58 protein-coding genes, 2 tRNA genes and 2 pseudogenes (1 of these 62 running past the window's edge) are annotated in these 57,671 nt (G+C 45.5%); 24 read left to right on the top strand and 38 right to left on the bottom strand.

Annotation, left to right across the window (positions count from 1 at the left end; genetic code table 11):
* On the bottom strand, positions 1-171 hold the 5' portion of the coding sequence (locus Q8J68_RS03100; RefSeq protein WP_305310091.1) for a hypothetical protein. The gene continues 114 nt to the left of window position 1, outside the view; the window shows 171 of its 285 coding nt (coding positions 1-171); it begins with the start codon at positions 169-171; the stop codon falls past the left edge of the window.
* A gap of 295 nt (positions 172-466) precedes the next feature.
* Here Q8J68_RS03100 and msrB point away from each other — a divergent pair, with 295 nt between their 5' ends.
* On the top strand, positions 467-865 hold the full coding sequence (msrB, locus tag Q8J68_RS03095) for a peptide-methionine (R)-S-oxide reductase MsrB (RefSeq protein WP_305310090.1): 399 nt from the start codon (positions 467-469) through the stop codon (positions 863-865).
* Positions 866-949: 84 nt separating this feature from the next.
* Here msrB and Q8J68_RS03090 read toward each other — a convergent pair whose 3' ends face one another.
* Positions 950-1,363: a hypothetical protein gene (locus tag Q8J68_RS03090; protein ID WP_305310089.1), complete on the bottom strand. Its 414-nt coding sequence runs from the start codon at positions 1,361-1,363 to the stop codon at positions 950-952.
* A 204-nt stretch (positions 1,364-1,567) separates the two neighbouring features.
* Here Q8J68_RS03090 and Q8J68_RS03085 point away from each other — a divergent pair, with 204 nt between their 5' ends.
* Complete coding sequence (locus tag Q8J68_RS03085) at positions 1,568-1,849, top strand: DUF1294 domain-containing protein (protein WP_305310088.1); 282 nt, start codon at positions 1,568-1,570, stop codon at positions 1,847-1,849.
* Positions 1,850-1,872: 23 nt separating this feature from the next.
* Here the strand turns inward: Q8J68_RS03085 and Q8J68_RS03080 are convergent, their stop codons facing one another.
* Positions 1,873-2,229 (bottom strand): carboxymuconolactone decarboxylase family protein, encoded by a 357-nt coding sequence (locus tag Q8J68_RS03080; RefSeq protein WP_305310087.1) that lies wholly within the window; start codon positions 2,227-2,229, stop codon positions 1,873-1,875.
* A gap of 155 nt (positions 2,230-2,384) precedes the next feature.
* Between Q8J68_RS03080 and Q8J68_RS03075 the strand changes: the two genes are divergently transcribed.
* On the top strand, positions 2,385-2,984 hold the full coding sequence (locus Q8J68_RS03075) for a hypothetical protein (RefSeq protein ID WP_305310086.1): 600 nt from the start codon (positions 2,385-2,387) through the stop codon (positions 2,982-2,984).
* A 97-nt stretch (positions 2,985-3,081) separates the two neighbouring features.
* Entirely contained in the window at positions 3,082-3,585 is a 504-nt protein-coding gene (locus Q8J68_RS03070) for a DUF2115 domain-containing protein (protein WP_305310085.1), read from the top strand.
* 178 nt (positions 3,586-3,763) lie between these two features.
* Here the strand turns inward: Q8J68_RS03070 and Q8J68_RS03065 are convergent, their stop codons facing one another.
* From Q8J68_RS03065 to ilvE, 6 genes are all read right to left on the bottom strand, one after another.
* Positions 3,764-4,738: an endonuclease/exonuclease/phosphatase family protein gene (locus Q8J68_RS03065; RefSeq protein WP_305310084.1), complete on the bottom strand. Its 975-nt coding sequence runs from the start codon at positions 4,736-4,738 to the stop codon at positions 3,764-3,766.
* Positions 4,739-5,463: 725 nt separating this feature from the next.
* A tRNA-Gln gene (locus Q8J68_RS03060) sits at positions 5,464-5,536 on the bottom strand.
* Between the two features lie 56 nt (positions 5,537-5,592).
* Complete coding sequence (locus tag Q8J68_RS03055) at positions 5,593-6,684, bottom strand: GTP-binding protein (RefSeq protein ID WP_305310083.1); 1,092 nt, start codon at positions 6,682-6,684, stop codon at positions 5,593-5,595.
* Between the two features lie 68 nt (positions 6,685-6,752).
* On the bottom strand, positions 6,753-8,669 hold the full coding sequence (locus tag Q8J68_RS03050) for a molybdopterin biosynthesis protein (RefSeq protein ID WP_305310082.1): 1,917 nt from the start codon (positions 8,667-8,669) through the stop codon (positions 6,753-6,755).
* A gap of 6 nt (positions 8,670-8,675) precedes the next feature.
* The gene (locus tag Q8J68_RS03045) at positions 8,676-8,924 is read right to left on the bottom strand and encodes a sodium:proton antiporter (RefSeq protein ID WP_305310081.1); all 249 of its coding nucleotides are present in this window, start codon (positions 8,922-8,924) and stop codon (positions 8,676-8,678) included.
* Between the two features lie 187 nt (positions 8,925-9,111).
* Positions 9,112-9,990, bottom strand: coding sequence for a branched-chain-amino-acid transaminase (gene ilvE / locus Q8J68_RS03040; protein WP_305310080.1), 879 nt, complete (start codon positions 9,988-9,990; stop codon positions 9,112-9,114).
* A 159-nt stretch (positions 9,991-10,149) separates the two neighbouring features.
* Here ilvE and Q8J68_RS03035 point away from each other — a divergent pair.
* Positions 10,150-10,224: transfer RNA gene (locus Q8J68_RS03035), tRNA-Arg, on the top strand.
* Between the two features lie 149 nt (positions 10,225-10,373).
* Positions 10,374-10,634 (top strand): annotated as a pseudogene (locus Q8J68_RS03030) (ATP-binding protein); the annotation flags it as partial.
* A gap of 45 nt (positions 10,635-10,679) precedes the next feature.
* On the opposite strand, the gene Q8J68_RS03025 reads toward Q8J68_RS03030, so the two are convergent.
* The 19 genes from Q8J68_RS03025 to Q8J68_RS02935 all read right to left on the bottom strand — a co-directional run bounded on the left by Q8J68_RS03025 (position 10,680) and on the right by Q8J68_RS02935 (position 28,208).
* Positions 10,680-11,288, bottom strand: a complete 609-nt coding sequence (locus tag Q8J68_RS03025) for a superoxide dismutase (protein WP_305310079.1) — start codon at positions 11,286-11,288, stop codon at positions 10,680-10,682.
* A 259-nt stretch (positions 11,289-11,547) separates the two neighbouring features.
* Complete coding sequence (ppsA, locus tag Q8J68_RS03020) at positions 11,548-13,962, bottom strand: phosphoenolpyruvate synthase (protein WP_305310078.1); 2,415 nt, start codon at positions 13,960-13,962, stop codon at positions 11,548-11,550.
* A gap of 13 nt (positions 13,963-13,975) precedes the next feature.
* Positions 13,976-15,289 carry a hypothetical protein gene (locus tag Q8J68_RS03015; protein ID WP_305310077.1) on the bottom strand — a complete coding sequence of 438 codons (1,314 nt, stop codon included), beginning with the start codon at positions 15,287-15,289 and terminating at the stop codon, positions 13,976-13,978.
* A gap of 96 nt (positions 15,290-15,385) precedes the next feature.
* Positions 15,386-16,507, bottom strand: coding sequence for an ABC transporter ATP-binding protein (locus Q8J68_RS03010; RefSeq protein ID WP_305310076.1), 1,122 nt, complete (start codon positions 16,505-16,507; stop codon positions 15,386-15,388).
* 7 nt (positions 16,508-16,514) lie between these two features.
* A complete protein-coding gene (modB, locus tag Q8J68_RS03005) occupies positions 16,515-17,183 on the bottom strand; it encodes a molybdate ABC transporter permease subunit (protein WP_305310075.1) in 669 nt (222 codons plus the stop codon).
* A gap of 6 nt (positions 17,184-17,189) precedes the next feature.
* A complete protein-coding gene (modA, locus tag Q8J68_RS03000; RefSeq protein WP_305310074.1) occupies positions 17,190-17,990 on the bottom strand; it encodes a molybdate ABC transporter substrate-binding protein in 801 nt (266 codons plus the stop codon).
* 257 nt (positions 17,991-18,247) lie between these two features.
* Positions 18,248-18,679 (bottom strand): peptidylprolyl isomerase, encoded by a 432-nt coding sequence (locus Q8J68_RS02995; protein WP_305310073.1) that lies wholly within the window; start codon positions 18,677-18,679, stop codon positions 18,248-18,250.
* A 72-nt stretch (positions 18,680-18,751) separates the two neighbouring features.
* Complete coding sequence (locus tag Q8J68_RS02990; RefSeq protein WP_305310072.1) at positions 18,752-20,131, bottom strand: hypothetical protein; 1,380 nt, start codon at positions 20,129-20,131, stop codon at positions 18,752-18,754.
* A gap of 106 nt (positions 20,132-20,237) precedes the next feature.
* Positions 20,238-21,008, bottom strand: coding sequence for a hypothetical protein (locus Q8J68_RS02985; protein WP_305310071.1), 771 nt, complete (start codon positions 21,006-21,008; stop codon positions 20,238-20,240).
* A 15-nt stretch (positions 21,009-21,023) separates the two neighbouring features.
* Positions 21,024-21,521, bottom strand: coding sequence for a hypothetical protein (locus Q8J68_RS02980; protein ID WP_305310070.1), 498 nt, complete (start codon positions 21,519-21,521; stop codon positions 21,024-21,026).
* Entirely contained in the window at positions 21,518-22,342 is an 825-nt protein-coding gene (locus Q8J68_RS02975; RefSeq protein ID WP_305310069.1) for a hypothetical protein, read from the bottom strand. The genes Q8J68_RS02980 and Q8J68_RS02975 overlap by 4 nt, the downstream gene beginning before the upstream one ends.
* A gap of 22 nt (positions 22,343-22,364) precedes the next feature.
* Positions 22,365-22,985: a hypothetical protein gene (locus Q8J68_RS02970; protein WP_305310068.1), complete on the bottom strand. Its 621-nt coding sequence runs from the start codon at positions 22,983-22,985 to the stop codon at positions 22,365-22,367.
* 2 nt (positions 22,986-22,987) lie between these two features.
* Entirely contained in the window at positions 22,988-23,455 is a 468-nt protein-coding gene (locus tag Q8J68_RS02965; RefSeq protein WP_305310067.1) for a hypothetical protein, read from the bottom strand.
* Positions 23,456-23,534: 79 nt separating this feature from the next.
* The gene (locus tag Q8J68_RS02960) at positions 23,535-24,974 is read right to left on the bottom strand and encodes a hypothetical protein (protein WP_305310066.1); all 1,440 of its coding nucleotides are present in this window, start codon (positions 24,972-24,974) and stop codon (positions 23,535-23,537) included.
* A gap of 11 nt (positions 24,975-24,985) precedes the next feature.
* Complete coding sequence (locus Q8J68_RS02955; protein WP_305310065.1) at positions 24,986-25,774, bottom strand: hypothetical protein; 789 nt, start codon at positions 25,772-25,774, stop codon at positions 24,986-24,988.
* Positions 25,775-25,786: 12 nt separating this feature from the next.
* Entirely contained in the window at positions 25,787-26,260 is a 474-nt protein-coding gene (locus Q8J68_RS02950; RefSeq protein ID WP_305310064.1) for a hypothetical protein, read from the bottom strand.
* On the bottom strand, positions 26,257-27,114 hold the full coding sequence (locus Q8J68_RS02945) for a hypothetical protein (RefSeq protein WP_305310063.1): 858 nt from the start codon (positions 27,112-27,114) through the stop codon (positions 26,257-26,259). Before Q8J68_RS02945 ends, Q8J68_RS02950 begins: the two co-directional genes overlap by 4 nt.
* A 7-nt stretch (positions 27,115-27,121) precedes the next feature.
* Positions 27,122-27,736 (bottom strand): hypothetical protein, encoded by a 615-nt coding sequence (locus Q8J68_RS02940; RefSeq protein WP_305310062.1) that lies wholly within the window; start codon positions 27,734-27,736, stop codon positions 27,122-27,124.
* A 1-nt stretch (position 27,737) separates the two neighbouring features.
* Positions 27,738-28,208: a hypothetical protein gene (locus Q8J68_RS02935; protein WP_305310061.1), complete on the bottom strand. Its 471-nt coding sequence runs from the start codon at positions 28,206-28,208 to the stop codon at positions 27,738-27,740.
* A gap of 146 nt (positions 28,209-28,354) precedes the next feature.
* Between Q8J68_RS02935 and Q8J68_RS02930 the strand changes: the two genes are divergently transcribed.
* From Q8J68_RS02930 to Q8J68_RS02885, 10 genes are all read left to right on the top strand, one after another.
* Positions 28,355-29,947, top strand: a complete 1,593-nt coding sequence (locus Q8J68_RS02930; protein ID WP_305310060.1) for an exonuclease SbcCD subunit D — start codon at positions 28,355-28,357, stop codon at positions 29,945-29,947.
* Positions 29,944-32,604, top strand: coding sequence for an AAA family ATPase (locus tag Q8J68_RS02925; RefSeq protein WP_305310059.1), 2,661 nt, complete (start codon positions 29,944-29,946; stop codon positions 32,602-32,604). Before Q8J68_RS02930 ends, Q8J68_RS02925 begins: the two co-directional genes overlap by 4 nt.
* 134 nt (positions 32,605-32,738) lie before the next feature.
* Complete coding sequence (locus Q8J68_RS02920; protein WP_305310058.1) at positions 32,739-33,557, top strand: hypothetical protein; 819 nt, start codon at positions 32,739-32,741, stop codon at positions 33,555-33,557.
* Between the two features lie 25 nt (positions 33,558-33,582).
* Positions 33,583-37,107 (top strand): chromosome segregation protein SMC, encoded by a 3,525-nt coding sequence (gene smc, locus Q8J68_RS02915; protein ID WP_305310057.1) that lies wholly within the window; start codon positions 33,583-33,585, stop codon positions 37,105-37,107.
* Complete coding sequence (locus tag Q8J68_RS02910; protein WP_305310056.1) at positions 37,104-37,937, top strand: ScpA family protein; 834 nt, start codon at positions 37,104-37,106, stop codon at positions 37,935-37,937. The genes smc and Q8J68_RS02910 overlap by 4 nt, the downstream gene beginning before the upstream one ends.
* A gap of 18 nt (positions 37,938-37,955) precedes the next feature.
* Positions 37,956-39,059 (top strand): SMC-Scp complex subunit ScpB, encoded by a 1,104-nt coding sequence (scpB, locus tag Q8J68_RS02905; protein WP_305310055.1) that lies wholly within the window; start codon positions 37,956-37,958, stop codon positions 39,057-39,059.
* A gap of 151 nt (positions 39,060-39,210) precedes the next feature.
* Entirely contained in the window at positions 39,211-39,762 is a 552-nt protein-coding gene (locus tag Q8J68_RS02900; protein ID WP_305310054.1) for a TATA-box-binding protein, read from the top strand.
* A 19-nt stretch (positions 39,763-39,781) separates the two neighbouring features.
* Complete coding sequence (gene aglJ / locus Q8J68_RS02895; RefSeq protein ID WP_305310053.1) at positions 39,782-40,717, top strand: S-layer glycoprotein N-glycosyltransferase AglJ; 936 nt, start codon at positions 39,782-39,784, stop codon at positions 40,715-40,717.
* Between the two features lie 355 nt (positions 40,718-41,072).
* The gene (gene thiC / locus Q8J68_RS02890) at positions 41,073-42,359 is read left to right on the top strand and encodes a phosphomethylpyrimidine synthase ThiC (RefSeq protein ID WP_305310052.1); all 1,287 of its coding nucleotides are present in this window, start codon (positions 41,073-41,075) and stop codon (positions 42,357-42,359) included.
* 116 nt (positions 42,360-42,475) lie between these two features.
* Complete coding sequence (locus Q8J68_RS02885) at positions 42,476-43,255, top strand: S-adenosyl-l-methionine hydroxide adenosyltransferase family protein (RefSeq protein ID WP_305310051.1); 780 nt, start codon at positions 42,476-42,478, stop codon at positions 43,253-43,255.
* A 24-nt stretch (positions 43,256-43,279) separates the two neighbouring features.
* Here the strand turns inward: Q8J68_RS02885 and Q8J68_RS02880 are convergent, their stop codons facing one another.
* On the bottom strand, positions 43,280-43,906 hold the full coding sequence (locus Q8J68_RS02880; RefSeq protein WP_305310050.1) for a cohesin domain-containing protein: 627 nt from the start codon (positions 43,904-43,906) through the stop codon (positions 43,280-43,282).
* A 79-nt stretch (positions 43,907-43,985) separates the two neighbouring features.
* Positions 43,986-44,858, bottom strand: coding sequence for a radical SAM protein (locus Q8J68_RS02875; protein WP_305310049.1), 873 nt, complete (start codon positions 44,856-44,858; stop codon positions 43,986-43,988).
* Positions 44,859-45,168: 310 nt separating this feature from the next.
* Between Q8J68_RS02875 and Q8J68_RS02870 the strand changes: the two genes are divergently transcribed.
* The 6 genes from Q8J68_RS02870 (at position 45,169) to Q8J68_RS02845 (ending at position 50,715) form a co-directional block, all read left to right on the top strand.
* Positions 45,169-46,113, top strand: a complete 945-nt coding sequence (locus tag Q8J68_RS02870; protein WP_305310048.1) for a DUF4198 domain-containing protein — start codon at positions 45,169-45,171, stop codon at positions 46,111-46,113.
* Positions 46,114-46,242: 129 nt separating this feature from the next.
* Positions 46,243-46,869 (top strand): cobalt transporter CbiM, encoded by a 627-nt coding sequence (gene cbiM, locus Q8J68_RS02865; protein ID WP_305310047.1) that lies wholly within the window; start codon positions 46,243-46,245, stop codon positions 46,867-46,869.
* Positions 46,869-47,324 carry a hypothetical protein gene (locus tag Q8J68_RS02860; protein WP_305310046.1) on the top strand — a complete coding sequence of 152 codons (456 nt, stop codon included), beginning with the start codon at positions 46,869-46,871 and terminating at the stop codon, positions 47,322-47,324. The genes cbiM and Q8J68_RS02860 overlap by 1 nt, the downstream gene beginning before the upstream one ends.
* A gap of 34 nt (positions 47,325-47,358) precedes the next feature.
* Positions 47,359-48,126, top strand: coding sequence for a cobalt ECF transporter T component CbiQ (gene cbiQ, locus Q8J68_RS02855; RefSeq protein WP_305310045.1), 768 nt, complete (start codon positions 47,359-47,361; stop codon positions 48,124-48,126).
* Positions 48,120-49,049 (top strand): energy-coupling factor ABC transporter ATP-binding protein, encoded by a 930-nt coding sequence (locus Q8J68_RS02850; protein ID WP_305310044.1) that lies wholly within the window; start codon positions 48,120-48,122, stop codon positions 49,047-49,049. Before cbiQ ends, Q8J68_RS02850 begins: the two co-directional genes overlap by 7 nt.
* Positions 49,050-49,092: 43 nt before the next feature.
* Positions 49,093-50,715, top strand: a complete 1,623-nt coding sequence (locus Q8J68_RS02845; RefSeq protein ID WP_305310043.1) for an AarF/ABC1/UbiB kinase family protein — start codon at positions 49,093-49,095, stop codon at positions 50,713-50,715.
* Between the two features lie 219 nt (positions 50,716-50,934).
* Here Q8J68_RS02845 and rpl12p read toward each other — a convergent pair whose 3' ends face one another.
* From rpl12p to Q8J68_RS02805, 8 genes are all read right to left on the bottom strand, one after another.
* The gene (rpl12p, locus tag Q8J68_RS02840) at positions 50,935-51,249 is read right to left on the bottom strand and encodes a 50S ribosomal protein P1 (RefSeq protein ID WP_305310042.1); all 315 of its coding nucleotides are present in this window, start codon (positions 51,247-51,249) and stop codon (positions 50,935-50,937) included.
* 53 nt (positions 51,250-51,302) lie between these two features.
* On the bottom strand, positions 51,303-52,322 hold the full coding sequence (locus Q8J68_RS02835) for a 50S ribosomal protein L10 (RefSeq protein WP_305310041.1): 1,020 nt from the start codon (positions 52,320-52,322) through the stop codon (positions 51,303-51,305).
* Positions 52,323-52,964, bottom strand: a complete 642-nt coding sequence (locus Q8J68_RS02830) for a 50S ribosomal protein L1 (RefSeq protein WP_305310040.1) — start codon at positions 52,962-52,964, stop codon at positions 52,323-52,325.
* 162 nt (positions 52,965-53,126) lie between these two features.
* Complete coding sequence (locus Q8J68_RS02825; protein ID WP_305310039.1) at positions 53,127-53,612, bottom strand: 50S ribosomal protein L11; 486 nt, start codon at positions 53,610-53,612, stop codon at positions 53,127-53,129.
* A 40-nt stretch (positions 53,613-53,652) separates the two neighbouring features.
* Complete coding sequence (locus Q8J68_RS02820) at positions 53,653-54,117, bottom strand: transcription elongation factor Spt5 (RefSeq protein ID WP_305310038.1); 465 nt, start codon at positions 54,115-54,117, stop codon at positions 53,653-53,655.
* Between the two features lie 2 nt (positions 54,118-54,119).
* A complete protein-coding gene (locus Q8J68_RS02815) occupies positions 54,120-54,308 on the bottom strand; it encodes a protein translocase SEC61 complex subunit gamma (protein WP_370867593.1) in 189 nt (62 codons plus the stop codon).
* A gap of 217 nt (positions 54,309-54,525) precedes the next feature.
* Positions 54,526-55,635, bottom strand: coding sequence for a cell division protein FtsZ (ftsZ, locus tag Q8J68_RS02810; RefSeq protein ID WP_305310036.1), 1,110 nt, complete (start codon positions 55,633-55,635; stop codon positions 54,526-54,528).
* Positions 55,636-55,679: 44 nt separating this feature from the next.
* Positions 55,680-57,074 (bottom strand): D-aminoacyl-tRNA deacylase, encoded by a 1,395-nt coding sequence (locus Q8J68_RS02805; RefSeq protein WP_305310035.1) that lies wholly within the window; start codon positions 57,072-57,074, stop codon positions 55,680-55,682.
* Between the two features lie 73 nt (positions 57,075-57,147).
* On the opposite strand from Q8J68_RS02805, the gene Q8J68_RS14940 reads away from it, so the two are divergent.
* Positions 57,148-57,345 carry a transposase gene (locus Q8J68_RS14940; RefSeq protein ID WP_370867591.1) on the top strand — a complete coding sequence of 66 codons (198 nt, stop codon included), beginning with the start codon at positions 57,148-57,150 and terminating at the stop codon, positions 57,343-57,345.
* Between the two features lie 69 nt (positions 57,346-57,414).
* A pseudogene (locus tag Q8J68_RS02800) lies at positions 57,415-57,671 on the top strand (RNA-guided endonuclease TnpB family protein); the annotation flags it as partial.

The following is a 57,671-nucleotide window of genomic DNA, read 5'->3' as shown; positions in this document are numbered from 1 at the left end:
TTCAAGGTCTTTTTCGGCTTCCGTGCGGATCAGGGCAAACGGATCTGCAGAATCCCGCTTTCTTGATGCTACTGCCCTGTTAAGGACAAAAGGGTCCAGATAATGGTTGATCCACAGGTCAAGTTCTCTCCTGTATCGTGTGGAAAGCGGCATGTTCCCAATCAGGGACAATGCTTGCTTCCTGTTCTCTTCATAGTATGCAATCCATTCGGTATTAATACCCCCCTGGCATTCTATCCTGACTGGAGCTTAAAACTATCAATGAGATTTTGTTTTCTCAATATTTATTGCTTTGTACTAATATTTATACTTATCTAATTATTAAACTAATGTTATCGTTATTTATTTATCTCTATATCCGCCACTTTCAATGGCTGAGAATTTTCTTTCCAGCCTGAAAGGGGAGTCCGGTTGAAATGTTTCCAATGCCGCTCCCGGTAGTTCGAACTAATGAAGGGGTTAGGATATGCCAGAAACAATCAAGAGATCAGAAGATGAGTGGAAACAGATACTTTCCAAGGACAAGTATCTGGTTTTGAGGCAAAAAGGCACTGAACCAGCATTTACAGGCAAGTATTACAATTCCAAGGAAAAGGGCACTTATCTGTGTGCTGCATGCAAACAGGAACTTTTCAGTTCGGAATCAAAGTATGACTCCGGCACGGGATGGCCAAGTTTCACAAGACCTATTTCTGAGGACCGCATTGTACGGCATGAGGACAACAGCTATTTTATGAAGAGGATAGAAGTGCTTTGCAGCAGGTGTGGAAGCCATCTGGGTCATGTGTTCGATGATGGTCCTGCGCCCACAGGCGAAAGGTTCTGCATGAACTCCATATCCCTTGATTTCAAAAAAGAGAATTGAAAGAAGATTGAAATTAGATCATGTAATTATCGAGGCCATCTAAGAATGGCCTCTAAGTATGTTTAAAACAGATACTATCAACTTTCATCTTACATTTACGGTCATGGTCATATCAGGAGTGTCTGCGATGCTGAATGTGTATGTCCCGCTGCTCTCAAAGATGTGGTGGAATGTGTTTCCGTACTTTATCTCCTGATCATCGAAGAGCCCGTCGTCACTGATAAATGTATATACTTTTTGCTTGTTGTTATTTCTCCAGGTGATCGCGTCTCCCCTGTTTATCTCCACCTCTGGGGGTACGAAGCCATAAAACTCCATACTTGCCATATATTTCGCGGATTCAACAGCTGACACAGGTGCTTCGCTGACCTCCTGTTCGTCTGCCGGTGTCTGTGCCTGTCCTTCCGTCATGTCATCTGCTTCTGTCTGATCATCCGCGCACCCGGATCCCATCACAAGTGCGATCAATATAATAAACAATAACCATTTACTTTTCATGAGTGCCACCTACCATTTGAATATTGCTATCTTACTAATGATACTATAGTATCTCAATTTAATGGTGATGTCTCTGATTAATAAAAGTATTGCCTGCTGAGCGGGTTTCTATATTGATGGCTGTGACTGTTAATCACAGTTGCTTAAATGGCATGTAAAACCTTAACCGGAAAAATTTAAAAACAATGTTATAAATCTAAGGTCATGGATATCTCAGTGTTAGTTCTCCTTTACCTTATGGCTGTGAACATTGCTGCCTTTCACCTGATGGGCAAAGACAAGAAAAAAGCCAAAAAACGTGGCAGCAGGATACCGGAGAAGACTCTCTTCCTATGGGCTATCATTGGAGGAAGCATCGGATCGATTGCCGGAATGCAGTACTTCCGCCATAAGACACGTCACATGACATTTAAGATTGGGATGCCTCTGATACTGTTATTGCAGATATATCTCTTCGGAAGGTATATTCTCGGCCTGATAATATGACCCTGCCTGAAAAAGCGGCTGGCTCAGAATCCCAGCCTTTCCATTTCCCTGAGCATGTCCGGTGATACGTCCGTGAAGTTCTGGATGCCTCCGGTCCATGCCGCTATCATCATCGCGTCCTTGATCTCCTCGGCAGTCGCCCCGAACTTCTTGAGCCTCTGGAGTATCTTGACGGCACTCTCTGTCTTAAGGTTAGAGCAGGCGATTGCAAATACCAGGAGATGTTTGTCCTTCTTTGAAAGCCCTCCTTCCCTGTCTGCCCAGACCGCATTATAGAATCCGGCAAGACCTTCCCCAAAAGCCTCATCCATCTGTTTTGCATAACGGACCGACCTTGGCTGGAACCCCTTCACGTCATTTACCTGTATATCTTCCTGCATTATTACCACCTGTAACTATTACCTATAGCCTCATCAATACTTCTCGTTCATTGATATTATTCATTGACATCACTTATTGATATCTATATTGATATCTCATTACCAATCATAATTTAACAGGAAACGATTTAATGTTTTCTTAACATAGCCTGATCATGAAAAACAGCATTGAATGGGATATCGATGTCAGTATTCTCACAAACCGTTTCATCATGCTTGAAGTTGTGAGGGCCTTGGCTGTTGCTTTTTTGTTCACGGGTATGATCGTGTTCCTAATTTTGTTCCCTTCATTGATGGATGGTTCCCTTCTTACTGATGACACCAATACTTCCGGATTCGGATATTTCCTTTTCATGGTCTTTCTGCTTTTCCTGCTGACAGGTTTCTTCATTTCCATCTACTATGGGAACAGGTACATGCTATCATACTCCGTAGATGAGAAAGGTGTCAGGATATTAACCAGGAAAGCACAGAAGTCCCGGAACCGCGTGGCTAATGTCTTGCTTATCGTCATGGGACTGCTGAGCCGCAATCCCACTGCCGCAGGTGCAGGCATGATGGCGGCGGGCAGGCAGGATCAGGTTCTCAGGTGGAATAATGTCCGCAAGGTCATGTTCCATCCAAAATATCATACCATCGAGCTCCGGGGTGGATATGGTGTGAAGAGCATCATCTTTTGCACACAGGACATGTATGGTCCTGTATCTGCCTTTGTGGCGTCTCACTGCAGAGCCGCAGCTGTCGCATATAAGTGATAGGTTCCAAAAGGATGACTAAATACGGGTGGTAAAAGATGGATTTTCACTCATGTCTTTAAGGTATATCTATAATTAAGGAAATACATTCGTTGAAATGGATTCCACAGACCTACTGAATGCCCTGCAAAAAGAAGCCCGGAAAATATCGAACGAGGATATCTGCCTTGCCCGAGCCGCAGTCGTTGACAGCGTGCAGGACCTGCCCGAGAAGTACAGGAAAGCCTATTCCTCTGATTATTTCACTTACCTGTACGAGGCTTTCCAGGAGCTCAGGACCTGCAAAACATCAGATAAGGCCGAGCCTGTAGACGACGAAGAGCATAGGGACCTGCTTACAAGGATAAGCCAGCAGAACAATAAAAGTAACCCCCGGCAAAGAGCATTCCTCCGTTTTGTGGCTGTGGTCATTCCCTATCTTGCGCTTGTCGCAAAACGGACGATACATCCTCCAGGGATGATCTTCCCCGGCGGGCTGATGATCACATCTCAGGGAGGTGAGTATTATTGTCCTGTCAGGAACAAACAGTCAGGTGTTGAGCTGGCCTTGTGCGACTTTTGCAAATGCAGGGATAGTGAGGAATTAAAGGGAGAGTTGTAATTATATGGGAAGTTGCCCATCCTCAACTAAAGCCGCACTTCTATATATGCCACAATGATGTTTGCTATTGTGATTGCAGGAATCGTATTCTGAGGTATTGGATTAGTAGCTACTTTGTAAAGTCAAAGTACCTTGTATCCTATGAGCTTGAAAAGCAGCGGAGTCCAGAGAACTCCACTTAATCCTTATCCTCATTCACTAAAAACTCAGCAAACACGGGATAGTGATCTGACACTGCCACTGTCTGCTCTTCCGTCAAATTGTATTCCAGGTCAAACCTGTGCACACCATACTGGCCATACAGGTCAGAGGTATCCGTGAGGATGATCCTGTCATATGTATAATTTGTGGATTTGGTGGTGGTGTCCTGGCTGTTATCGATGAGCCAGTAGTATCCATCGAGAGTTGACGTAGAGCCTTTTTTAAAGTAGGAACCATCGGCGTTGAGATCTCCCATGAGAATGAAGTCACCTTCGTCAGGGTAGAGTATTTGAGTGTAGTTCAGTACATCAGCCAGAGCATTTATTTCCTCGGTGGCCTCATCCGGGTCCGTGTGGATCACGATGAGGACAGCGTCATAGTTCCCATCAACTGCCTTGAAAGTTGCGATATATGGCTGCCTGTGGAAAGGATCTGTGCCCTCGGGTTCGGGGTAGGTATGCGGATCTCCTGTGAGTTGCACGGTATTACTGTTGTACACGTAGGCATATTGCTCTTTGCTTGTGGTCCTGCCAAGCCTTTCACTTACAACGTATTGATATTGCGAGCCGTCGGAGTTGACCTGGTCCAGAAGCTTTGGAAGGGCGGTCTGTGAGCTGTCACGGATCTCCTGGATGGCTATTATATCGTAGGTCCTGATTATGTTTGCCAGGACTGCCATTACTTCAGGCTTTGAAGCTTTTGTCGTTCCGAATACCTGGACGTTAAAAGCTCCTACCCTTATAGTTTCATTGGAAGATGGAGATGTGTTTGGATGTTCCTCCTTGGTCTCATCTATCGGGATATCCTCTGTGTCCTCATCGACCTGAATGTATTCTGAAGCATTCGGTTTAACAATATTCTCTGAAGGCGCTTCAGCAAGAACATTCTCTGTTGAAACGCAGCCGAGTGAGAATGACAGGAGGATAAGAATAGCAAATATTTGGATTTTCATATTTTCATACCCAGGTTTTAATAATTAGTACCTTATTTTATGTTCTGGATAGTTTTATCTTTTTTGCTATCAGGGATGTAGCTTGTGTAAAACCCGAGATTGTCATCAATAGCCTTTAAGTAAAAGAGGATGCATTGGGTCGGAGTATATGCATGATAAGAGGGTGAGGTCAAATAGCCTTAGTTGGATGTACAGTTCCACAGGGTAAATATGCCCTTGCCTGCAAGGACAACATCCGGACCCGTATCTGATTACAAAAATCACTTATCGATGATCCTCTGTGATTGAAAACATCTGTTAATTAAGGGTATTTGTGGGAGCCAGCAGGACTGAATAGTTGCCATCAGATCTGGTTAAATAAGCTCGCGATAAAAGGGATTGTTATGTCCAAACCTTTATTCATGGAATGTTATCTGAAGATTGCAGACAATGAATTGCCTTCAAGGCCTGGGCTCTTGAAAAGGATATCTGTCGCTTTTGAGGAGGATTCCATTGGTCATCGGTTAAAGAGATTTTTTTGCCTGTATGCTATCGATTTTATACCATATATCTGACGTAAATTATGGTCACTTTTCATGAAATCAATACCATGTTCCTGTCTATTAAAGGTTCGAATTTTTACCAACTGTTAACTAAATTAAAACGATAAGTTCAATTCTCTTCTTAACCGATGACACATGAAGCAAAATTACATTCAAAAACTAGAAATATGTAAAATATATTAGTAGTCCTGCGCGGATTCGAACCACGGTCTTCGGCTCCAAAGGCCGAAAGGATTGACCACTACCCTACAGGACTACGTTGATCAGCACAATAAATGCATAATGGTACTTATTTGTTATGCAAAACTATGCTCACTTTGCTATTATCAGGGTAAGAAGATCCTTGTCGTGCAGGACGTGGTCAAGGCCTGCTCTCTGGCCTGGATGTTTTGCGGAAGTGCCCCATATAAGGGCATACCTGAACTTTCTCCTGAAATCACGGTGCAATCGGTCACAGATATCCCCGATGGTCGTACCGCTGCGGACTATTAGAGGCTCCTCGAGGTCTGCGGGCTCTCCCTGGGGTTTCAGGTATATTCGTATGAAGTCCAGGGCATCGTAGATGACATCCCTTACTTCCTGCAGGTTCTTTTCCTTATCTGCAGATATGTAGGTTGCATCAGGGAATTCCTTCTTGCATTTGTTCAGTACGTATTCATCTGCCATATCCACTTTATTTATCACGGCGACAGCTGGTACATACACCCTGTTTTCCATGATCACGTCAATGAGCTGGTCTACGTTGATACTTTCTCTCACCAGCACATGGGCGTTATGGATCTTATATTCTCCAAGGATGGTTTTGATGAGCTCATCAGGCATTTCCAGGTCAACGGTGCTGCTGATGGTCACACCTCCACGGTCCTGTCTTTTGATAACTACGTCCGGATGCTTCTGGTTGAGGCGTATGCCGGCATCGTAAAGCTCCTGGGTGAGCACCTGGTAGTGCTGAGGATGATACACATCCATCAGGAACACCACAAGGTCGCAGTTCCTTACCACCGCAATAACTTCCTTGCCGCGCCCGCGCCCGCTTGCGGCACCTTTTACAAGCCCCGGCACGTCCAGTATCTGGATCGTCGCGTTCTTGTATTCAAGCACACCGGGGATGACGTCAAGTGTAGTGAAGTCATAGGCGCCCACCATTGAATTGGCGCCGGTGAGCTTGTTCAGCAGCGTGGATTTACCAACTGAAGGGAAACCTACAAGGGTAACGGTGGCGTCGCCTGACTTTCTGACGGAGTATCCTTCTCCTCCTGATTTGCTGGATGCCCTTTTGATTACCTCGTCGCGCAGACGGGCAAGTTTGGCCTTAAGCCTACCGATATGGAAGGAAGTAGCCTTATTGTATGGCGTTTTCCTGATTTCTTCTTCTACTGATGTTATTTCTTCGTTTATGCTCATTTGCACCTACAATACCGTGCTAAACTAAAAAAGATTTCCCGATAAATCCCAATTCTCCCATACAATCGTTACATTTCAGGCAGCGATATGGTCTCACCGGTTCTCTCATAGGTACGTAATCCTGCAGGAAGTCTCTCTGAGAATTCATGCGAGCTCAATACTGAAAGGAACGATTTGATCTCCGGGGTATCCATTACATCTTTGCGTATCACAAAATCGAACTCATCTTCCGTCACAGGAATGAATGCAAGCCCTGCTTCCTCAGCCGCAGCCTTCAGGCCAAACCCCACATCTGCTCTTTCGTCCTTTATCGCATCGCATACAGAACGATGTGTCTTTGATCCGGAGTTGTAGCCTTCAATGGTTTTTGTAAGTTCCGCCCTGGAAATGCCCTTCTGTGCCGCCAGCCTTCCTATCTCCATGTCCAGTATAGCCCTTGTCCCTGAGCCCCGGTTCCTGTTGATCAGGCGCAGGCCGGGCAAATCCCCAAGTTCTGCCACCCCCTTCCCGGGGCGGAAGATAAGTCCGAGTTCGCGCCTGTATCCTTTGACAAGCACAACGCGGGTAAGGCCCATTTTCATAATGACCGGAAGGTTATACTCTCCTTCTGCACCAGGCATGTTGACGCCTGCAATATCAGTGGTGCCCCCTGCAATTGCGGTGAACCCTGCGCTGGATCCCATGTTTAGCGTCCTGATCATTTTTCCGGTCATGTCCTCAAGCAGATCCACACCAGGGCACTGCCCGCCAACAAACATAAGGTCCGGGCTTCTGGCATTACCGAACATTGTGACCTCTACCGGACTGCCTGCCTCTATGTACTCTGTCTGCGCCTTTATCTCGATAATGCCGTCAGCATCTGCAAGGGTTGTAATGGCACCTGAGGTCTTATCCGCAGGATATGCCCTGCCACGTACCACTCCCACAGGGAACAACTCCTCGCGCCCTCCTGAGCGGATGCCTGTTCCCATTACCGCCGCTACCTTTGTCTTAAACGACGGCGCGACACCAAGCGAATTATATATGATCGGTGCCACGAACTCGTTGAATATGCTGAGTGCCGAGGTCGGATTCCCGGGCAGCCCGATTGTGGGAACCCCATTGATCATCCCGATGACGACCGGCTTCCCGGGTTTGATGGCAATGCCATGAGTAAGTGTTTCTCCCTTATCCTCTATGATCCTATACATGATATCGCCGATTCCGGCTGAAGTACTGCCAGAGGTCAGGACAATGTTGCATTCATTTATCGCCCTGTCAAGTGCTTCTTCCATCAATTTACCTTCATCCGGGACAATGCCGTACATTCTGGGTATTGCGCCGCATTCTTCTACATTTGCGGCTATGGCATAGGAATTTGCATCAAATATCTTTCCTGGCTTTAGCTCCTCTCCCGGTTCGATAAGCTCGTCACCAGTTGAAATAATGCCCACGATAAGCTTCTTTACAGGAACTTCCATTTTGCCGATGGATGCCAGCACTCCTATCTCCCTTGAACCGATGCGGGTATTCTTCCTGAGCACACGCTCTCCTTTCATTATATCCGAACCCGCGCGCATGATGTTCTCTGCGATGTGCACCGGCTGATAGATTAGTACAGTATCTTCTGTCTGTTTCGTCTGCTCCACCATTATGACCGCATCAGCACCTTCCGGGATGGGCGCACCCGTTGAGATTTCTATGGTTTCCCCGTCATTAACAAAGAACCTGTCAGCACAGCCTGCAGGTATGGATGCTGTCAGTCTGAGGGCGACAGGTTCCGGCTCTGTTGCTTTGTAAGTGTCCTTGGCGCGCAGGGCGTAACCATCCTTCACAGAGCGGTTAAATGCAGGCACATCAACACCTGAGAGCACATCTTCAGCCAGAATGCGCCCGACAGCATTGCCGACATTTATATATTCGATTCCAGGAAGTACTTTTATGCGGCTTACCAGTTTTCTTGCATCTTCCACAGGGGTTAGCTCTCTGAATTCCTTACGTTCCATGTGCTCTTACTTTTCTTCAAGATATGCTATAAGCGTTTTGTTAAGTCTGAATATCCTTGAAGTAACATACCAGAGCCCCAAAAGGTACACAGCCCACGTGGGAATGGAGAGCAGTTTCAAGGTAGGATTGTCATCAAGAGCTTCAAAGACTATCAAAAGGGTCACAGGCATAAGCAGTAATATGGCCATTACCGAATCGTTCAGATATTTCAGGTTCTCCATTACTACTTTGCCTTTCTCTCCTGTTATTTCCATTTGTTATCCCTCTGTCAGGTTCTATAATACATAATACACATTAACGGGCTATCTTGCTGACAAAACCAGTGTGTTATCAGCAGGATATTATTCTCGTATTTGTATATAATTCTTATAGTATATAATCAGGTGATGCCTGACATAGTTCTAAAAAAGTACATGGAAGGGATAATCCTTCCAGAGCGGCTCATTTGAATATTGGAGTGCCTGTATTCTGGGTGATGTGCTTGAAGGCCTCTACCATTTTCTTTGTGATGGGTCCTGGTTTTCCGTCGCCTATCGCGCGCCCGTCGACCTTGACAAGAGGAGCGGCTTCTGCAGCTGTGCCGGTGACGAATATCTCATCAGCCGTATAGAGGTCGAACATGCCCAGATTCTCAACATGGACCATAGTGCCCATCTCTTCAAGCAGCTCGATGGCAGTCGCTCTAGTAATGCCTCTCAGGTTATTGACTGTCGGAGGGGTATAGACCTTTCCGTTCTTTATGATGAATATATTGTCACCCGAACCTTCTGAAAGATAGCCGTTGCTGTCAAAGAAGATCGCCTCATCGCCGCCTTTTTCGTTGGCTTCTATCTTGGCAAGGATGTTGTTGAGGTAGTTGAGTGATTTGATGTTTGGTGAAAGCGCATCTGCAGCGTTCCTTCTGACCGCGACAGTGACTCCTGTAAGTCCGGTCTCATAGAGATCACCATACATTGCACCCCATTCCTGGCTGATGATGAATACATTGGGCTTTGGACATTTCCTGGGATCAAGTCCAAGGTCGCCGTTACCTCTTGAAACGATAGGTCTGATATAAGCATCCCTGAGATTGTTCTTCCTGAGAGTTTCAAGGATTGCTTCCTCCATTTCTTCCTTGGTCATGGGGATCTTCAGGGCTATGGCCGTTGCAGAGTCATAGAGCCTGTCGACATGCTCGCGTAACTTAAAAACACGTCCGTTGTATGCTCTTATACCTTCAAAGACGCCGTCCCCATAAAGGAAGCCATGGTCATAAACCGATGTCGTAGCCTTCGATTTTGGGACATACTCGCCATTACAATAGATCAGTAGTTCGCTCATTATAAAGCCTCATTAAATTAATGGTAGATTTGATGCTAAACTATTATATATTTCTATTCGCGCATCGAATTACCTGTTCAGATATTTATGCACTTTCCTGTTTTATACAAAAGACTTTTATGCATAAACGCCTATTTCGTACCTCTGAGCATCTAAAGTGGTCCCGTGGCTTAGCCAGGATATAGCATCGGGCTTCTAACCCGAGGGTCGAGGGTTCGAATCCCTTCGGGATCGCTTTCTATTTTTTAACAGTGATCTTCACGTTCTTATTTGTAAATCCTTTCTAATGCCTCATTCTTTGTTTACATATTATTTCAAGGTCCAATGAGTATCCCTTTAATACAATACAAGGAAACCGGTAAGATGGATACGGCAGTGTCGAAGTAATCTTGAATTGCAATGCAAATGAGATATCTGTCAGCGTGAAGGATAATGGTATCGGGATATCCGACCTGCAGCAAAAGGAACTATTCAAACCGTTTAAACAACTGGATCCTGATACAAACCGGGAATATGAGGGAACCGGCCTTGGCCTGGTACTGGTAAAGAAATTCGTAGAAATACATGATGGAAGGGTATGTGTCAAAAGCGTCCCAGGAAAAGGAAGCACTTTCACCTTTGCAATCCCCACCAGGCAAAGATAAAAAACGTGATCCAAGTCCAGTTTCTATCTAAAAAAGAGGAAGGCATTATTTTAATGCCTTGAATCTATTATCAATTTCTTCCCAGTTTACGATATTCCAGAACGCATCGAAGAATTTCGCCTTCTCGTTCCTGTAGTCTATATAGAATGCATGCTCCCATGCATCCAGCGGCATAAGAATGGGATACTCCGGAAAAACAACGTCATTGTGCTTCTCTACCTGCATTATTGCAAGCTTTTCAATGTCATTGCAGTATGTCAGTACTGCCCAGCCAGAACCTTCCACGGTTGATGCTGCCTGTGTGAAGTCCTTCTTGAAACGGTCATAACTTCCAAAATCACTTTTTATCTGGTCGGCAATCTCACCCACAGGCTCCTTGCTAACTTTATCCGAGGGCCCCATGCTCGGCCAGAAATAGCTGTGCAGGACATGTCCTCCAAGGTTGAAGGCCAGTGATTTCGCTGTGGTCTTGACGTTGTAATCAGTACCATCTTTAATTGCTTTCTCCACATTCTCAATGATCGAGTTAGCATTTTTGACATAAGTGCTGTGATGCTTATCGTGATGTGTCCTTAGCTGTTCTTCGGACATGAATGGCTCCAGGTCTGCGTAACCATAGGGCAGGTCTGGTAATGTATATTGTTTCTTCCCCATCTTCTCCCTCTTCTGATGTTCAATGCTCCAATGTTTCCATAAATCGGGAAAATGAACTGCGTTCTTCAAGGAACTTCCTGCTCATGTATATAGCTTCAGCTCCATTCACCCGCAGTCTATCTCCCACTGCTGATCGCCAGTATACATTCAGAGACGATTCTATTATTCACTTATTATTTGAGCGCATATAAGTGTTTTGAATCATGGGACATATAAACAATATGTAGCGAATCTATCAATACAAAGAGCAGAGCTTAGTTCATCCCTGCTTTTCCATATCTTTTTCTGTCTGAAGTATCCTGGGCACTATCTGCATCACGGAATCGGGATTAAGGGAAATCGAATCAATGCCCTCTCTTACAAGGAATTCCGCAAATTCCGGGAAATCGCTGGGTGCCTGCCCGCATAGCCCGCTATGCTTGCCGTTGCGCTTTGCTCCCTGTATGGCCATGGACACTATTCTCTTGACCGCCTCATCCCTTTCATCAAAGGATTCTGCAAGTATCTCTGAATCCCTGTCCACTCCAAGGGTTAGCTGGGTGAGGTCATTGGAACCTATCGAAAAACCATCAAAGTATTTGCTGAACTCATCTATCAGGAGCACGTTGCTAGGTATCTCGCACATCACGTACACCTGCAGGCCATTCTTTCCTCTTTCAAGCCCGTGTTTTTTCATTTCTGCAAGCACTTTCCCCGCCTCGTCAACACGTCTGCAGAAAGGTATCATAAGGATCAGATTTGTAAGCCCCAGTTCTTCCCGAACTCTTTTCATCGCCCTGCACTCAAGTGCGAAGCCTTCCCTGTAGCGCTCATCGTAATAGCGTGAAGCACCACGGAATCCCAGCATTGGATTGCTTTCCTCTATCTCAAAGTACCTGCCTCCCAGCAGGCTCGCGTACTCGTTTGATTTGAAATCGCTCATACGCACGACCACAGGCTTGGGATAGAATGCAGCTGCAATGGTGCCGACCCCAAAGGAGAGCTTTTCGACAAAATAGTCCTCTTTGCTGCTGTAACCTTTTGTGAGTCTCTCTATTTCCTCAGCATCGTTTGCATCAGCAACTCTTTCCGGATGCACCAGCGCCATAGGGTGCACCTGTATGTAACTTGAGATAATGAACTCAAGCCTTGCAAGACCAATACCGCTATTGGGAATCATGGACAGGGAAAAAGCTTCTTCAGGGTTTCCGAGGTTCATCATTACCTCTGTCCTTGTGTTCTCCAGATCCTTCAGGTCAAGGCTCTCAGTATGGAAATCGAGCATGCCCTCATAGACTCTCCCGACATCACCTTCAGCGCAACTTGCAGTGACTTCCATGCCTGTCTTTAACTTTTCAGTTGCACCTGCGGCACCCACCACAGCCGGTATGCCCAGTTCACGGCTGACAATAGCTGCATGGCAGGTCCTTCCGCCCTTATTTGTAATGATTGCGGCAGCTTTCTTCATTATCGGCTCCCAGTCGGGTGTTGTGGTATCTGCCACAAGCACCTCTCCGGGTTTAAATGAAGGGAGCCTTGAAACATCAGGGATCACATGCACTCTGCCTGCTGCTATCTTGCGGCCGATGCTTCTGCCTGTAACAATAACTGAAGACTTCTGATCAAGATAGTAGGTTTCAAGGATGTCCTTCTTTTTCTGGGACTGCACGGTCTCAGGCCTTGCCTGTACAATGAACAGCTCTCCGGTTTCGCCATCCTTCGCCCATTCAATGTCCATCGGGACCTTCTTCCCGTTCTTCCTGGAATAATGATCCTCAATGGTTACTGCGTACTGAGCTAGAAGGAGTATCTCCTCATCGTTGATGCAGAAACTTTTCCGGTCCGCTTCCGGAACTTCCACATTGCGGGTGAGTATACGGGAATCACCACGCCCGTATATCATCTTGATCTCTTTTTCGCCCAGTTTCTTGTCGATAATTGACTTATAGCCTTTTTTCAGTGTGGGCTTGAACACATAGAACTCGTCAGGGTTGACAAGTCCCTGCACAATATTCTCCCCAAGCCCATAGGCAGCAGTTATGAACACGACTTCCTCAAATCCGCTATCAGTATCGATGGTGAACATAACTCCGCTGGAGGCAAGGTCCGAGCGCACCATCTTCATCACTCCGATGGACAGCCCAACCTTGAAATGGTCAAAATTATTATTGACACGATAGGAAATGGCCCTGTCAGTGAAAAGCGAGGCAAAACACCTGATACATGCATCTTTCAGGGAATGGTACCCATGTATGTTCAGATATGTTTCCTGCTGGCCCGCAAATGAAGCATTGGGAAGGTCCTCCGCGGTTGCCGAGCTACGCACTGCTACATCGGCATCAGGACCGTACTGTTCACTCAGTTCATCATATGCCTCTTTTATCTCACTCCACAGATCATCAGGCATATCCGCATTGAGGATAATATTCCTTGCCTTTTTCCCTCTTATTGCAAGGTCGCGTACATCTTCGGTGTCCAGCCCTTCAAGGGTCTGCTTTAGCTCCTCAAGAGCGTCCGCAGATTCGAGAACATGCCAGTAGGCGTCCGCCGTAATCGCAAAGCCGTTAGGTACTTTAATGCCTTTACCTGTCAGTTCCCTGTACATTTCCCCTATAGAGGCATTCTTGCCTCCGACTGAAGGAACATCTTCTATAGTTACCTCTTCAAACCATCGGATATATCTGTTATTTTCCATTGCCTAACCCCTCTTACGTATGTGTATGTTGATCATGGTAGATAACCTCTATATTATCCCCAAAAACATGTATGAGTCTTTGGCGTAATTCCGCTTTTGACCTCTCCTGCTGCTCTGCCAGGCTTTCCAGGTGCATTTTCTCCTTAGCCAGCTCCTCTTCTATTGAACTCATCATGTTCATGTACCTTATCCTGTCATTCTCCATACGTTCCCTGTCATGGTAAACCTGTATTTGCCCCAGCTCAGCTCTCAGTTCTTTCATTCTGGAAGAGTATCCTTCTTTTATGTCACGAAGATATGATATCGTTGCCGGGTCTTTTAGCTTGCTGACCTGTCCGAGTATCTTATCATACATCTGTTCTTTCAGTCCCAGATCTTTGTTCTTCACCCGTGCTGCCAGTTCATCAAGGAAAGGGTCAAGCTCACTTTTTGTGAGCGAACCTGGTTTATCCTTTATGGCTGCAAGGACTGTACGGTTCTCTGCTGACAGGACATGAATCTCGTTCTTATCCTGCTTCTCCATCCTGGAGATTGCTTTTGACAGGGGAGTGAACAGCCGTTCTAGATCTGAATCGATGGCTGATATCTTCACTTTGAGAGCATGGATCTCTTCCTCGAGTATTTTTGCCCTCTCAAACTCACTGCTTCTTTCAAGTGCATCCAGTGCCGCAACAGAGGCAGAGAGCTTTTCACTTGCAGTTTCATGCTTTGACTCAAGGCTGCGGATATTCTCCCGGGTTTGTAGCATATCCCTTTCTGTCTGGCTAATGTTATCTATCTCACCGGGAAGCCTCTCTAAGGCATCCATTTTTTCCTTCTCAGCCTTTAAGATTGTATGAAGCTCACCAAACCGGCTTTCAAGTTCTGTAAGGCCATGTTTTATCCTCACGAATTCCTGGGGATAAAGGGCTTTGATATACATCTGGCTCCTGCGGGTATTATCAACGACTGTTTTCATGACCGACCTTGAATCCGTGTAAAGGTCGATGGCATCCCTGGGGTCATTGCTCTTGGGAGGAACTATCTTTTCAATGATCAGGTCAAGGTTATGGGCTACATTGTCCCGATTAGAATCCCCAAGTTTTTCCATTCTCTTGTTTGCATTTTCTATCGGTTCTGCCCGAAGGAGGCTCTCTTTGATATCCCTGAGCTCTTCCAGTGATGTCTCTATCTCGGTATACTTCGCCCTGATAACTGGTCCGATATCGTCCAATTCTTTTTTTGATTCTGTCCGGACCAATTCCGGTAGTCTTTCAAATTCCAGCCTGAAAGTGTCCTGAGGGGCACCTTTTGGTTTTTTCCTGAAAAGATTCTCCAGAAATTTCATTATATGTGAAAAATGAAATACTATCTTAAAAGCCTGATGGAAGGTGCCCTTTGAGCCCTATGCATGGACCACATTTAAGATGAAGGCTCTTATACCCTAAAATACCGCAATCTTCCGTTTATCCAGTTTCACTTTGCAGGCATCTCCTGCTTCAAGATGCAATTTCTCAAAAGCCTGATTGGATGTTTCAGCTATGAGAAGGTTTTGATGATGCCCGATATCAATGTAAATAAGCTTGCTTGCGCCCTTATTAACAATGCTCTTTACCGATACGCTGAATACATTCTCTTCCTCTACATCTTTTTCGTCTTCTTCTGATAGGATATGGATGTTCTCAGGGCGGATACCCCATGAGACATTCCTGCCCGCCTTCAGCTTCTGCTGCATCGCGCTTACCTGCAGTTCATCCTTGCGGAGCAGGACAGTACCTGTAGCAGTATCTTCGTCTCCCACAATAGCATCTTCAAATATGTTGGTCATGCCTACCAGTTCAGCCACATGAGTGTTCTGAGGATGATAGAACACCTCCTCGGGAGTACCTGTTTGCTGGACCTGCCCGTTATGGAAGATAACCATCCTGTCAGCCATGGTGAAAGCTTCCACCGGATTGTGAGTGATGAACAGTATTGGGATGCCAAGTTCTTTCTGTATTCTCCTTATCATCTCTCTCAATTTCATGCGCACGACAGCATCAAGCGCCGAAAAAGGTTCATCAAGCAGCAGTATTTCCGGCTTTGGTGCAAGTGCGCGGGCCAGTGCCACTCTCTGTTTCTGTCCCCCTGAGAGCTGGGAAGGATAATTATCCTCAAGGCCTTCGATATGGAGCAACCGTAGCATTTCTCCGACCCTTCTCCCTTTTTCCTCTTCACTGAATCCTTTTAGTCCGTAGGCAATGTTCTTTTTCACATCCATGTGCGGAAAAAGGGCATAGTTCTGGAACACGTATCCGAGGCTGCGCTGCTGCACCGGCAGGTCGATCCTTTTATGGCAGTCAAAGTATACCTTGTCGTTAACGATTATCTTGCCACCATTGGGTTCCAGCAGTCCTGATATGCACTGCAATGCCGTGGTCTTCCCGGAGCCTGATCGTCCGAAAAGGACCACCAGCTCATTTCCTGCCTCGAATTTGGCATCAAGCATGAAAACAGGGTCTATACCTTTCTTTTTATCACTTTTTTTCATGTAATGACGTTTTCTGAAATCCACTTTGATGCCCATTCTAACCTCATATCTTCCAGCGGTTGACAAGTCTTGCAGTTATAGCCATGGAGAGCAGGGATACGGTCACAAGTATGATCACCAGCATGTTGGCAAGCTCATTGTTGCCCCCCTGGAAGGCGCTGTAAATGGAGATGGCCATTGTGTTCGTTCTTCCTGGAATGTTCCCTGCGACCATCAGGGTCGCACCGAATTCTCCCACTGCCCTTGCAAAGCTCAGGACTATACCTGCAAGTATCCCCTTTTTAGCAAGAGGGAGCGTTATGAAAAGTGCGGTCTCAAGTTCCTTTCTCCCCAAGGTGAATGCGGCATATTCGAAATCCCTGTCCACGGCTTCGATGGCTGCTGTGGTGGTCTTGACCATGAGGGGCAGGGATACGACAAATGCAGCTATGACTGCCACTTGCCAGGTGAACAGTAAACTAATACCTGTCAGGTCGAAAAGGACCTTCCCAAAGATCCCGTTCTTTCCCAGGAGCACGATGAGAAGGTAGCCGGTCACTGTGGGGGGGAGTACCATAGGGAGTGTGACCAGCACATCGACCAGCCACTTGCCCATGAATTCCCTTCTGGCCAGGATGTAAGATATGATGGTGCCCAGTATTGCCACTATGAGAGTGGATATCGCCGCTATCTTAAGTGTTATTACAAGGGGGAACCATACCTGTTCAAGCATTCGAGTTTATCCGTTATTAGGAATACTGAAACCATATTGTTCCAGTATGGATTTACCTCTTTCTCCTGTGACGAAATCAACAAAGAGCTGGGATTCTTCACGGTGACTGGTGGATGAGATTACAGCTATGGGGTAGGTGATGGGGGTGCTCACAGGAACGGAAGTTATCACTTCAATTGATCCCGGTTTTGCAGAGGATACGTCAGTCATGAACACAAATCCCGCATCTGCTTCTCCACGCTCCACATAAACGAGGGAATTCTTCACCGTGTCACCAGTTAACAATTTATTTTGCACTCCGTTCCAAATCCCTTCTTCGACCAGTGTTTGTTTTGCATACCTGCCCACCGCTGAAGCTTCTGTGTCGCTGAGTGCTATCCTCTTCACTTCCGGCTTAGTCAGGTCCTCTATACGTGTAAGGTTGAGCACGTTGCCTTTTGGAACTATTAGCACCAGGGAGTTTCCTGCAAAATCTTGCCGTGAATCGTTGTAAATTAACCCTTTGGAGGCCAGAATGTCCATGTGATTCGAATCTGCTGGAGCGTATACATCAATAGGTGCTCCTCCTTCTATCTGCATTCTCAGAGAACCGACGTTACCAAAGTTCATTATGACGTCTATTTCAGGATTGTCAGTTTCAAACTCGTTCTCGATATCTGTGAAAACTTCTGTAAGTACTGCGGAAGCAGACACTGTTATAGTTGTAACTTGTGACTGTTCGGAATCCTTGCCCGTGCATCCGCTTGCAAAAAGCACGATCGTCAATATGACTGCTATTGCCATAATATGTTTTTTGTTTAATTCCATGTTAATATCCTTCTTTTTATTGGCCAGAACAACGGTGGATTCGGTCTATCTCCGTTATGTTCTGTTATACATAACGCATAACTTCCGCTTTTTATTATAAATATTTTTCTAACACATGATTCCCTCTGTTAAGTTAAGGAGTATGCCTTAATATAAAAAAAGAAAGTTTGCCAAATATAAGAATATAATTAAAGAAGATAAAATTAAACCATAACTGGAAAAAGAACGTAGCAGCATCACAGCTGCTTCAAAAAGAGTTATTCTTCAACTACAGTGACTTTCTTCATCACGTCTTTTGGCTTAATCTTGTTCACGACATCCATGCCTTCGATGACCTGGCCAAAGACGGTGTGTATGCCGTCAAGGTGTGGCTGTGGGGAGTGAGTGATGAAGAACTGGCTGCCGCCGGTGTCCTTGCCGGCGTGTGCCATTGAGAGCGCACCCTTGCCGTGCTTGCGTGGATTGCCTTTTGTTTCGCACTTGATGCTGTAACCCGGTCCTCCTGTCCCATTGCCCTTAGGGCATCCTCCCTGAATCACGAAGTTGGGCAAGACCCTGTGGAAACTGAGCCCGTCATAGAATCCTTTGCTTATCAGTTTCTCAAAGTTCTCTACGGTCTTTGGTGCATCCTTCTCGAACAATTCCAGTACAATGTTGCCTTTCTCGGTTTCAATGATTGCTTTCTTCATAAGTTTCACCTTTTGTAATCGGTAAGGCAAGTGATTGATTTAAGGGTTTCTGTGAAACCCTCTGTCTATTGTTCAATCAAGGGTTACCTCAAGCTCGTTGCTTGTGATGTGCAGGTAGGTGAGGTATCCCTCCCCTCCGTCATAGATCAAAGTATAGGTTGAAGCGCCCTCATTGATCTTTTTATTCTTTTTTTGCTCCCATGTACAAGTCATGACGCCCTCCTGTGATAAAAGTTTCATGTAGTGCTGGGTGATATTATTTAATGACTGCACATCACCATTTGCAATGGTCAGGTTTGGAGTCATTGTTGTTGGGCTGACCTCATCCCATGAGAATTCTGCCCCGTACTTGTTATGATATTTCAGTGGATAAGTATCACTGACAAGGTCGAAAGTACTGTTTGCTTTCTTCTTGTTAGTGGGATCATCATAGATTACAAAAGTACTGTTAGGGCTACCAGTACTGACCCATCTCTCCCTATTCGTGCCAACAGCAGAGTCTGAATATTCTATGAACTCTATAGTGGTTTTCTTTATCTCGTAATTAAGGGTCTTTGTTCCTGCAGTAGCAGTAACGTATGTTTCCACAGAATTGAAGTTGGATGCATCACCTGTAACAGCCTCAAAAGAGAAAGAGAAGTTGTAGATGGGTTCGGGGTTTGATTGGTTCAGTTTGCCTATCTTGAACGAATGTTTCAATGGAAATGTTCCCATGGGAGGCTTTGTATCCATTTCAATAATTGCTGTCTTATTTTTGTGATCCAGAATCGCATGAGTGGAAGTAAGTGTTTCGGCGTACTCGGCCCATCCGTCATAAAATTCACTGTTAATATAGATTAGAATTTTATCACAGTTAAGGGGGTTGGTGAAATTGGTATTCCTCGTGGTGTTTGGATAAAGGACCACAGGCGTGTTGGAAGATTTAACATTGATGTTCACATTCGAACTTCCTCCAATAGAGTCGTTACCAACCACTTTCATAATTGGGAGAGTTAACGTTTCGCCATTATAGTGGAACTCGGGTGGTGATACCATTATTGTTCCTCCTTCAGGATATCTGGACCAGACTCCTCCTCCCTCATAAGCGATAACTCTGTTTCCGGAATAGTATCTTACTTTTCCCATTGAGGCGTTGAATCCTGCAAAATCATGCTCTTGATTCTCATATTTTTCCCATGCACCCCATGCTCCTCGGTTGGGATAAAAACTATCATACCATGAGGAATTAGAAGACAGAGCTATTATCATGATTCTGCTCTCATTGTATGAATCCATCCTTCCATGCACGATAATGTTTTCTCCCATAAGGGAAAGTGCGGTTGCCTGGAGAGGAGACTCTCCAAGTGATGATTTACTTGTCCTTGAGTCAAAGACCGTAAACGCTTGTTCTACTTTCTGGGCTTTAGCAATATCCTGTGTTTCACTTATCAAAGGCGCAGTATAAAGAAGCATCAGGCCAATTGATAACAGGCTAATTAGAAGTATTATTGAGATTCCGATCACGGATGAAACCGCAGTTTCATTTTTCAACATAGTTTTCAAAGTTCCCACTCCCTTTTTAATTGATTGTAACTGTCATGGGTGAACTGGCTACATACACATCAATATTAGTAAGATAATCCTTGCTAAGATTTATAGTTTTATTATCAGCATCCACCATAACTATGGGCATTAGAAGACTTTCGTTCAGGTATCTTCCCCATGCTTCGAAGTATTCGCTTGTTACTGTTATATTCACTTGGGATACATTTTCATAAGCCTCTACAGTCTTTCTTCCGCTGTCAGCAGTAACTCTGACAAGTCCGGAACCAGATATAGAAGTGCTACCACCGATCTTAGCAATAGGTATGACCAGGACATTATTCGCATAGGTAAAACGTGGTTCAGAAACCATCAGTGACTGACCAGTACTATACTTTGTCCACACGCCGGTGTTCTCATAAGAAATAGTTGTATCCTGGAAATTATTCTCTACCATCCTCATCTTACCTCCGGGAGACTGAGTTTCAAAAGCATTTGCAGATGAGTTCCAAACCTTCAAGTCAATATCCATATAGCTTTCCCCGGTGACAGACAGGGACCCACCGTACATCTTCATTTCCACGGATTGGGATGGAGCCTTTCCCTGTACCACTTTGTTCAGGTTAAGGGCAAGTACCTCGAAACCCTGCCTGATGTTTTCCGTATGTTGCATATTCTGAGTGTTCTCCAGAAGAGGGGCTCCTGCAACTACTATTATCCCGGTGGCAAGGAGCATTATGCTCAAGATGATGCTAAAGTCCACCATTTCGGAAACTGCATCTTCAGACCTTGTAAATATCTTTTTCATTAGCTCCTCTCCGGTTCAATGTATCTCCAGCATATTTGAGGTGGCATTGTAATGTAAAACGAAGTCATTTGAGCCGCTATACAGTTTTGTGGGTGTGACGTTGACAGCATTAGTTGTATATGCCACTTTCACTTTAGTCTCCTCTCTTCCTTCGGATTCAAAGATGATCTCTTTGGTTCCAGGATGGCCGGAGAACTCCACAGAATACTGTTTGTTTGCTATAGTGTCCGGGAGTATCAGCTGATAAGTGATGCTTTCCACTCTTCCCCCGGCATTGTTGGTAATCTGGATAGCAGTGTCGATATTTGATATCTGTAGCGAGATGTCATTACCATGTATCTCGAACTCATCACGCATTACAGTATGCTCTGCCCTGTCCATCATGGTATAAAAGGAACTGATCAGAACCATTGTGGTTATGAGTGTTATAGCAAGTGTAAGCATGAATCCCACAGAAAGGGATACTGCCCTCTCGTCACGGGTAAATTTCATGGTGGCAATTTTTCTGTTCATATATGCCCCCGTGGCAATGTAACAGGTATCGTCACATTCATTTCCAGATGTCCGTTCTTGTTAAGTGACATCGTGGTATTGAGCACATGGTATCTTCTAATTTCAAAAGGCTGACCGTTAGTGAGGTTGCCTGATATTGCGAAAGTACCACTTGCCTGGTTACCATTTACATATCTGATCCGGTATTGTTCACCTGCTGTCAGGGTGTTAAAATGAAAATCAAAAGGCGTATTATTATATATATTCAATGATGGGCTGCCGGCACCAATGTTCTCAGTTCTCAGTATGTCTGTACTATTTGTAACATTAGCATAAAATGCGCCGCTGGAGTTGAAGACCCTGACTGACCAGAACATACCAGACTGGTTAAATGCTTCTATTGCAAAGCAGCTTGATTCGTTTCCCAGTGAAGAAGTGTTTATCACCAACTCAAAGTGATCTGTCTGGTTAATCCTATCGACAACAACCCATTCAGGATTTCCGCTGCTGAGTCCATTCTCTGTTAGATAAGGTTCTTGCAAGGGATCATTATCCAGGGTGTATATGAACCCTGAGAGTGCATAGCTCTTTGCCATTTGCTGGCTATAGTTGGAGATGTATGCGTTGTTAATAGAACCATTGCAATAGGCCTTTTCGTAAGCCTGAGTTGTCACTCTTACTGTATTGGAAAAATCAAAAACATTAGTCTCGATATTTGCCTCTGAAGCAGTATTACTTGCATAGATTATGTTATTCAGCATAACTGTAAGGACTACGATGCCTATCCCTATGGCAAAACCGGCAATCAATATCATCTGTGCAGAGTCGTTCCATTTTCTCATATCAACCACTTGCCATTTTGTTTTACATGCGCCATAGAGTCAGTTTCACATCGATAAGGTTATAGAAATCCGTACTTTGATCGGCATCCAGAATACCGCTACTTTTTCTGAAGGAGGTTGGGTCCTTATCAGGAAAATCAGAGTCTGACAGCAATACTCTTTTGGTAATTACTACAGCGTTATCCGAGGGCTCACCGTTGTATATATATGGCATAGTTCGCATGGTGCCACCTTCTTCTATCCATGCAAACTCCACATTATGTGCTATTCCTCTCCCAATTGCAACAGATTTCAGAATATTTGCGGTTGAACTGTTACTAAGATTATCTCCGGAAGTCGATCTATATTGGTTTGAGTCCCATGTGTAGTACTTACCATTCCAGCTCAATATGTCTGTTTTAAGGGGCGAATCCTGCCCGTATTCGGCGTAGTCAAGTGTACTAAGCATGTCCTGTCCGAGTATCTGCAACTGGGACTCAATATGCGCATTTGCAGTTGAGGATGTGAGCGGGGTCAGGGATGTTGCCTGGACAGTATAAATGATCACGCCAATAACAAGTAACAGTGCCATTAAGGCTTCAAGTGTGTGTAACTGTGCGGATGAACTCGACTTTAGAGATGTCTGTCCTTTCTTTTTCTCCATGCTTACCACACTCTCACGGCTAAAATTGCCTGGGAAATGTTCCCTGTTGTTTCATTTCTGAGCTGCACAACTCTTATGGTCTGTCCTATGTTTCCCTGAGAGGGCAGGGACTCTCCTGTTAGTTTTGTTATTCCTGTATTATCTTCAAGCGTAATATTGAGATTATACCGAAGGTAAGTTCCATTCATCCCCAGCATGTCAAGAGTATTTTGGTAATTGCTGTCAGTGTAATTAAAAAAGTCATTTACTTTTGTGTCATTCAGAAGATTAGTTGCCCCGGGTCTGCCTACACTCATATTTTGCTCAACGATGTTTGTTGCGACCCTGTCGGCTATAAGGGTGACTTCATCTGAGTTTGACTGGAACGGGGTGAATAACCCGGCTGTGTAGGAGAAAACAAAAGTGATACTGACAAGGAATATTGCAATCCCTATCAGGTAATCCATATGCATCTGGCCACTGTTATCCATAATCCTCTCTATAAATATATACTTTATTATATAAAAAGATAATTACTCTATGTAAGAGGATAACTCCCCTTACATAGGATCAACTGAGTGTAACTGCAAGATCGTTCCTGCTCACATGCAGGTAAGTGATGCTTCCCGGCGCCCCATCATATAGGAGTGTCAGTGTTGATTCTGAATAGTCCACAGGATCTGACTTCCCGGGTGATTGGATATTGAATATTACTGAACCATCCATTGTGAGAAGTTTCATATAATGCTGAGATACAGTGTGCAATGATTGGGTGCTGTTTGGGTTACTTTTTGTTATATCCAAATCAGGCCAAGAAAAGTCACCTGTATTTGAATCATATTTCATGTTGAAAGAGGTGCTCAGCAAGTCAACGTTTGCAGACTGGTCTTCTTTTGAACCACTGACAGAGAATACTGTTGTTCCTACCCATGTTTCAGTACCTCCACCTGTGGCTGTATCTTTATAGATCAGTCCAAGCTCAAGTTGGTTTGCACCACCTTTTTTAGCAAGGGTGTACGTCAGGGTCTTTGTGCCGGACGAAGCAGTTATCTGATAATTGCTTGGATTAAGCCCTTGGCTTGCTTTTGCTTCCAGATTGAACGTGAAATTATACATTGGTGCAGGATTTGTCTGGTTAAGGGCACCAATCTTGAACACCTGCTTAAGCTGATCTTTTCCCATTGCCGGCATCACCTCCAGTTCCACGATGGCAGTCTGGTTTGCGTCATCTGTTGTTGCACTGGCATAAGTAAGGGAATTAGCATAATCGGCCCAGGCTGTGTAGAATTCGCTCTTTATGTAGATGAGCACTTTATCCGAGCTGAGCGGATTAACTTTCTTTATACTGCTTGGATCAGGATAGAGTACTACAGGCATATTATCGGAGCTCACGGTCACTGCAACATCCGTCCTTCCGCTGAAAACCTCGTTTCCTTCTATTTTCATTATGGGCAGGGTGAGCGTTTCTCCATTGTAATGGAATTCCGGCGGGGATATCATGACGGCCTTTCCGGTGGGGTATTTTGACCATACGCCGCCACCTTCATAGCCGATGATGCGATCTCCCTGGGTATAGGTAATGCTTCCCATAGGTGAACGGAACACAGTCATGTTTGGCTGGGCTACATGAGGCTCCCAGCTGTTCCATTTGAACCTGTTATTGTTAAAAGTAGTATACCATGATTCCCCGCTGAGCTGGGTGCACACCACTACCATCTGGCTGTTCTGATAGGCACTTGCATCCCCATTGACGCTGACACTACCGTCCATTATTGAGAACGATGTGGTCTGGCTGGGTGATTCTCCCAGTGCCACCTTGCTAACCCTGGAGTCAAAAACCGTAAATGCCTGTTCAGCTCTCTGGGCGTTGGCCATATCCCCCATATTTCTCATGGTGGGGGTTGAATACAGAAGGATGACGCTTGTAGACGTAATAGTGAGTGCAAGGATTATCATCACTCCTACAACAGCAGACACAGCTTTTTCAGAAATAATAAATTTTTTGACCATAATCGCACCTACTACTCAATAGTTACACTCATTGGAGATACTGTCACAAGCACATCTATGCCGGGATTATAATCCCGGCTTGCAGATATGGTGCTGTTTGCAGGATCTGTGTACTTGATATCCATTCCCAGCGTTTCATTCAGGTACCTTTCCCAGCCCTCGTAATAATCGCTTTTAATGGTAATGTCGACCCTGGATACATTTTCATATACTGAAACCGATATTTGCCCTCCCTGGGAAACAACACGGGTCAGCCCTGAACCGGAAATGCTTTTTGTGCCTGAAATGGTTACCATGGGAATAAGTAATACGTTGTCATGATACGCGAAATCCGGTTTTGAGATCGCTATGGAACTTCCTTGCGGGTACCTGACCCAGGTGCCTGTGTTCTCATAGGCTACGGTATTTTCACTATATTGATTCTCTATCGTCCTCATCTGTCTTTCAAGGGAAGGGGTATCATAACTCGAATTGGTACTATTCCATACCTGCATGCTCAAATTCATGTAACTGGTTCCTGTAACTGAGATGCTGCTCCCGTACATTTTAAGCTCTACTGACTGAGAGGGTGCTTTTCCGAATGCCACTTTGTTAATGTTGGGCTGCAGCACAGAGAAACTTTGCTCTATGTTCAGAAGATGTCCTCTCTCCTGCATGTTTTCAAGCATGGGATATCCTGCAACGCCTATAACAGCGAGCGACAGAACCATCACTCCAAGAGTGATACTGAAACCAAGTACTTCTGAAACAGCATCATCGGATGCAACAATATTTTTTCGTGCCTTTTTCCTGCTGTCCATGTGCACTCACTCTCAGGATATATCTATTGTATTGGTGATCGGGTTGTAAACCATCAGGTATTCGCCTTTCGAACTGTAAAGAATAGTTGGAGTAACATTGGTATCTTCGGTGGAATAGGGTACTTTGACCCTTGTCTCAGCTCTTTCCTCAGACATGAAAGTTATTTCATTTGTACTGTTTGAGAACTCGATGGAATACTCCTTCCCTGCTATCTTGTCAGGAAGAGATAGTCTGTAACTGATCCTTCCAATATCGGAACCTGCATCTTTTGCTATACCAACTGTCGTATCCAGAGATGTTATACGGACCGCAATATCGCTTCCATGTATTTCGAACTCGTCGCGCATCACGGTCTGCTCAGCCTGTCCCATCAGTGAATAAAATGATGTCAGAGCAATTACCATCACAAGAACTGTTATGGAGAAGGTAAGTATGAACCCAATTGAGATAGATACTGCATTCTCATCTCCTGCCAGATCTCTCATGACATCCCCCCCGGAAGGGGAATTGGCACCGACCGGTTAATACTCATCTGGCTGGAAGCCATCCTCAGGGTTGGGTTCGCAACTTCGTATCTTGCAAGCATGAAGGGCTGACCGGATGAAGTATTGCCGGATATTGTGTAGATTCCAATGGTATTGCTTCCGTTGTAGATATTTATTGAATAATCCTGGCCTGTTGTGGAAGCAGAATAATTGAACTCGAAGGTTTCATTATTGATCCGATTACCTGTTATGTTGACTTCTGGATTAGCTCCTATATCTGGTTTGTACCGAGGTGCGAATGAACCGTCTATTACAGTTATGTTTACCTTCCCGCTTGAATTGTACATTCCGATTGACCATAGGCTACTTCCGCTATGATTGAAGGCTTCGATTACAAGAGGATTGGATTCATTTCCCATGGTGGATGTGTTTGGCGTAATAAAGAATGATTCAGTCATGTTTACGTTGCTCACAAGGGTCCAGTTGTCCTTCCCCTCTGCAAGCCCGTTGTGGGTGAAGTAAGGTTCTGAGAAGCCATGGTCTTGCAGGTGGAAAGTAAAGCCTGCTGTTGCATAGTTCTGTGAGGCTTTCCTGGAGTAGGAGTCAATATATTCTTCATAACGGGTGATGTTATCCTCATCCAATATGGAGTACCTGTAAGCGTCCTGATATGCTTCAGTGGTTGTCTGGATCGCGTTGGCAATATCGTAGCGGGAAGTATCAATGCTTGATTCCGATGCCATGTTGCTGGCATATATCACATTGCTTAGCATGACTGTAATTACAACTATGCCTACTCCTATGGCAAAACCTGCTATCAATAACAACTGAGCGGAATCATCTAATTTTCTCATGCGATCACTACATTCTCCAGAGCGTCATTTTTACATTCACGATATTGTAGAAATCTGTCGGATCCGCATCCGGGATTCCGCTGCGTGCCGCAAATTCAGTTGTGTTACCGACGTCAAAATCTGATAAATGCACTCTCTTTGATATCACCACAGCGTTATTCGAAGGATCCCCGTTATAGATGTATCTTCGGGACATTGTGACGCCTTCTTCATCCACCCAGCTGAAATGAACATTATGTGCAATCCCTCTTTTGACTGCGATGAATTCGAGCGTATGGGCAAGTGAACTGTCCTGAAGCTCGTAACCTGGATTCCTAACTGTCCTGTATGTTGTCCCGTTCCAGACATACTGCTCACCATCCCATTTCAGGACATCATTTGTCAGATTCGAGTTCTGACCATAAGCTGAATATGAAAGGGCATTGAGCATATCCTGCCCCATTGCCTGGAGTTGGGCCTCTATGTGGGCATTAGCTGTGGAGGATGTGAGAGGGGTAAGGGAAGTTGCCTGCACAGTGAATATGATAATTGCGACCATGATGAGCGATGCAATGATCGCTTCAAGGGTATGCATCTGAGCATGTTCGCCTCTTTCAAGTTTGTGCGGTACATTTCTTCTCATGTCACCACACCCTGAATGACAGAATTACCATCTCTGTCCTCTCTGAATTCTCATCTTTGCACAGGACTATCCTCCGTGTCTGCCCTACGTTGATCTGGGGAGGAATCGGTTTTCCTGCAGAAATGATACTACTGCTGTTCTCTGCAGTGACGTTCAGGTCATACCGCAGATAGCTGCCGTTCATCCCGAGGGAATCAATAATAGACTGGTAGTTTGTGTCATTATTAAGATCTGCAAAAAAATCATTAATCTTTGTTTTGTTGACCAGATTAGGAACAGCCTCATCCCCGGCGCTCATTCTCTTTTCAACGATAGCTATGGATACTCTGTCCGCTATCAATGTGACTTCGTCTGAGTTGGATTGGAACGGTGTGAATATCCCGGATGTATAACTGAACACGAAGACCATTGCAAGCAAAAATATTATAATGCTTATCAGATAGTCGATAGTCATCTGTCCCTTACTGTCCATAAATACCTCTAGTATTATAGTAACTAATATTATATTACAGGTCTTATTTGTACATTCTCCTCGAGCGACTGTATCTCATTTTGATGACAGCAACAATGCCTTTAATAGGCAATCTTAAAAACGGGTAATGCGTATCATATCCCAAGATGGATGAAACAAAGATAATCCACACAGGGGATACACACTTAGGTTACCGGCAGTACCACAGCGAAGTACGCAGGCAGGATTTTCTCGATGCTTTTGCAAAGGTGATCGATGATGCCATTTCAATGAAAGCCGATGCTGTTGTACATGCAGGTGATCTTTTCGACTCAAGGAATCCGACTCTTGATGATATTCTGGAGACGATGAAACTTTTCTCAAGGCTCAGGGATGCTCAGGTTCCATTGCTTGCAGTTGTGGGTAACCATGAGAGCAAGCAAAGCACACAGTGGCTTGACCTTTATGAAAGCATGGGGCTTGTCATACGCCTTGGGGCCACACCTTACAGGCTGGGCAGCGTAGCTGTATATGGGATTGACCATGTACCCAAATCCCGGATTCCTCTGTTCGATTATTCAGTTTTCAATAATGAGGATGATGCAGAATATAATCTGCTTGTAATGCATCAGATGATGAAACCCTTTGCTTTTGGTGATTGGGATGTGCAGGAAGTCCTGCATTCCATTCCTTTTGATGTGCATGCCGTGCTCCTTGGTGATAATCACAAGCATGAAATAATCAGGGTAGGAGAGACCTGGGTTACCTATTGTGGCAGCACCGAGCGCAACGGTGCATCCGAACTTGAGCCCCGCTCCTATAATATCGTCACTGCAGGCGATGATGGGGTCGATATAAGCAAGAGGGTAATACCTACCAGGGATTTTGTATTCATACCTGTCAAGCTCAGCAAAGGCTCACAGGCTTACGAGGAAATATTCTCTGCTATCAAAGAGCGTGATGTCGAGGACAAGATAGTATTTGTGAATATCTCGGGAGATCCTGAGATAAAGATCAAGTTCAGTGAGATAGAGGAATTCCTGTTTTCCCGCAAGGCCCTTGTCCCTGCTATAAGGGACCTCAGGGCCGGTGACATTTTCCCGGACGTATATATGTCTTTTTCTTTTACAGATCCCGATGAGGCGGTTAAAGAGGAACTGGGGAAGATGAATCTTACACAGGGTGGCATCATGCTCGACGAGATAATCAGGGACCCTGTGCTCGTAAAGAGCAGGGTTGACGCTGAAGTCGAAGACAGACTTGGTGAATTGCTCGACAGGATGGATTTCACAAACAGGGTCGAGGTTCCTGCAGTTGTGGCATTGCCTGAGGGCGAGTCTGTCGAACCTTCCCTGCAGGGAGTCTCTCATGAAACTTCTCATGAGTTTATAGTGGTCACAACGGATGAGAAGTTTGAGGCTGTTGCAGCAGATAACTTTGAGCAGAACTTTGACCAGGGTGTTACGGCAAAAGAAGATGTTTCCGCTGTAGATGAAGTAACGGAATTAACCGAAGTGCCCGAATCAATTGAATCAACCGAATCAACTGAAACAACTGAAATGTCCGAGGTAACTGAAGGTCACGCTGAACAGAAACACGATGTAAATGTCCGGCAGTATATATTCTCTGAAGGTGAAGCCCCTCCCTTAGAGAAGGCTCATGAGGTCGTTGCTCAGGAAAAAGGACCGGAAACACCTTCTCATAAGGAGCATAAAGCTGCTCCCAAACCACGGCAGTACAACCTTGGTGACTACTTATGAGAATAAAAAGACTGCAGATAGAGAACATAAGAAGCTATAAGCAGCTGGACATCTCTTTCCAGGATGGTGTGACCGTAGTCTCAGGAGTCAACGGGAGTGGGAAATCCAGCTTGCTTGAGGCGTGCTTTACCTGTCTTTTCGGAAGCAAGACCCTTGATAAGGATTTTGTCATTTCGGATATCATCCGAAAAGGTGCTACAAAAGCTTCCATAATGCTGGATTTCGAACAGAACGGCCATGATTATTCAGTAGAGCAATTCTTCAGGAATGATCCTGAAAAGGGACGTGCTTCCAATACGGGTGCTATTCTCAGAAGAGATTCTGAGATTCTTTTCGACCAGCCTACACGTACATATGATGCTATACGTTCACTGCTCAACATGGATGAAGAGGCCTACCGGAATTGCGTCTATATCAGGCAGGGTGAAATCGATGTGCTGATAAACTCCAAGCCAAAGGACAGGCAGAAGATGATAGACGATCTCCTGCAGCTTGGGAAACTGGAAGAGTATCGTGAGCGGGCGTCAAGTGCACGCATAGGTGTTGGCCGCCACCAGAAGGATACGGAACGCCGCATCAAGGAAGTGGATGCAGCCGCCAGGCATATAGAAGACTCAAAGCCTGTTGAAAAACTTGCAGAACTGCGCACACGCTCCGGGAATCTTGAAAGGGAGATCTCCTCTCTTAATGATAAGAAGGACCGTGCGCTGTCATTGAAAGACGAGACTTCAAAAAAGATTGCCGAATTCAGGGAATTAGCAGACAAAAAGGTTTCTGTCCAGTCCCAGATAAAAGAACTTGATGAGAAGAAGAACCGGGCGTATGTCCAGATAGGGTCCATGGAGAAGAGTATCGCTTCCTCAAGAGTCGGTCAGGAGGAGCTACGAAAGAGGATTCGGGAGGTTTGTTCTGAATTCAACCTTGATGATTCGGACATAGAAAGGACGATATCAGGAATAGACACCAGTGAGCGCTCATTGAGGGACAGGATAAGCAATATAAGCAAAAACAAGGCAGTACTTGAAAAAGAACAAACGACCTTTGCTGACTCGCTGGCAGAAAACCAAAAACATGTCCATGAGCTGGAAAAGTCTGTTTCCCAGAGCAAGGAAAAGCTTACAGGTATACAGTCAGATATTGAGGCATCGCGCACCAAAATAGCACAGCTTGAGGAAAAGAAGGTTTCTGTTATCTCAAACCTTGAGCCTCTTGGACTGACGCTGGAAAAGCTGGAGAACATCGAGGAGATCTTCGATCTTGTGACCGACCAGCAAAAAAGCCTGCATGGCAAGGAAAAAGAGCTTTCGGCAAAGTTTACGGAAATACAGGAGCGAATAAAAAAGTCTGCTCAGCTCCTCAGCGAAGGGAAGTGCCCCACGTGCATGCAGGATCTTAAGGGTTCATGCATTGAGGAGGCGACAGCTTCGGACTCCCAGAAAGCGAAGGAACTCCAGGCAGAATTAGCTGTATTGAAGAAAAAACAGGAGGCTCTGGATTCTAAGCTGGGGCGCGTAAGAGAGGCCAGGGTTCACAGAAATGAAATTGAGGTCACAGTCAGGGAAGTAAAGTCCTCCGAAGAGAACATACGTAGTCTTGAAAAGCTGGCTCTGGAATACCAATCCCTGCTTCTTGATCATGATAAGAAGAAAGAGGAACTCTCTTCACGGAGGTCCCTTATAGAGGAGTCTGTAAGGGGATTACAGGACAAACTCCGGCTATTGAAGCAGGAACTGGAAGTAGCTGAGAAAGAACATTCTGCGTGCCTGAAACTCCTTGAGGCCGCCCGGAAGGTTCGCACGGACCTCGTTGAAGCAGACAGGATGAAAACCGATATTGCACAGATGGAAGCTAAGATCACGAATTTCAGAGAGGTGATCGTTATTTTTGATGGTCAGGTTGCTGAAAAGAATGAGTCCCTTCGTGAGATAAGCGGCAAGGTGGGCGGCTTTGATATATCTAGACTTGAATCCCTGTTCAGGGACTATGATGAAGCCTTCGGAGTCATAAAATCTGAGATCGTCAGGCTGCAAGCGGAGCGGGAAGAGATCACAAAGCAGGCGGGAATGCTTGAAAGTGAGCTTAAGCGCTTCGAAAGCCTGAGACTTGTTCTTGACCAGCTCAATAACAAGGTGGATTATCTCAATGCTATCTATGCGGATGCGCAAGAGCTCGAGGCGATGTATATGCGCATCAGATCTCAGTTGCGCTCCAACAATATCGGGGCCTTGGACACTTTCATTAATGAGATATTCACTTTCATGTACACTAATAACGCTTACTCCCATGTAAGGCTTGACGCGGACTACAACCTTACTGTGTTCGAGAAGGACGGAACTTCCCTTGAACCCAGACTCCTGAGCGGTGGGGAGCGGGCTTTGTTCAACCTTGTACTAAGGTGCGCTATATATCGCCTGCTTTCGCTTGGCGTAGCCGGAAAACAGGCCGGACTTCCTCCTCTGATCATGGACGAACCTACAGTTTTCCTGGATAAAGGGCATGTTAACCAGTTGATCAAACTGATAGACATGATGCGCGACATCGGTGTGGGTCAGATCCTTGTAGTATCGCATGATGAGTCACTGATAGATTCTGCGGACCATGTATTTGCTGTGGAGAAAGACCCTGTGACTAATAGTTCGGCGATCATTGCAAAATGATTCCTGCTGCAAAAAAGGCTTATTTAAGAATTATATTAAAAAAAGCAACCATAAGTTATATTATACTTTTGTCCATATAATATATCAGGATTTTTGAAACACATGAGGGACCGAATGGTTTTGCGAGGCTTTGCATGAATGACAACAGAGACTTTATCGTTGAGAGGCTTGAACGCCAGTTGAAGGAAAAGGAAGCGGAACTCGAGGATATTAAAAACACGCTAAGAGATTCGATTCTGCGGGAAATACGCAGTGATCTGAAGAGTGATTTTGATGTTAATAACCGGATCGTCAACCTTGAACACAAGATCCAGTCGCTTGCCAGCAACCTCAATGGTGTAATGGATGAACTGCTCGACCAGAAATCCATGATTCGCTCCCTGAGTGAGATCTCTGTTTCCCGGCAGCAGAAAAAAGAGGAGTCCAAACCGCAAGTGGCTGTTGAAAAGGCAGTTGAGAAGTCAGTCGAGAAAATGGAGCCCAGGTTATACAGACCTGAGCCTGAAAACGAGCCCGAGCCTCCACGAGCCCGAGCCTCTCCTCCTTCAGCCACTCCCATTATAACAGCTCCTGTCAGGCAATTTGTTCCGCCGCAACCAGCGATTCCTGCAAACAGGGCCAATGTTTCTGTCAGGTCCACAGAACAGTCCCGCAATGATTCCTTCAACGCTGTCGGCAGGCCTGCCAATGTGCGTCTTAATATAAGGGAAGCAGCTCCGCAGGTTGAAGCAAAGCCTCCGCAGAGACCGCCGTCCCGTTCAGAGTATATTGTCGCAGAAACCGATGATGAGAGGAAAATGCGTAAAACCCTCCCGGAGCCACATAATTCCTGTGATTATATTGTCGCAGAAGACGAGAACAAGGCCAGGCGCAAGCAGACTGAGACAGATTACGAGACGGTCGAATCCCGCGATAATGAAGATGCAGTGATAACTGTTACCCGCAGGAAATAATCCTTTGTAATGAAAGGGGAATCACGTGCATATTAAGGAAATTGAGTTTATAAACTTCAAGTCCTTCGGTAAAAAGGTCAAGATCCCTTTCTACGAAGGTTTTACCACCATATCCGGGCCCAATGGTAGTGGTAAGTCCAACATAATAGATGGTATTCTTTTTGTGCTGGGCCTCTCAAGCTCAAGGACAATGAGGGCTGAGAAGCTCACAGACCTTATCTATAACGGCGAGAGCGCAAAGAGACCGGACTTCGCTCAGGTCACTATCAAGTTCGATAACTCGGACCACAAGATGCCGGTCGCAAGTGATGAAGTATCCATTACGCGGAAGATACGCGAGACAGATAGTGGTTACTACAGCTATTTCTATTTCAACGGCAAGGCAGTTAGCCTTACTGACATACACACTCACCTTGCAAAGGCGGGAGTCACCCCGGAAGGCTACAATGTTGTAATGCAGGGTGATGTTACCCGTATTATCAACATGACTCCTGTTGAAAGACGCAAGATCATTGACGAAATCGCAGGCGTGGCAGAATTCGACAGCAAGAAAGAGAGGGCTTTGAATGAACTTGAGATCGTGCGCGAAAGGGTCGAGCGTGTCGACATCATCATAGGAGAAGTTGGCCAGCAGCTTGAGAAACTTAAAGAGGAGCGTGACCAGGCTCTTAAGTACCAGTCCCTAAAAGCAGAGAAGATGAAGTTCGAGGGCTTTGTGTTACTTGCCAAGCTCAAGGATGCAAAGACGGAACTGGGTTCAGTGACTGCTGATATTGAAGCGAAGGAAGATGTGCTTGAGAAACTGGCAACCTCGCTTGCAGAAAGACAAAGCAGGGTGGAAGAGCTTGAAAGGGCTTTAGAGGAGCTGACATCCTCCATACAGAAGACCGGAGAGGATGAGCAGATCCAGATTAAGAAGGATATTGAAGGGATAAGGGGTGAAATGTCCCGATGCAGGGACAGCATCGAGCTTGCAGATAACGAGGTTGAGGATATCGAGGCCCGGCGAAGGAAGACATTTGTCGAGATCGATGAGATCAAAGGCAAGCTTGAGGTGCTTGATTCCAGGGTATCTGAAGAGTCCGAGCGCAAGGAAGGCATCCTGGCAGAGATGTCGGACCGCCGGACACAGCGGATGATACTGCAGAGCAAGATCGCGGATGTGGATGCCAGGTTCGCGCAGACCAGGGATGAGATATCCGCGCTCAGGTCCCAGCTGGAAACAGCAAAGAACGAGAAGAACGAGCTGATGCGCAATGAGGACCGCCTGCTGGACTCTCTCAGAAGGAAATCCGCTGAAGTGCGAGACATCGAAAGCGAGATAGAGGATGCGCAGTCAAAATCCCAATCCTCTGAAAGTGACACGCTTTCAGTAAAATATGATATTGAAAAACTGAATGAGAAAATAGACTCTCTCACCAAGGATATTGATGACCTTGAACGTAACCGCTCCCAGATACAGAGCGTCATAAAAGATCTTGAGGCTGAGCTGCGTAACTATGAGAAGGATTACGCCCGAATTGAGGTGCGTGTCAGGGGTGCCGAAGATCACAGCAATTATTCCAAGGCTGTCGAGATGGTCATGAACGAAAAGAAGCACCATGGACTTCCTGGGATATATGGCACTATTGCAGAGCTTGGGAGTGTGGACCATAAATATTCCACTGCTCTTGAGATAGCGGCAGGCGGAAAGATGCAGTCCGTGGTTGTAGAGAATGACGAAGATGCGGCAAGAGCAATTGATTATCTTAAGCAGAGGCAGGGTGGCAGGGCAACATTTCTGCCTTTGAACAAAATGGAGCCACGCCGACCATATAAGGACCTGTCTGACCGGCAGGGGGTTGTAGGGTATGCGATAGATCTCATTGATTTTGACTCCAGGTTCGAGTCCGCTTTCTGGTACGTTTTCAGGGATACTCTTATCGTTGACACCATGACCAACGCCCGTCGTCTTATGGGTGGCCTGAGGATGGTGACCCTTGAGGGTGATATGGTCGAGAAGAGCGGTGCTATGGTGGGAGGTTCGAAGCAGCAGCGTTCGGGTCTTTCATTTGCAGCCTCCGAAAAGGATAAACTTGTCAAGCTCGCCGAAAAGATAACCGAGTTCGACTCAAGGCGCAGCACTTCTATCAAGAAGCTCGACCAGATAGAGGGTCATATAGCCCAGGTCAACCGCGAGATCCATGAATGCGACAAGGAAATATCAAAGAAGGAGATGCACCTTGAGGAGATTTCCGGTAGGGGTGAGCGCCTTACCCAGCTTATCGAGTCAAAGAATGCCGAGCTTGCAGACATTGAAGAGTCCCGCAGGCTACTCCGGGATGAGATGGAAAGCGTTGTTTCCCGCAAGGAAGAAAGAAGCTTGTTTGTTGAATCCCTTGAAAGGGATATCTCCGTGCTTGATGAAAAACTTGCAGGCTCCCAGATCCCTGAACTCAACAGGCAGGCTGAACAGCTGGATGAGGAGCTCAGGCGCCTTGATAACAGGGTGCGTGATATTGAATCTGATATAAATGCCCTGAAACTTGACCGGGATTACTCCAACTCAAAGATGGAGGAGAACAGGGAGCTCATCAGGACCATGGAGGAGAAGAAATCCTCCCATAAACAGCGTGTCAAAGAGCTTAAAGTACAGATCGAAGGGCTTGAGCAGTCTCTCCTGGAGAAAAAACAACGTGAAGAAGAACTTGCAGAGCAGCTGAAAGAAATGCAGCAGCAGCGCGCTTCTCTTCACGAAGAGCATGTTGCTGCCAGGAAACAGTTCGATGCAACAAGGTCAAAGCATGAAGAGGCCCAGCGGCACAAGATGGCGCTTGATGCCACAAAAGTGGCTCTGGAAGAGCAGGTATGCGAGCTGATAGAAGAGCTCCAGAGACGTGGCATAGATGACAGTGCTGAAGTACCCAATTATGAGACCGTGCGCACAAGGATAGCTTCGATCGAAAAGGCTATGGAAAAACTTGAACCTGTCAACATGCGTGCCATCGATGAGTATGCCGAGGTAGAACTGAGAATCAATGAACTTATCACAAGGCGGGACACTCTTTCAAGGGAAAGGGAGCAGATACTTGAAAGAATCCAGCAGTACGAGGAGCTTAAAAAAGAAACTTTCATGGCCACTTTCCATGGAATAAATGAGCCTTTCAGGGAGATATTCAACGAACTTTCCGATGGGATTGGTGAACTGGTCCTTGATAATTTCGATGAGCCATTTTCAGGTGGGCTCACCCTTAAGGCACAACCAAGAGAGAAGACCCTGCAGCGCCTGGAAGCGATGTCTGGAGGGGAGAAGAGCCTTACAGCCCTGGCATTCATATTTGCTATCCAGCAGTATCGTCCTGCTCCTTTTTATGCTTTTGATGAGATCGATATGTTCCTTGACGGTTCCAATGCAGGAAAAGTTGCCCAGCGCGTGAAAACAGCTGTAAGGAATGCTCAGTTCATTGTGGTCTCCCTGAGAAAACCCATGATAGAGGCTGCTGAAAGAACCATTGGGGTAGCTATGCAGGAAAACAATATTACAAGCATTACAGGTGTGAAGTTGCGATGAACGAGCTCATCGGGGATATGGATATTGGATTGACTGTGGAGGCCATCCCTTCGGTAAAGTCTTCGTTGCATGGATTTATAGACCCTCAATTCATGGAAACTCTCAGGGCACTGGGTGTTGACATCTCCCGGATAGAGTTTTCAGAGGATGTACTCAGTGAGCCGGTTGAGATACTGCTGAATCTTGCAAAGGACGGGGACATCAATCCCTGGGACATTGATATCGTAAGTGTTACTGATATCTTCCTTGATCGTATAGAGCACATGCAGATGATGGATCTGCGCATATCTGGAAGGACTCTGCTGTATGCTTCCATCCTCCTGAGAATGAAATCTACAGGCATCGTCCAGGAAGAGGAGGAAGATTCTGGTTTTGATGCTTTTGAAGATGACCTGGACTTCTATGATGTGGAAGAGTATCCTATGCCAAAGCTCCCCATCCGCCGCCAGGCCACGAGACCTGTCACTTTGCATGAACTTATACTTGAGCTGCAGAAGGCAGAAAAAGTGGAGACGCGCAGGAAGGACCGCAACGTCCGTCGCAGGCTGGAGGAAAGGTCTGCTGTTACTACTGATGAAGTTCTTGGCATTGCCCATGAAGAAGATATCCTGGGGCGTGTAAAAAGCCTTGGGGAGAAGCTCAGGCAAGATCTTCAGCAGCAGGAGTTCATAAAGTTCTCAGACCTTCTGGGTGAGGACAGGTCCGAGAATATAATGACATACGTGTCCCTGCTTTTCCTGGCAACTGAAAAGAAGATATGGCTGGCCCAGAAAGAGCTTTTTGGCGAGCTTTATGTGTATCCGTTTGATGGTGCCTTTAAGGCGGTCTGAAGAGGTGCACGACAAAATATGAATGACAGGGAAGCAATTGAAGCGGCTCTTTTTGCCGCGGGTTCAGCAATCGATGCACTGACACTGGCAAGGCTGCTAAACAAGCCCAAGAAACAGGTTATCACTGTTGTCAGGGGTCTCATTGCTGATTACACAGGACGTGAGAGCGGCATTGAGATACTTGATCTGGGAGAGCGCTATGTAATGCAGGTGAAGCCAGCTTATGCGGAGATCGTACGTCCATTCGCCCCCAAAGAACTGAGCGCTCCGATGCTGCGAACCCTTTCAATGATCGCATATCATCAGCCGCTGGTCCAGTCGGATCTGATCGACCAGAGAGGTAACTCTGCTTATGACCATATCCGCGAGCTTAAGGAAAGGGGGCTTGTCGAGGCTGTCCCTCATGGCAGGACCAAGCTGCTCCGAACAACTCCTCTTTTTGCGGATTACTTTGGGCTGCAGTCCAATGACCCTGAGGCTATCAAGCAGAAGATAGTCGAACTTTCCAGGCAGCAGAGCGGGCAGAGTGGCCTTAACAAATGGCTTGGACGCAGGTTCGTGGGAGTGACGCCAATGTATGAATCCCTTATGGGGATGTGTGGCATCCGGGAGTACAGGGTCATCAACGCATATGACCCGACGGAAGAAGAACTGGAAGATCTTGCTGATATCTATAAGCTTGTAATTTCCAGGGGATACAGGGAGCGTGTCAGCAAGTACTATGACGGTGAGATAATCGAAGTCGGATCTACAACATTTGACGACCTTATCGAAGCTATGAAGGCGCTGGAGAATATCTCCGACCCTGAGAAGGTGAAAGAGAGCACCGAGCTTGTTGAGGATCTGGAAGAAAGATATGTTTCAAAGGCTCTTGTTTTCAGTAAGAAGGTCAAACCGGCAACAGAGATGGTAGCCCGTATTGTTAAGGATCTGCGGCTTGGAGTATCTGCAGAAGGCGTAATTATAGCTCCTGACTATGGTCTTTCGGCCGGGGGCGTGAATGTGAGCGAAGGGGCTGACATACTTGTTCCCACCCACCGGAACCTGGATGGAAGCCTTATGGAAAGGGTGTGCAGCAAGTATGATGCGATCCTTACAGGCCTTAAAAAAATTCAAGGATGACTACTTTATATAGGATATTGCCTTGTTGTATGCATGGGTGGGCCTGGACAAATGCCAAATGCATTTCTTTAAAAAGATATATAAGCAAGAGGGTATAAGTTTATATATCCAATCGCTGAATATAACTTCGCTTTAAATACGAGGATATACCATGTCAGATTATAATATCAAGATTGAGAATGTAGTAGCGTCTACAAAGCTTGCAGAAGAATTCGATCTCACTAAGATAGAGGCCGAGTTCGAGGGTGCAGAGTATAACAAACAAAAGTTTCCCGGTCTCGTTTACAGGGTTACTGATCCAAAGGCTGCATTCTTGGTGTTCACATCTGGAAAAGTGGTATGCACCGGCGCAAAGAATGTAGCTGATGTCCACACGGTCATAGGCAACATGGCCAAAAAGCTCAATGGAATAGGCATCAAGACCCTCGAAAAACCAGAGATCACCGTCCAGAATATAGTTGCTTCCGCAGATCTGCAGGCTGTCCTGAACCTGAATGCGATTGCAATAGGGCTTGGTCTTGAGAACATCGAATATGAGCCAGAGCAGTTCCCGGGGCTTGTCTACCGCATTGAGGACCCCAAGGTAGTAGTGCTCATTTTCAGCTCAGGTAAACTGGTTGTCACCGGCGGCAAATCCCCTGAGAACTGTGAGCAGGGTGTTGAGGTCGTAAGGCAGCAGCTTGACAGTATGGGCCTCCTCTAATCGGAAAAGTGTGAGTTCATTGCCGACTGAAGAAGTGTGTGTTCTGATACCCACACTTAACGAGGAAGCCACTATCGGACAGCTGATACAGAATTTCAGGTCCGAGGGCTTCGACAATATCCTTGTAATTGACGGTAACAGCACTGATGCTACACGAAGTATAGCGGAAGCAGAGGGTGCCCGTGTGATCGTCCAGAGTGGTAAAGGCAAGGGCCAGGCTATCCAGGAAGCATTTAGCCTTATCGACAGCAAATATGTTGTAATGATAGACGGCGACGGCACATATCTCGCAAGCGACGTGCATGCAATTATGAAACCTCTCCTGGACGGCAGTGCTGACCATGTCATGGGGAACCGGTTTGCAGATTACGAAGCAGGAGCTTTTACAAAGCTGAATCACTTTGGTAACCGGATGCTTAACAAGCTATTCGGTTTTGCATACGGGGAATGGCTTGATGATGTTCTGACAGGCTACAGGGGTTATACCTATAAAGCTGTTAAGTCCTTTGAACTGAGGGAGATGGGCTTTGAAATAGAGTCCGAGATGACCATTGACAGCATCAAGAAGGATCACAGGATAAAGGTCGTCCCGATTTCCTACCTGAAAAGGCATTATAAAGCTGATACCAAGCTCCATCCGGTGAAAGATGGTGCGCGAATAGCCAGGACTATCTACAAGATGGCCAGGCTGCATAATCCTATGTTCTACTTTGGTATCATAGGCGTGGCATTTATGCTGGCTGGTTTTATTACGGGCCTGTTCGTGGTCTTTCAATGGGTTCAGGGTGTTACCCGCATACCTCTTACAATTCTTACCGCTATTCTTCTTCTTGCAGGTTTCCAGATGTTCTTTTTTGGAATGCTGAGCGATCTTACGGTTTCCCTTCACCGGGAGAACCTGCGCATGCTCCGCAAATTATCCGAGGACCTGAGGTCTCTTGAAGACAAAAAGTGATAATATCAGGCTGAACCTGAGTTTTTCCAACCTGTTATTTTTTTATTCATTCATCTCATTTTCATTGTTATTACAGCAGGGCTTTTAACCATCTCCTGCAAAAGTCTCCCTATGTGTAAAACAAGACAACTTAATTTAATATCAATTCAAGTTCAGTTTAGCAAAGATCTGCTTTCATTTATTTTGCAACCTCTATTATCTCTTTTTCTGTTAAATCTTCTGATGTATATGTTTTACTTTTTTACATTACATTTGGCAAATAAAGTTAAGTTGATTTGCATGAAAGTAAATTTTTTAAAAAGTGTTATATACGATATGATTCTTGTAGGGTACATCAAATACCGAGGAACAGATCATGACAATAGTAACAGATGCAAAGAATGGTAAAATTACAGAAGAGATGAAGATCGTAGCCAAGGATGAAGGCAAAGACCCTGATTTCATAAGGCGCGGTATCGCTTCAGGCAGGATCGTCATCCCAATGACTCCCTACAGGGACATCAAGCTCTGTGGTATCGGTGAAGGGCTCAGGACCAAGGTCAATGCATCCATAGGTGCATCATCAGACATAGTTGATGAAGAAATGGAAATAGCAAAGGCAAAGGCAGCAGAAGCAGCAGGCGCAGACACACTTATGGAACTCGGTACCGGCGGGGACTTCCTTGGTATCAGGAAGAAGGTGTGTGACGCAATTTCTCTTTCAGTAGGTTCAGTACCACTTTACCAGGCATTCATTACCGCAGCAAAGAGAGACGGTTCCATCATACATATGACGGAAGATGACCTCTGGTATGCGACCGAGGAGCAGGCAAAACTCGGTACAAACTTCATGGCGATTCACACAGGTATCAACAACATTGTTCTTGACAGGTTGAAGGCACATGGCAGATTCGGTGGTCTCTGCTCCCGTGGCGGTGCATTCATGAGCACATGGATGCTGCACAACGAGAAAGAAAACCCACTTTTTGAACATTTTGATTATCTCTGTGAGATCCTCAAAGAGCACGAAGTCACCCTTTCAACAGGTAACGGAATGCGTGCAGGCGCAATCCACGACGCGACCGACAGGGCACAGGTTCAGGAACTCATCATCAACTCTGAGTGCGCACAGAAGGCACACGACAAATACGACCTGCAGGTCATAGTCGAAGGTCCGGGTCATGTTCCACTTGATGAGGTTGAGATGAACGTCAAGCTCATGAAATCAATGAGCGGCGGAAAGCCATTCTACATGCTCGGTCCACTGGTAACTGATATCGGTGCAGGTCGGGACCATATCGTAACAGCAATAGGTGCGGCTACTGCTGCAGCAGCAGGCTGTGACTTCCTTTGCTACGTAACACCCGCAGAACACCTTGCACTTCCAAACCTTGAAGACGTTGTCGAGGGTGTCAGGACATCAAAGATCGCAGCACACGTAGGTGACATGGTAAAATACAAGGAAAGCCGCGACGTTGACCTTGCAATGGGCAGAGCACGCGCAAGACTAGACTGGGAAGGAATGTACAATCTGGCACTTGACCCGCAGCTTGCAAGGAGCATCAGGAACAGCAGGGCACCGGGCGATGAAGACGCATGCACGATGTGCGGTGACTTCTGCGCACTCAAGATAGTCAACAAGAGCTACAACCTCTTAAAGTAATGCCCTCTGGGCATTACTTTGTTTTCTCACTCTTTTTCTTTTTTATTGATCTCTCTTTCCGGAGTATCTCTTTGTGTATCATACAACTTTTATAGTACCGCGTAAATCCGGCTATTATGGCAATCGTGACCCTTACAACTGATTTCGGGACCCTCTATCCTGCTTCTCTCAAAGCTGTGATACTTGGTATCTGTCCCGGTATGGATATTGTGGATATCACACACTCTGTCCCGCATGCTGATATACGCGCAGGCGCCTTTGCCATCTACAGTGTGGCAGAATATTTTCCGGAAGGGACAGTCCATATAGCTGTTGTTGACCCCGGGGTGGGCACCTCCAGAAAAGCGATAGTAATAGTCTCAGGAGGACAGTACTTCGTAGGTCCCGACAATGGACTCATGGTGCCTGCAGCAGGGAAGCTGGGTGATCCGAAGGTTTACGAAATTACCAATAAGGATCTTCTAAGCACTGTCTCATCAACCTTTCATGGCAGGGATATCTTCGCACGCGTAGGGGCTTTTATCGCAAAGGGTATGGCTGCCGGAGAAGTTGGCGGAAAGATCGATGATTATATCGGTCTTGATATTTCGGACGCAGTAATACGGGATAACTGTATACTGGCTGAAGTTAATTATATTGACGACTTTGGGAATGTGATAACTAATATCCCTCATAATCTCGTTCACCGGAAAATCATGTCCGGTACAGTCCTGCAGATAGCAGATCATTGCGTCCCATTCCTGCAAACATACGGGCAAGTGCAGGTTGGCGACATACTCTGTATCATAGGAAGCCATGGGTTTTTCGAGATTGCAGTGAACCAGGGAAGTGCTGCAGAAATACTGGGCCTGCGTAATGGGGACCGAGTAAATATTCAGATCACACAAAATAAGTGACAAGAGCCCCGGCACCCCATAATCTTACAATTTCTTCTTTGCTGCCAGGAACATACCTGCCAGTGCAAAAATAATCAGCGCCGATTGTCGGTAGCCTGCTTCCTTTGTCTGGTCTGTGTTCGATGATGGGCTGATGTCCCGTACATCACCTACAAGCACTCTGCCGTTCTTAATTACCACCGGTAATTTCGTACCAGTGGAATTAGTGATTGTAACATCCCTGAGTTCAATATGGGCAATACCTTCCTTTCCTGTGGCGATGAACTCTATGTTTGCGAAGGTACCTGCATCAAGTGCCTTCTCTCCTCCAAGCACCAGTCCGTACACTCCGCTTAGTGTACCGTTGGTATTGTCACTGCCGGGTGAGAACATGGTTTGTTCTTCTTCCTGACTAAGGAAAACACCTTCAGAAACATGAATTATTTTCACCAGTGAAGGGTCGTATGTCAACGCGAACTCAGCACCTGAAACCGCAGCATCAGGCTCAATGAACACTTCCAGGGAGAAGTTCCCGTTCTCACTGACGCGCGTCACCTCGGGGGATATGCGTACAACAGTTTCTGCGCTCGCACTTGCTACTAATGTCGGCAATGCCAGCAGAAAGGATACTATTATTAGAAGAAGGACCCTGCGGGTGTTTGTAGATATCATGGAAATCAACCTGTCTTAGATATCTCATATATTATCATATAACTTATATAAAATTAGTCTTAGATATATGGACTTCAGCTCACATCCAGTCATAGTGTCTCATGACCTCAAGATTGAAATCATAGAGCATGCTGTTTTCCACATATCCGAAGAACAGACATTTTTCACATTTTGCCGCGTTTTCCTTTCTTTCTTTCCGCGTCCTCTCCCATACATTTGCAATTCCGTCCCTTATATTGCCTACCGGTTCCCTGTGTACCCTGCAGTTCTCAATGCTCCCGTCTGATGCAACACACAGTATCAGGTCATTGGCATGGCATGTATAATCAGTTCTCAGGTCTCTTACCATTCCAAGGTATGTCAGGGAATTGATTACGGGGTAACCCTCCTTTTTCAATTCGATGATCTTATCCACAGTCCTGCGATATTTTTCCATATCCCTTATGCCAAGCTCTTTCCATGTATCTGAGGCAATGCTGCCAAACTCATACATGGGTTCAAAGGATATCTTCAGGTCGAGGTTCTTTGCAAGGAGAATGAGTTCCTCGATATCATCAAGATTCTTTCCGCTGATGACGCAGTTCAACAGCACGGGCTTGCCCATTACTTCTCGTGCCCTGATGATGCCAGGCAATATCCTCTCAAAATCGACTCCTCTTATCTCCCTATAGCTGGATGTGCCGTCGGCTGACACAGAAAGATAGTCAAGGTGAACAAGTTCCTCGGCTCTCTTCTCCAGCAGAAGGCCGTTGGTTATCATGGATGTCGTCATTCCGAGGCCTTTGGCGTGTTCGAATATCTGTGGAAGGTCAGTTCTCAGCAACGGCTCAACAGTCCATGCGTTGTAGACCTGTATACCAAACCCCCTTGCCTCATCAAGCAAACTGAAAACCTTTTGAAGCTCCATCTGGGGTCCGCTCTCCTTCCAGTACTCGCAGAATTTGCATCTCATGTTGCATGAAGAATTAACTGCATGGGAGAGTACAAAAGGTCTTTTTTTGATCCGCATTTGCCAGAGGGCTTTTGCGGCAGTTATTGGTGAAAAGTTTGTCATGACAACAATCTAGGATAGTGTTTCTTTCTTATTGAAACCTTGCGTCATGTAAAAATCCTTTTTTAATCATTTCTATGTGACTTGCCATTATTGTGCTTAATCATAGCATCTATTATGATAGTCTTTATTAATAAGCGCTTTTAGTAGCAACAAGTATTTATTTAGTGTTATCTACCATCTTCAATTACTAAACCATCGGAGGTTCAATTTGAGACGGATTATCTTTAGTTTATTATTAACAGGCATCATTCTTTGTTCATCAGGTATTGCAGCTGCGCATTTCACTATGGTTTTCCCCAGTGATAGCGAAGATACCATCTGGGATGTAGCTCCGATAGACTACATTGCAGAACTTGGAGACACTAAAGACATTTACATTATGTGGGGTCACCCTTACGAACATATCCTTTTTGATATGTCTAATGTTCCTGAAGTAACAGTTACCAAACCAGACGGTACGGTTGAGCAACTCACAGTTGAAGAAATAACCGTTGACGGAATGGATGAAGACGGAAACATGGGCACCTTTGTTGCATATAAAACCTCTTTTACAGTAGATCAGATGGGAGATTCAGTCATCTCTGTAAAATATGAGGATGTTGATGAAGATATGGTAGACTTCACCAAAGCCATTATTCACTCTGGCGAGGAAATGTGGGTTGGCTGGGATACTGAGGTTGGCCAGGAAACCGAGATCATTCCTTATATGAGACCCTATGGAATGGAGGAAGGATTTGTCTTTGCCGGGAAAGCACTCTACAATGGTGAGGCTCTTGCTGGTGCTAATGTTGAAATAGAGATATATAATACCCTGGAGGATGGTATTGAGATAGTGGAAGCAGCTGAAGAGATGTTCCCCTATGATGCACCGATGGTATTCACCAGACTTGCCAAGACAAATGATAATGGTGAGTTCCTTTATACCCTCGACGAGCCGGGAATCTGGTTCGTTGGAGTAACCATGGAGCCTGAACAGGGTCAGCCGGTAAGGGGCGTATTTATAGTCCCGATAATAGAGTCTTTCCCTCCAAAAGCAGCAGGGGAAACACAAGCTACCCCTTCAGGCAAGACAGCGAGTACTCCCGGATTTGTAGCAACAATTGCCCTTGCAGGCATACTTGGTGCTCTCTATAAGATAACGAGGAAAGAATAGATCTGACTGATGGGGTGACCATCTATCCGCCCTATCAATTGTTTTTTATATATTGCTATTCATTCTCTGGTCGAAATCACATTAATGTAAAAGCAATTCATAACTTATCTTAATTCTGAGGCTAAAATTATGCATATTTCAGACGGTGTGTTGTCTTTTTCGGTCATTGTTGCCGGCTGGGCAATAGCACTAGCTTTGAATGCTGTGATTCTCTGGAGTTGCAAATGCAAGCACAACATGGCTGAAGAGATTCCAAAGATCTCCATCATGACAGGTGCTTTTTTTGTCGCTTCCCTGGTTCATGTTTCCATTGGTCCGACAAGTGTACATCTTCTGTTAAACGGACTCCTTGGAGTTGTACTTGGCATCATGGCATTTCCTGCAATGCTTGTTGGCCTCACTTTGCAGTCATTCCTTTTCCAGCACGGTGGCATCACGACCATTGGTATCAATAATGTAATGATGGGTGTGCCGGCCCTTCTTGCATATGCGACTTTCAGGTTCGGATATAGGAAGGGTATCAACCCTTCATTGTTAGGTGCCCTGTGTGGATCACTGGGGATATTCTTATCAGGTATTCTTCTGGCTTTGATGTTGATAAGTACTGGAGAAGAGTTCAGGGAGATAGCTTATGTGGTGATAATGGCCCATGTTCCGGTAATGTTCATTGAAGGGGTCATAACAGGTTCGGTTGTTACTTTCCTCTTGAAAGTGAGACCTGAATTGTTACCACTGGACAAGGGGGATATGAGATAATGGATTCTTTAAAGATTATCAGGATCTTAGTTTTGGTAAGTGTGGCCCTGACACTTTTGATGCCTGCAGTTTCTGCACACAGGGTCTATGTTCAGGAACGGATTACGGAAGTTGAGGTTAAGGCCTGGTTTGGTGGCGGGGATCCTATGGCCAATGCAGATGTCATTATCTATACTATTAAGAATGGTGTAGAGGAACTGTATATTGAAGACACGACCGATTCGGATGGGGTGTATTACTTTACACCCAAAATAGGTGTGTCTGAATACAGGGTAGTTGTTTCTGAAAGCGGCCACAAGAACGAAAAGACTTTTAGTCTCACAGGTGATGCGGTTAGTGAACCGGAAGAAGCTGAATTGCCACTGGCTACAAGAATTGGTGCGGGCTTTGGGTATATTCTTGGAATTGCAGGTATAGCACTGTACTTGTCATCAAGGAAATCTAAAAGTGAATAAGTTAACACTTATATTTGATTGAAGGTGGTGTTTAATGGAATATCCGGAGATAGATGAATTTGCATCAATGGATTCGCCAATACATCACTTCGATCCCCGTGCCAAGATAGTGTCTTTCACCTTGCTTATTTTCTCTTTTGTTTTTGTAAACGATATCAGGATTGCTTTATTAGGGTTCTTGTTCTCACTATTCATATTACTTATATCCGGGTTACCAATTGGTTTTGCCCTGAAGAGAATACGCATGGTTTTCTTTTTCCTTTTCCCTTTATTGCTGATCATGCCTCTTACGGTTGAAGGCACGGAACTCATAAACATAGCCGGAGTTTCGGTTTCAATGGAAGGCCTGGCATATGCTTCCCTTATAATAATCAGGGCCCTTGCTGCAGTTACACTCGCTATTACCATGCTGGCAACTACAAGATTTGATATGACCATAAAAGCATTATATGCCCTCAGGGTTCCAGGCATACTTGTGCAGATGCTCATGTTCACATACAGGTACATTTTCGTCATAATGGATGAATTCAGCAGGATGTGGGAGTCAATGGAATGCAAGGGATTTACCTTAAAGGCTAATTACCACGGTCTTTCCATATTTGGTAATCTTTTGGGTATGTTGATCATTAAAAGCTATGACCGTACAAACAGGGTGTATCAGGCTATGGTTTCCAAGGGATACACAGGTAAACCAATGACTCTGATAAATCTCAGAATGAGCACAAAGGATTATGTATTAAGTACATGTATGGTGGGAATTGCTATCTTTGTGCATGCTTATCAGTTGGGATCATTATGGTAGAAGCAATTAAGGTCGAGGGTCTGAGCTATTCATATTCTGATGGGACAGCAGCTCTTGAGGATGTAAATCTCACGATCAACGAAGGTGAGAAAGTGGTGATAGTCGGTCCTAACGGCGCTGGGAAGACCACATTTTTCCTTCATCTGAACGGCACGATCAAAAATCCTACTGGTAATGTCTCAGTTTTCGGCAGATCTATTTCTGACATGCGAATTGAAGAGAAGATCCGCCAGGTGGGTGTTGTGTTCCAGGATCCTGATGACCAGCTTTTCATGCCAAATGTGTTCGATGATGTTGCTTTTGGTCCGATAAATATGGGACTTGATGAAAAGGAAGTTAAAAGGCGCGTACATGTGGCTCTTTCAAAAGTAGGTCTTGAGGGGTTTGAAGAAAGAGTTCCCCATAACCTTAGTTACGGGCAGAAAAAAAGAGTTGCTCTTGCATCAGTACTTTCAATGGAACCAAAAGTGCTTGTGCTGGATGAGCCCACTGCGAATCTGGATCCTAGAAGCCGTGCAGATTTTATAAGTCTTATTAACGATCTGAACAAACGTGATGGTATAACCACGATAATTGCAATGCATGATGTCAATGCGCTTCCTGAGCTTGCCGACCGGGTCTATGTACTCAATCGCAGGATTGTTGCCGAAGGGTCTCCGAGGGAAATATTCTCTGACTGGGAGCTTCTAAAGACGAACAACCTGGAGGCACCTGATGTTTTCAAGCTATTCAAGGTATTGAATTGTTTTGGTTATTCTTCGGATGATCTTCCCTTATCTTTTGATGAAGCTGTTGAGGTGCTGACAAAAACCATAGAGGGCAGGGAAGGACATGTTCACTTGCACATTCATGAGCATACTCATAAAGAAATATCTGATTTAATGCAATTCTACAACCATCATCGTCAGAAAAAGACGGATTAGGTAGCAAGAAAATATATCTAGTTACAGGACAAATAATAAAATAATGTTTAAAAAACTCCGCAGGTATATCACTATTTCCAGGTTATTCTACAAGTATGGCCTTTTCAGCATTCTCTACAGCGAAGTCAACAATTATTATGTTTCAAATAAGCGCAATTTATGCGTTGCAGATATTAAGATCAGGAAGAATGCTGAGAACCTGAGGATGGCCCTTGAGGAGCTTGGGCCCACATTTGTCAAGCTGGGACAGATGCTGAGTAAAAGGCCGGATATTGTTCCTGCCATATATGTGGAGGAGCTGTCTCATCTTCAGGACAATGTAAAAAGGGTTGATTTCGAGTTCATGAAGGTCGCCTTCAACGGACTTAGTTGTAAGCCATTGGATGCGGATACTCCGGAAAAGGATGATTTTGATATACTTGCGATATTCGATGAATTTAACACAACTCCCATTGCCTGCGCTTCAATAGCACAGGTCTATGAGGCTGTATATGATGGTAAGAGGGTTGCTGTAAAGATAACAAAGCCAAATCTTATCAATACTATCAACCAGGATCTCGCCATACTGGACGACCTGAAGCCCGTCATAGTTAGAGCCCTTGGCCTGGGCAGTAATTTTGATATTGATGCTTTCCTTTTTGAGTTCAAGGATGTCCTTAACAGGGAACTGGACCTCAGGAACGAGGCAAGGAATCTTAAGCGTTTCAGGGATAACTTTGAAGGCGTGGATGGGATCCGCGTGCCCGGTGTCTATGATGAATTCTCTAATGAGAATGTCCTGATCATGGATTATATGGAAGGCATACCCATCAGGAAGCTTTCACATATCCCGGCTGATAAGAGGAAGTGGTATGCAAAGCTCATCAGCACCAGTTACCTGAAACAGGTCTATATTGATGGGTTCTACCATGCAGATCCCCATAGTTCCAATATACTCATCCAGCAGGATGGAATAGCTTACATCGATTTTGGTGCAGTGGGCACAATCGACGATGAGCTGCGCCGCAATATGCTCAACCTTTTTTACGGCATATACAAGAAGAAAGTGGACATAGTCTTTGAGGCTTTTCTGAAAATATCCGGGATAAACAAAGAAGACATTGATGTCCGTCGTTTCAAGATAGACCTTGATGATATTATCTCCAAACAGAATTACTCCGTTGGTGAGAGGCAGAGTGACAACTATGCCACTCTGGGGCTTAAGTATAACCTTTCTCTTCCCAGTGAGTTCTCGACCCTTGAGAGGGCTTTGATACTCATCGAAGCTAATTGTCTGGAACTTGATCCGAAGTTCAATTTGCTGGAAGATGCCAAGCCTGTTATAATGCAGGTTTTTATAAAGCGATATTCTCCCTTCGAGGCGGCTGAATACCTGCAACTGGAAGGGGACAGATATCTTGACATAATCAAGAACCTCCCGCAGGGCGTTAACGATGTCATCGAGACTATAAGAGGCTACAGGATCGAGAAGCTGGAGAAAAAGAGCAGTGAAATCAAGAGATACCGGACAATAGATACCATCTTTAAATATGTCTTCCTGCTGGCTATCCTTGTGTCCTCAGCCTACCTGTCAGTCCGAGGAACCGGGTATCTGCCTGCACTTGGAATAATCGGGTTCACTAGTGCTATCATACTCTTTGGAATAATGTTCTTTAAACGGCCTTAAAGGGGTAAATGGGTCAATCATAAAAAGCTGACATGTTACTTCTCTATGCACTGGCATGATATGAGGGCTGGAACAATGTTATTCTTATATTAATGAGGAATAGACTTGTTATGGTAAAGGACACTTACTTCAAAATACAATGTGAAGTGTCGGATATTCAAAAAACGCTATTTAAAAAAAGAGATTTGCTCGCACAAGGCGAGCATTTTTGATATTTGTTTACCCAAAGAGTGCACCGAGACCGGCCATTCCGCTCTCTTCTGCTTCTTCCTTGTCTTCTTCTTCGCTCTTGGTTGCTGCTGCTGGTGCTGCTGCTGCTGCGGCTGCTGGTGCTGCTGCGGCTGCTGGTGCTGCTGCGACTGCTGCAGTTGCCATTGCTTCCTCGATGTCTACGCCTTCAAGAGCTGCGATGAGTGCCTTTGCGCGTGCATCGTTGACCTCTACGCCTGCTGCCTGAAGTACGGCAGTAACTGTTGCTTCTGAAATCTCTTTACCTGCTTTGTGCAATAAAAGTGCTGCGTATATGTATTCCATGTGAAATCACCTTTTGTTTGTTAATGTAAATGTTGTAATTATGTCCGTCTTGTTCATCCAAAGAGTGCTCCGAGGCCAGCCATTCCTTCTTCTTCGCTGTTCTCTTCCTCTTCTTCCTTCTCTTCAACTGTCTCAGTTGCTTCGGTTGCTACCGCTGCTGATGTGGCCCTTGCTCCAAGGGTCTCTTTCAGCTCATCGTCAATTGCTTCCTCATTAACATCTGATGCTGCAGATGCAACTGCAAGCATCTGTGAGTATGCTTTTCCAAGCAGGGCATCCATGATGTCCGGCTCGAGCACAACTGCGTAGATACCAAGGTTGCGTGATTCTGTTGTAGCCTTTGCGATGATAGTGCGGATATTGTCTGCTGTCGGGTATGCTGCACTGACTGATAAGTTAAGTGCCTGCCGGGCTGCCAGCATGACATCTGACAAGAACTTTGTCTCATCGATTGCCAGGACATCCGGTGTAAAGATCGAACCTGCTTCAAGGACTGCTCTCAGATCAAGGCCCACTATCATTGGGTAGACCTCAAGTCTTGTGAGCATGGCTGCCAGTTTCTGTGAGACGACCTCTCCTTCCTTTGCAACCGTCTTAGTTTCCCTTACAACCACTTTCCCGGCGTCTATGGCTGCAGGAATTCCTACGGCCTGCATTTCCCCGAGTATGGGGCCTGGTGGGAAACCTGTCGGACCTGCCTGAACAATTATATCTTTCGGTGCAACAGTACCTCCCTTTATAGGTGAGGGACTTTTGCTCTGTTCAAGCAATTTGTATAGTCTGAACGGGTTTTGTTCGGTGAATATCAGGGCTGTCTGTGTGTCAATGTAACCATCCATCTTCTGGATGTCTTCACTAGACTCGTCAAATGCCCTTTTTATAAGTGTGTTCCTTGCAACCTTCAAAATAGCGGTACCTTGGAGGTTCCTTCTCATTTTTTGAAGTTGCTTGGCGGGAATTCCGGCGACGCCCACTACTCCGAACAGGGGATACTTCTTTACAAGTTCCTTGATCTCCTCAACTTCCTGTTTCTTCCATTGAGGAACATGCTCTGCGTGGTGAATGTCTTGCATTTATACCACCTTCACGGATTTGCCCATGGTCGTTGTAACATAAATTGACCTTATGTTATGCTTTCCCTTCTCAAGGGATTGTTCGACCCTGCCCAGGACAGTTTCTATATTTTCTGCCAGCTTCTTGACATCCATATCCTGCCGTCCGATGGAAACGTGGAATGTAAGCCTATCTTTGGACCTGATCCTGATAGAGTTCTTTGCATTGTTCACGACATCTCCGACATTCTTGCCAGGCGGCAAGGGTATCGGCATCTTTCCTCTGGGACCAAGGATCGCACCCAGGTTCTTACCGATCTGGGCCATGTATTGAACTTCAGCAATGAAGAAGTCACATTCGTTGGCAATTGTTCTTGCGCGTGACTTGTCTCCTCCAAGCTCGGCGATGTCTGTATCCGTGAACACATACTTGACGCCTGCTTCCTTTGCCTGGAGACCTACTTCTCCTTTTGCAAAAACAGCGATCTTGAGGTCTTTACCTAAACCATGCGGTAATATGATTTCCTCATCGACACGGTTTTTAGGCTGACTCATGTCAAGATTCTTCAGGTTGATCGCCAGGTCTACGCTCTCAGCGAATTTACGCTGCGGCGACTCCTGCAATAACCTGTTAATAACTTCTATTGTTCTTTGCTCTGCCATTCTTTACCTCCCGTAGTTTGAACAAACAGTTCAGGCAGGACCGTTACGGTCTACTACGGCTTATTTAGAGTTTCAGATATATGCCTGAAACTCTCTCTGACGGGCACCTTTTACTTAAACAACAGTTTTAAACCTATCGGTTATCTCTGATGTCAAGTCCGGTTACCAGGATTCGCCTGCCAGCACTTCGTCAAACTTGCCTTCATCGATGGCTTTCTGACATTCCTTGGCGTGCATTCCTTCTGCGGTAACACCCATTGGTACACATGCTCCAAGGACTTCCTTGACAGCCGCTTTTAAGGTGTATGCTAATACATCATCCTTTTTCATGCGTGCTATCTTGGCAGCCTGTGGTATTTTTAGGTCGCCCACCATTACGCTCCCGGAGGCACCTGAACCTTTCTCAAGTCCAAGTTCCTTCAGGATCAGTGCAGCTGTGGGGGGTGTACCGACTTCGATTTCGAAACTCTTGTCCGCAGCAACTATTACCTTGATGGGGACTTGCATTCCATTGTAATCTCTTGTTTTCTCATTGATCTTCTCGATCACGGCTTTTACGTTGATCCCGAGAGGACCAAGTGCCGGACCAAGTGGTGGTCCTGGGTTTGCCTTGCCTCCTGGGACCAGTGCTTCAACGACATTTGCCATTTGAACATCACCATTAAATTTTAATTATAAATAAATTGTATCAGGAATTATTTTCTTCTTTCCTGAGGACTCTTACAGTATCGCCACGGATAGTTATAGGTATCGGTACGACTGCATCGAAGAGTTCAACTGTGATCTCCTCATGGCCCTCATCAACTCTCTTGACACGAGCTCTCTCACCTTTGAATGGTCCGGAGGTGATCTCAATGATCGCACCCTCAGTTATGCCTGTAACTGTTGGTTTGGGAGTCAGGAAATGTGAGATCTCCTCTATACTTGACCTGCCCTTTACAACGGTCCTTGCATGGGGGACGGTCTGGATGGCCTGCTCCACTACGCCGGGCTCAGGAGCTTCAATAAGTACGTATCCTTTAAGTTCGTCAGGGACAATTATGGCCCTTATGTCCAGGTGGTCCTTGCGCGCTACCTGGGTGATCATGTTTGCAACTGAGCGCTCCTGGTTTGCAGTGGTCTTAACTACAAATATCACAGAATCTCCAGCCATGCTTACACCATTCTCGGTACTTCGACCAGTAGCGCGTATATTATGAAGCCAACAAATCCGATTGCAAGGATTCCCAATCCCGCAACTTTCGCTATGGTCAGGAACTCTTCCCTGGAAGGTTTCTTTGTCAGCTTGAGCACCCTGATGTAAGACTTCAGGGTCTGGCCTAAATTACTGTTAAATTCTTTTATATCAAACGAGTCTTCTGCCAAATACTTCACAACCGGTTATGCTTGATGAGATAGTAAGGATAGATAATTGATTATATTTTAGTATAAGATCTTGTTCTGTATACTCTGCCAAATACATGTTTATGGCGGAATCTAAATAACGTACATAATAAAATACCTTTCGATTGGACGGCGCAGTTATGTACTGTCCAATCGCGTGCTTTAACAGGTGAACCCATTATTTGACAAAGTCTATTCCATATCTCCTGGTCACGTTCTTTGCTCCCCCGTGGCCATATATCTGTGGAGACTTCACTCCTGTCACAACTATCATAGTGCGTACAGTGTTCTCAAGGGAATTGTCAATCTGGGCACCCCATATAAGCCTTGCTTCGGGATCTATCCTGTTGTATACTTCCTGTACCACGCTCTCTGCTTCGGCGATGGTCATGTCCGGTCCGCCGACGACGTTTACAAGAGCTGATGTAGCGCCTGAGATGTCAACATCCAGCAGTGGGCTTCGGAGTGCTTTCTGCACGGATTCTACTGCTTTTGCCTCTCCTTCTGCTTCGCCAAGACCGATCATGGCAACGCCTCCGTTCTGCATCACAGTCCTGACATCAGCAAAGTCAAGGTTGACAAGGCCTGGTTTTGTGATCAGTTCAGTGATGCCTTTCACGGCTCTCATCAGCACTTCATCGGAAACCTTGAAGGCTGCCTGCAAAGGCAATCTCGGAACAACTTCCAGCAGTTTGTCGTTAGGTACGACGATGACAGTATCAGCGACGTCTCTCAATCTTTCAAGACCTGCTTCTGCATTAGTGCGCCTGACATGTCCCTCTACACTGAAAGGCAGTGTTACAACGGCAATTGTCAGTGCGCCTGCATCCCTTGCCGCCTCTGCAACAACCGGGGCTGAACCTGTTCCGGTTCCTCCTCCCAGTCCGGCTGTGATGAATACCATGTCACTGCCCTGTACCACACTGGCAATGTCATCGACACTCTCAATAGCTGCATCCTCTCCGATCTGCGGAAGGCTGCCTGCTCCAAGGCCTCTTGTCTTTTTCCTGCCAATGAGTATCTTCCGGTCAGCATTTATGTGCAGGAGGTGCTGAGCATCTGTGTTTAGTGCAATCAGTTCCGCTCCCTTAATTCCTTCGTCCGCCATCCTTTGCGTACTGTTCGAACCGCCGCCGCCACAACCAATTACCTTGATGTTGGTTTGTAACTCGCGCAACATCTCTTCAAGTTCAGCGTTAATATCTCTGTGATCAGGGGTTTTAGCTGGGCTGCGAAGATGTGCTTCCTGTTCAGACCTTGCCAGTGCCTCTTCTACTATGGATTTCATCTTTTTTCCCTCAGAAGTCGTGTATTCAATTACAGGTGTGATTGTTAGTGAATGGTCAATGGGATTTCTTTAATCTTTCGCATATGGACCAGTTTCGGTCCAATGGTCTTCCCATTAAATATGATCGTTTCCTTATTAGCCAGTTTTCCATACAGAGGACCCGGACTGATACCAAGTCCCTTTGCCATCCTGGGACTGAAATTCTCAGTCACTATATAAATTAGATTCTCCTCTGGAATATATTTAACTTCATAATGCTCTTTTAGTATTTTAATGCATTCATTTATGATATCCTGCGTCGTTATTTTCATGTGTTCCCCGACTCCCAGTATATATCCGGATATGGTGCCATTCCCTCTTTCAATATATATGGGCGCAAATTTTTCCAGCACTGCCTGCATTGCTTCCCTGTCGACTGAAGATGTCTCCTGAAGCAACTGTTCATTTATCCTGGCGGCACATAAATTTACCTGCTGTCCTGCCTGTACTTCCTTGGCTGTTGCTGTCCGGAAGCCTTCGGTGATGCTGAACCTTCCTCCGGGGCACAGTTTCTCAGTTATTTTGCGGACTTGCAGGAACAAGTCCCAATCCAGACCTTTTATTTCTTTTATGTCTCCTTCCCGCAGGGCTATATATCCAAGGTCCCGGATAATATTCTGCATTCTGTCCCTCTCTCTGGAAGGCATGGATTTCCTGTCAAAATATACAAAATCCGCTCCTGACTTTTCAAAAGCCTGCTGTATCAGGTCTGTACCGATATCACCTAGCTGGTGATCCGGAAAGTTATGTCCGAAGGTAATGTTTTCTTCAAGCAGCAGTTTTGTCTGTCTGCTTGCATAGTGCCCTCCTCCGATCCCTATGGCCACCGGCTTCTTTTCCGGGTGTGCCTCAAGTATTGCCTTTGCAACTATTTCCGCAGCTCTGATGTCTGACCATTGTTCTTCACCACTTCCTATCTCAGCATACACCATTGGGGTGCTGATGTCTGTAGGTCCGTGATGTGTTGACTCCATATTTACCTCAAATCCCGTTCCATCTGCAAGAAGTTGCATATTCCGTAGAATGGAACACATGACAAAGGGAGCTGGTATCGACAGCTCAAAAGGTCTCCCTCCAAAATCCGCATTTTTCACATTTCCTGTGAAGTGTGCGGTCAGGACTGCCCTTCCATCGCTGCTTTTATGCTTGGAGGCAACTATTATGAGATCAGTGTCATATCCATGCAGTTTCATCTTTTCGTCGATTTTGTCCTGGTATATATGATGCTGTTCGATCTCAATTATCCTGTGGCTTTTATTTTCAAGAACACGGGAGAGGCCTTCCCATGATTTGGGAAGGTCTACACTTTTCCATTGCCGGAGTGAGATCAGTTTATCTTCGATATTCCTGCTTGCCGCATCTGCCAAAGAACAAAGTATGTTTGTCTTTTTTTCACTCATGCTTGCTCCAATATTTAAAAAGCACTAGCCAGAAATCCCATACCTTTTCGGGTATGGGCTGAATGGCGATATTATGAATACATGGAAATCAAAAAACCGACATAAATACTTGCTGCAATACCACCTGATCCTTGTATACAAGTATCGGAAAAAATTATTAAACGAACCAACAAGAACCGATATCATAAGACTATCTGAAGATATCTGCAAAAAACAGCATACGATCATGAAAAATGGGAGCGCAGAGGGCCGTGGAAACCCACGATTTTAATCATGGGAGGAAACGAGCCCTCGCACGATGCTAAAAACAATTAAATGTAATCAGGAGCTATAATATATTATGCTACTAACAGTGAGTAACTACCTCAGGTTATCGAAAAAGCAATATCAGATAATCGATACTCTCTGTTTTCTATCAAAGAACATGTTCAATGTAGGATTGTATTCCATCAACAATCATTATTCCAATAATAACGAATTCCTGTCCTACGAAGAAAACTACCACCATTGTAAAGAAAACGAGAATTATAGCTTGCTACATAGCGATAATGCTCAGCAGACATTAAAAGTGGTTAATCGAAGCCTGAACAGTTTCCT

This window comes from Methanolobus sp., assembly GCF_030682845.1.
Lineage (GTDB): Archaea > Halobacteriota > Methanosarcinia > Methanosarcinales > Methanosarcinaceae > Methanolobus.
Note: the sequence above shows the minus strand (reverse complement) of the source record. Positions and strands in the feature narration are given on the sequence as shown.

Excerpts from the sequence above, each read along its gene's own strand:
- msrB (WP_305310090.1), top strand. The coding sequence starts at position 467 with ATGCCAGAAACAATCAAGAGATCAGAAGATGAGTGGAAACAGATACTT.
- Q8J68_RS03090 (WP_305310089.1), bottom strand. The coding sequence starts at position 1,363 with ATGAAAAGTAAATGGTTATTGTTTATTATATTGATCGCACTTGTGATG.
- Q8J68_RS03085 (WP_305310088.1), top strand. The coding sequence starts at position 1,568 with ATGGATATCTCAGTGTTAGTTCTCCTTTACCTTATGGCTGTGAACATT.
- Q8J68_RS03080 (WP_305310087.1), bottom strand. The coding sequence starts at position 2,229 with ATGCAGGAAGATATACAGGTAAATGACGTGAAGGGGTTCCAGCCAAGG.
- Q8J68_RS03075 (WP_305310086.1), top strand. The coding sequence starts at position 2,385 with ATGAAAAACAGCATTGAATGGGATATCGATGTCAGTATTCTCACAAAC.
- Q8J68_RS03070 (WP_305310085.1), top strand. The coding sequence starts at position 3,082 with ATGGATTCCACAGACCTACTGAATGCCCTGCAAAAAGAAGCCCGGAAA.
- Q8J68_RS03065 (WP_305310084.1), bottom strand. The coding sequence starts at position 4,738 with ATGAAAATCCAAATATTTGCTATTCTTATCCTCCTGTCATTCTCACTC.
- Q8J68_RS03055 (WP_305310083.1), bottom strand. The coding sequence starts at position 6,684 with ATGAGCATAAACGAAGAAATAACATCAGTAGAAGAAGAAATCAGGAAA.
- Q8J68_RS03050 (WP_305310082.1), bottom strand. The coding sequence starts at position 8,669 with ATGGAACGTAAGGAATTCAGAGAGCTAACCCCTGTGGAAGATGCAAGA.
- Q8J68_RS03045 (WP_305310081.1), bottom strand. The coding sequence starts at position 8,924 with ATGGAAATAACAGGAGAGAAAGGCAAAGTAGTAATGGAGAACCTGAAA.
- ilvE (WP_305310080.1), bottom strand. The coding sequence starts at position 9,990 with ATGAGCGAACTACTGATCTATTGTAATGGCGAGTATGTCCCAAAATCG.
- Q8J68_RS03025 (WP_305310079.1), bottom strand. The coding sequence starts at position 11,288 with ATGGGGAAGAAACAATATACATTACCAGACCTGCCCTATGGTTACGCA.
- ppsA (WP_305310078.1), bottom strand. The coding sequence starts at position 13,962 with ATGGAAAATAACAGATATATCCGATGGTTTGAAGAGGTAACTATAGAA.
- Q8J68_RS03015 (WP_305310077.1), bottom strand. The coding sequence starts at position 15,289 with ATGAAATTTCTGGAGAATCTTTTCAGGAAAAAACCAAAAGGTGCCCCT.
- Q8J68_RS03010 (WP_305310076.1), bottom strand. The coding sequence starts at position 16,507 with ATGGGCATCAAAGTGGATTTCAGAAAACGTCATTACATGAAAAAAAGT.
- modB (WP_305310075.1), bottom strand. The coding sequence starts at position 17,183 with ATGCTTGAACAGGTATGGTTCCCCCTTGTAATAACACTTAAGATAGCG.
- modA (WP_305310074.1), bottom strand. The coding sequence starts at position 17,990 with ATGGAATTAAACAAAAAACATATTATGGCAATAGCAGTCATATTGACG.
- Q8J68_RS02995 (WP_305310073.1), bottom strand. The coding sequence starts at position 18,679 with ATGAAGAAAGCAATCATTGAAACCGAGAAAGGCAACATTGTACTGGAA.
- Q8J68_RS02990 (WP_305310072.1), bottom strand. The coding sequence starts at position 20,131 with ATGCTTCTTTATACTGCGCCTTTGATAAGTGAAACACAGGATATTGCT.
- Q8J68_RS02985 (WP_305310071.1), bottom strand. The coding sequence starts at position 21,008 with ATGAAAAAGATATTTACAAGGTCTGAAGATGCAGTTTCCGAAATGGTG.
- Q8J68_RS02980 (WP_305310070.1), bottom strand. The coding sequence starts at position 21,521 with ATGAACAGAAAAATTGCCACCATGAAATTTACCCGTGACGAGAGGGCA.
- Q8J68_RS02975 (WP_305310069.1), bottom strand. The coding sequence starts at position 22,342 with ATGAGAAAATGGAACGACTCTGCACAGATGATATTGATTGCCGGTTTT.
- Q8J68_RS02970 (WP_305310068.1), bottom strand. The coding sequence starts at position 22,985 with ATGGAGAAAAAGAAAGGACAGACATCTCTAAAGTCGAGTTCATCCGCA.
- Q8J68_RS02965 (WP_305310067.1), bottom strand. The coding sequence starts at position 23,455 with ATGGATAACAGTGGCCAGATGCATATGGATTACCTGATAGGGATTGCA.
- Q8J68_RS02960 (WP_305310066.1), bottom strand. The coding sequence starts at position 24,974 with ATGGTCAAAAAATTTATTATTTCTGAAAAAGCTGTGTCTGCTGTTGTA.
- Q8J68_RS02955 (WP_305310065.1), bottom strand. The coding sequence starts at position 25,774 with ATGGACAGCAGGAAAAAGGCACGAAAAAATATTGTTGCATCCGATGAT.
- Q8J68_RS02950 (WP_305310064.1), bottom strand. The coding sequence starts at position 26,260 with ATGAGAGATCTGGCAGGAGATGAGAATGCAGTATCTATCTCAATTGGG.
- Q8J68_RS02945 (WP_305310063.1), bottom strand. The coding sequence starts at position 27,114 with ATGAGAAAATTAGATGATTCCGCTCAGTTGTTATTGATAGCAGGTTTT.
- Q8J68_RS02940 (WP_305310062.1), bottom strand. The coding sequence starts at position 27,736 with ATGAGAAGAAATGTACCGCACAAACTTGAAAGAGGCGAACATGCTCAG.
- Q8J68_RS02935 (WP_305310061.1), bottom strand. The coding sequence starts at position 28,208 with ATGGACAGTAAGGGACAGATGACTATCGACTATCTGATAAGCATTATA.
- Q8J68_RS02930 (WP_305310060.1), top strand. The coding sequence starts at position 28,355 with ATGGATGAAACAAAGATAATCCACACAGGGGATACACACTTAGGTTAC.
- Q8J68_RS02925 (WP_305310059.1), top strand. The coding sequence starts at position 29,944 with ATGAGAATAAAAAGACTGCAGATAGAGAACATAAGAAGCTATAAGCAG.
- Q8J68_RS02920 (WP_305310058.1), top strand. The coding sequence starts at position 32,739 with ATGAATGACAACAGAGACTTTATCGTTGAGAGGCTTGAACGCCAGTTG.
- Q8J68_RS02910 (WP_305310056.1), top strand. The coding sequence starts at position 37,104 with ATGAACGAGCTCATCGGGGATATGGATATTGGATTGACTGTGGAGGCC.
- scpB (WP_305310055.1), top strand. The coding sequence starts at position 37,956 with ATGAATGACAGGGAAGCAATTGAAGCGGCTCTTTTTGCCGCGGGTTCA.
- Q8J68_RS02900 (WP_305310054.1), top strand. The coding sequence starts at position 39,211 with ATGTCAGATTATAATATCAAGATTGAGAATGTAGTAGCGTCTACAAAG.
- thiC (WP_305310052.1), top strand. The coding sequence starts at position 41,073 with ATGACAATAGTAACAGATGCAAAGAATGGTAAAATTACAGAAGAGATG.
- Q8J68_RS02885 (WP_305310051.1), top strand. The coding sequence starts at position 42,476 with ATGGCAATCGTGACCCTTACAACTGATTTCGGGACCCTCTATCCTGCT.
- Q8J68_RS02880 (WP_305310050.1), bottom strand. The coding sequence starts at position 43,906 with ATGATATCTACAAACACCCGCAGGGTCCTTCTTCTAATAATAGTATCC.
- Q8J68_RS02875 (WP_305310049.1), bottom strand. The coding sequence starts at position 44,858 with ATGAGATGCAAATTCTGCGAGTACTGGAAGGAGAGCGGACCCCAGATG.
- cbiM (WP_305310047.1), top strand. The coding sequence starts at position 46,243 with ATGCATATTTCAGACGGTGTGTTGTCTTTTTCGGTCATTGTTGCCGGC.
- Q8J68_RS02860 (WP_305310046.1), top strand. The coding sequence starts at position 46,869 with ATGGATTCTTTAAAGATTATCAGGATCTTAGTTTTGGTAAGTGTGGCC.
- cbiQ (WP_305310045.1), top strand. The coding sequence starts at position 47,359 with ATGGAATATCCGGAGATAGATGAATTTGCATCAATGGATTCGCCAATA.
- Q8J68_RS02850 (WP_305310044.1), top strand. The coding sequence starts at position 48,120 with ATGGTAGAAGCAATTAAGGTCGAGGGTCTGAGCTATTCATATTCTGAT.
- Q8J68_RS02845 (WP_305310043.1), top strand. The coding sequence starts at position 49,093 with ATGTTTAAAAAACTCCGCAGGTATATCACTATTTCCAGGTTATTCTAC.
- rpl12p (WP_305310042.1), bottom strand. The coding sequence starts at position 51,249 with ATGGAATACATATACGCAGCACTTTTATTGCACAAAGCAGGTAAAGAG.
- Q8J68_RS02835 (WP_305310041.1), bottom strand. The coding sequence starts at position 52,322 with ATGCAAGACATTCACCACGCAGAGCATGTTCCTCAATGGAAGAAACAG.
- Q8J68_RS02830 (WP_305310040.1), bottom strand. The coding sequence starts at position 52,964 with ATGGCAGAGCAAAGAACAATAGAAGTTATTAACAGGTTATTGCAGGAG.
- Q8J68_RS02825 (WP_305310039.1), bottom strand. The coding sequence starts at position 53,612 with ATGGCAAATGTCGTTGAAGCACTGGTCCCAGGAGGCAAGGCAAACCCA.
- Q8J68_RS02820 (WP_305310038.1), bottom strand. The coding sequence starts at position 54,117 with ATGGCTGGAGATTCTGTGATATTTGTAGTTAAGACCACTGCAAACCAG.
- ftsZ (WP_305310036.1), bottom strand. The coding sequence starts at position 55,635 with ATGAAATCCATAGTAGAAGAGGCACTGGCAAGGTCTGAACAGGAAGCA.
- Q8J68_RS02805 (WP_305310035.1), bottom strand. The coding sequence starts at position 57,074 with ATGAGTGAAAAAAAGACAAACATACTTTGTTCTTTGGCAGATGCGGCA.
- Q8J68_RS14940 (WP_370867591.1), top strand. The coding sequence starts at position 57,148 with ATGAATACATGGAAATCAAAAAACCGACATAAATACTTGCTGCAATAC.